Source organism: Corynebacterium sp. HMSC077D03 (assembly GCF_001808545.1).
In the GTDB taxonomy this organism is placed as follows: domain Bacteria; phylum Actinomycetota; class Actinomycetes; order Mycobacteriales; family Mycobacteriaceae; genus Corynebacterium; species Corynebacterium simulans.
This window is the reverse complement of record NZ_KV793669.1, coordinates 1-56,682: the sequence shown is the minus strand read 5'-3', so window position 1 is coordinate 56,682 and position 56,682 is coordinate 1. Positions and strand designations below refer to the sequence as shown.

General features: G+C 58.5%; 51 protein-coding genes, 1 tRNA gene and 3 pseudogenes (1 of these 55 only partly in view). 37 read left to right on the top strand and 18 right to left on the bottom strand.

Translation table 11 applies throughout. From position 1 onward, the window contains the following. Together HMPREF2888_RS02480 and HMPREF2888_RS02475 are read left to right on the top strand one after the other, a co-directional pair. Positions 1–801: the 3' portion of a mannose-1-phosphate guanylyltransferase gene (locus tag HMPREF2888_RS02480; RefSeq protein WP_070518162.1), read on the top strand. It extends 294 nt beyond the left edge of the window; only the last 801 of its 1,095 coding nucleotides appear in the window; its start codon lies beyond the left edge, outside the window; its stop codon occupies positions 799–801. 513 nt (positions 802–1,314) lie between these two features. After that, on the top strand, positions 1,315–1,563 hold the full coding sequence (locus HMPREF2888_RS02475; RefSeq protein ID WP_005528147.1) for a WhiB family transcriptional regulator: 249 nt from the start codon (positions 1,315–1,317) through the stop codon (positions 1,561–1,563). A gap of 98 nt (positions 1,564–1,661) precedes the next feature. Here HMPREF2888_RS02475 and HMPREF2888_RS02470 read toward each other — a convergent pair whose 3' ends face one another. After that, the gene (locus HMPREF2888_RS02470) at positions 1,662–2,132 is read right to left on the bottom strand and encodes a metallopeptidase family protein (RefSeq protein WP_070518161.1); all 471 of its coding nucleotides are present in this window, start codon (positions 2,130–2,132) and stop codon (positions 1,662–1,664) included. Between the two features lie 94 nt (positions 2,133–2,226). Between HMPREF2888_RS02470 and HMPREF2888_RS02465 the strand changes: the two genes are divergently transcribed. Both HMPREF2888_RS02465 and HMPREF2888_RS02460 read left to right on the top strand, forming a co-directional pair. After that, entirely contained in the window at positions 2,227–2,724 is a 498-nt protein-coding gene (locus tag HMPREF2888_RS02465) for a DUF3499 domain-containing protein (RefSeq protein WP_083296601.1), read from the top strand. 54 nt (positions 2,725–2,778) lie between these two features. After that, positions 2,779–4,146: a phosphomannomutase/phosphoglucomutase gene (locus tag HMPREF2888_RS02460; RefSeq protein ID WP_070518158.1), complete on the top strand. Its 1,368-nt coding sequence runs from the start codon at positions 2,779–2,781 to the stop codon at positions 4,144–4,146. 227 nt (positions 4,147–4,373) lie between these two features. On the opposite strand, the gene HMPREF2888_RS02455 is transcribed toward HMPREF2888_RS02460, so the two are convergent. Further along, entirely contained in the window at positions 4,374–5,723 is a 1,350-nt protein-coding gene (locus tag HMPREF2888_RS02455; RefSeq protein ID WP_061920981.1) for an FAD-dependent oxidoreductase, read from the bottom strand. Positions 5,724–6,060: 337 nt separating this feature from the next. Here HMPREF2888_RS02455 and HMPREF2888_RS13270 point away from each other — a divergent pair. From HMPREF2888_RS13270 to HMPREF2888_RS02435, 4 genes and pseudogenes are all read left to right on the top strand, one after another. Then, positions 6,061–7,739 (top strand): annotated as a pseudogene (locus tag HMPREF2888_RS13270) (nitrite/sulfite reductase). Then, positions 7,736–8,011 (top strand): hypothetical protein, encoded by a 276-nt coding sequence (locus tag HMPREF2888_RS02445; RefSeq protein WP_061920984.1) that lies wholly within the window; start codon positions 7,736–7,738, stop codon positions 8,009–8,011. The pseudogene HMPREF2888_RS13270 and the gene HMPREF2888_RS02445 overlap by 4 nt, the downstream one beginning before the upstream one ends. Beyond that, on the top strand, positions 8,008–8,721 hold the full coding sequence (locus tag HMPREF2888_RS02440; protein ID WP_070518156.1) for a sirohydrochlorin chelatase: 714 nt from the start codon (positions 8,008–8,010) through the stop codon (positions 8,719–8,721). Before HMPREF2888_RS02445 ends, HMPREF2888_RS02440 begins: the two co-directional genes overlap by 4 nt. A gap of 3 nt (positions 8,722–8,724) precedes the next feature. Further along, the gene (locus tag HMPREF2888_RS02435) at positions 8,725–9,765 is read left to right on the top strand and encodes a sulfite exporter TauE/SafE family protein (protein ID WP_061920989.1); all 1,041 of its coding nucleotides are present in this window, start codon (positions 8,725–8,727) and stop codon (positions 9,763–9,765) included. A gap of 12 nt (positions 9,766–9,777) precedes the next feature. Here the strand turns inward: HMPREF2888_RS02435 and cobA are convergent, their stop codons facing one another. Next, complete coding sequence (gene cobA, locus HMPREF2888_RS02430) at positions 9,778–10,542, bottom strand: uroporphyrinogen-III C-methyltransferase (RefSeq protein WP_070518154.1); 765 nt, start codon at positions 10,540–10,542, stop codon at positions 9,778–9,780. A gap of 135 nt (positions 10,543–10,677) precedes the next feature. Between cobA and HMPREF2888_RS02425 the strand changes: the two genes are divergently transcribed. Together HMPREF2888_RS02425 and manA are read left to right on the top strand one after the other, a co-directional pair. Continuing rightward, positions 10,678–11,712: an exopolyphosphatase gene (locus HMPREF2888_RS02425; protein ID WP_070518210.1), complete on the top strand. Its 1,035-nt coding sequence runs from the start codon at positions 10,678–10,680 to the stop codon at positions 11,710–11,712. Between the two features lie 18 nt (positions 11,713–11,730). Further along, complete coding sequence (gene manA / locus HMPREF2888_RS02420) at positions 11,731–12,978, top strand: mannose-6-phosphate isomerase, class I (RefSeq protein WP_062041815.1); 1,248 nt, start codon at positions 11,731–11,733, stop codon at positions 12,976–12,978. Here the strand turns inward: manA and HMPREF2888_RS02415 are convergent. Both HMPREF2888_RS02415 and HMPREF2888_RS02410 read right to left on the bottom strand, forming a co-directional pair. After that, on the bottom strand, positions 12,962–13,321 hold the full coding sequence (locus HMPREF2888_RS02415; protein ID WP_062041813.1) for a hypothetical protein: 360 nt from the start codon (positions 13,319–13,321) through the stop codon (positions 12,962–12,964). The genes manA and HMPREF2888_RS02415 overlap by 17 nt on opposite strands. 78 nt (positions 13,322–13,399) lie before the next feature. Then, positions 13,400–14,215: a hypothetical protein gene (locus HMPREF2888_RS02410; protein ID WP_062041810.1), complete on the bottom strand. Its 816-nt coding sequence runs from the start codon at positions 14,213–14,215 to the stop codon at positions 13,400–13,402. A gap of 550 nt (positions 14,216–14,765) precedes the next feature. Between HMPREF2888_RS02410 and HMPREF2888_RS02405 the strand changes: the two genes are divergently transcribed. The 9 genes from HMPREF2888_RS02405 (at position 14,766) to HMPREF2888_RS02365 (ending at position 24,889) form a co-directional block, all read left to right on the top strand. Continuing rightward, positions 14,766–15,119: a DUF4259 domain-containing protein gene (locus tag HMPREF2888_RS02405; RefSeq protein WP_061920998.1), complete on the top strand. Its 354-nt coding sequence runs from the start codon at positions 14,766–14,768 to the stop codon at positions 15,117–15,119. A 2-nt stretch (positions 15,120–15,121) separates the two neighbouring features. Continuing rightward, the gene (locus HMPREF2888_RS02400; protein ID WP_070518153.1) at positions 15,122–15,736 is read left to right on the top strand and encodes a dTMP kinase; all 615 of its coding nucleotides are present in this window, start codon (positions 15,122–15,124) and stop codon (positions 15,734–15,736) included. Between the two features lie 4 nt (positions 15,737–15,740). Beyond that, entirely contained in the window at positions 15,741–16,433 is a 693-nt protein-coding gene (gene mtrA / locus HMPREF2888_RS02395) for an MtrAB system response regulator MtrA (RefSeq protein WP_061921002.1), read from the top strand. 93 nt (positions 16,434–16,526) lie between these two features. Then, positions 16,527–18,221 carry an MtrAB system histidine kinase MtrB gene (gene mtrB / locus HMPREF2888_RS02390; RefSeq protein WP_083296600.1) on the top strand — a complete coding sequence of 565 codons (1,695 nt, stop codon included), beginning with the start codon at positions 16,527–16,529 and terminating at the stop codon, positions 18,219–18,221. Further along, positions 18,221–19,963 (top strand): LpqB family beta-propeller domain-containing protein, encoded by a 1,743-nt coding sequence (locus tag HMPREF2888_RS02385; protein ID WP_061921004.1) that lies wholly within the window; start codon positions 18,221–18,223, stop codon positions 19,961–19,963. The genes mtrB and HMPREF2888_RS02385 overlap by 1 nt, the downstream gene beginning before the upstream one ends. A gap of 126 nt (positions 19,964–20,089) precedes the next feature. Continuing rightward, positions 20,090–20,788 carry a ComF family protein gene (locus tag HMPREF2888_RS02380; protein ID WP_239239852.1) on the top strand — a complete coding sequence of 233 codons (699 nt, stop codon included), beginning with the start codon at positions 20,090–20,092 and terminating at the stop codon, positions 20,786–20,788. 199 nt (positions 20,789–20,987) lie between these two features. Continuing rightward, the gene (gene hpf / locus HMPREF2888_RS02375; RefSeq protein WP_070518151.1) at positions 20,988–21,638 is read left to right on the top strand and encodes a ribosome hibernation-promoting factor, HPF/YfiA family; all 651 of its coding nucleotides are present in this window, start codon (positions 20,988–20,990) and stop codon (positions 21,636–21,638) included. 213 nt (positions 21,639–21,851) lie between these two features. Next, a complete protein-coding gene (gene secA, locus HMPREF2888_RS02370; RefSeq protein WP_062041801.1) occupies positions 21,852–24,410 on the top strand; it encodes a preprotein translocase subunit SecA in 2,559 nt (852 codons plus the stop codon). A 125-nt stretch (positions 24,411–24,535) separates the two neighbouring features. After that, entirely contained in the window at positions 24,536–24,889 is a 354-nt protein-coding gene (locus tag HMPREF2888_RS02365) for a hypothetical protein (protein ID WP_062041798.1), read from the top strand. A gap of 42 nt (positions 24,890–24,931) precedes the next feature. Here HMPREF2888_RS02365 and HMPREF2888_RS02360 read toward each other — a convergent pair whose 3' ends face one another. Beyond that, positions 24,932–25,339, bottom strand: coding sequence for a hypothetical protein (locus tag HMPREF2888_RS02360; RefSeq protein ID WP_070455495.1), 408 nt, complete (start codon positions 25,337–25,339; stop codon positions 24,932–24,934). Between the two features lie 182 nt (positions 25,340–25,521). Here HMPREF2888_RS02360 and HMPREF2888_RS02355 point away from each other — a divergent pair, with 182 nt between their 5' ends. Both HMPREF2888_RS02355 and HMPREF2888_RS02350 read left to right on the top strand, forming a co-directional pair. Then, the gene (locus HMPREF2888_RS02355) at positions 25,522–25,932 is read left to right on the top strand and encodes an HAD-IA family hydrolase (RefSeq protein WP_061921014.1); all 411 of its coding nucleotides are present in this window, start codon (positions 25,522–25,524) and stop codon (positions 25,930–25,932) included. Then, positions 25,933–26,448, top strand: a complete 516-nt coding sequence (locus HMPREF2888_RS02350) for a DUF6912 family protein (protein WP_070432427.1) — start codon at positions 25,933–25,935, stop codon at positions 26,446–26,448. Here the strand turns inward: HMPREF2888_RS02350 and rsgA are convergent. Then, positions 26,445–27,464: a ribosome small subunit-dependent GTPase A gene (gene rsgA, locus HMPREF2888_RS02345; RefSeq protein WP_062035668.1), complete on the bottom strand. Its 1,020-nt coding sequence runs from the start codon at positions 27,462–27,464 to the stop codon at positions 26,445–26,447. The two genes, HMPREF2888_RS02350 and rsgA, sit on opposite strands and share 4 nt — an antisense overlap. Next, complete coding sequence (gene aroA / locus HMPREF2888_RS02340; RefSeq protein ID WP_246815024.1) at positions 27,457–28,725, bottom strand: 3-phosphoshikimate 1-carboxyvinyltransferase; 1,269 nt, start codon at positions 28,723–28,725, stop codon at positions 27,457–27,459. The genes rsgA and aroA overlap by 8 nt, the downstream gene beginning before the upstream one ends. Positions 28,726–28,745: 20 nt before the next feature. On the opposite strand from aroA, the gene HMPREF2888_RS02335 reads away from it, so the two are divergent. Next, a complete protein-coding gene (locus HMPREF2888_RS02335; protein WP_070518147.1) occupies positions 28,746–29,435 on the top strand; it encodes an SOS response-associated peptidase in 690 nt (229 codons plus the stop codon). Between the two features lie 17 nt (positions 29,436–29,452). On the opposite strand, the pseudogene ybaK reads toward HMPREF2888_RS02335, so the two are convergent. After that, positions 29,453–29,972 (bottom strand): annotated as a pseudogene (ybaK, locus tag HMPREF2888_RS02330) (Cys-tRNA(Pro) deacylase). A gap of 31 nt (positions 29,973–30,003) precedes the next feature. On the opposite strand from ybaK, the gene HMPREF2888_RS02325 reads away from it, so the two are divergent. Beyond that, the gene (locus HMPREF2888_RS02325) at positions 30,004–30,615 is read left to right on the top strand and encodes a sigma-70 family RNA polymerase sigma factor (RefSeq protein ID WP_070518145.1); all 612 of its coding nucleotides are present in this window, start codon (positions 30,004–30,006) and stop codon (positions 30,613–30,615) included. After that, positions 30,615–30,887: a mycothiol system anti-sigma-R factor gene (rsrA, locus tag HMPREF2888_RS02320; protein WP_062035663.1), complete on the top strand. Its 273-nt coding sequence runs from the start codon at positions 30,615–30,617 to the stop codon at positions 30,885–30,887. Before HMPREF2888_RS02325 ends, rsrA begins: the two co-directional genes overlap by 1 nt. A 109-nt stretch (positions 30,888–30,996) precedes the next feature. On the opposite strand, the gene HMPREF2888_RS13265 is transcribed toward rsrA, so the two are convergent. Together HMPREF2888_RS13265 and HMPREF2888_RS02315 are read right to left on the bottom strand one after the other, a co-directional pair. Then, positions 30,997–31,071, bottom strand: coding sequence for a 50S ribosomal protein bL37 (locus tag HMPREF2888_RS13265; RefSeq protein WP_096030696.1), 75 nt, complete (start codon positions 31,069–31,071; stop codon positions 30,997–30,999). 115 nt (positions 31,072–31,186) lie between these two features. Further along, positions 31,187–31,447 (bottom strand): WhiB family transcriptional regulator, encoded by a 261-nt coding sequence (locus HMPREF2888_RS02315; RefSeq protein ID WP_061921027.1) that lies wholly within the window; start codon positions 31,445–31,447, stop codon positions 31,187–31,189. Positions 31,448–32,008: 561 nt separating this feature from the next. On the opposite strand from HMPREF2888_RS02315, the gene HMPREF2888_RS02310 reads away from it, so the two are divergent. Next, a complete protein-coding gene (locus HMPREF2888_RS02310) occupies positions 32,009–32,485 on the top strand; it encodes a hypothetical protein (protein ID WP_062041780.1) in 477 nt (158 codons plus the stop codon). 38 nt (positions 32,486–32,523) lie between these two features. On the opposite strand, the gene HMPREF2888_RS02305 is transcribed toward HMPREF2888_RS02310, so the two are convergent. Both HMPREF2888_RS02305 and HMPREF2888_RS02300 read right to left on the bottom strand, forming a co-directional pair. Further along, positions 32,524–33,762, bottom strand: coding sequence for an Rv3212 family protein (locus HMPREF2888_RS02305; protein ID WP_062035661.1), 1,239 nt, complete (start codon positions 33,760–33,762; stop codon positions 32,524–32,526). Continuing rightward, positions 33,759–35,084 (bottom strand): DEAD/DEAH box helicase, encoded by a 1,326-nt coding sequence (locus HMPREF2888_RS02300; RefSeq protein ID WP_070518144.1) that lies wholly within the window; start codon positions 35,082–35,084, stop codon positions 33,759–33,761. The genes HMPREF2888_RS02305 and HMPREF2888_RS02300 overlap by 4 nt, the downstream gene beginning before the upstream one ends. A 76-nt stretch (positions 35,085–35,160) precedes the next feature. Between HMPREF2888_RS02300 and HMPREF2888_RS02295 the strand changes: the two genes are divergently transcribed. The 8 genes from HMPREF2888_RS02295 (at position 35,161) to HMPREF2888_RS02260 (ending at position 47,544) form a co-directional block, all read left to right on the top strand. Continuing rightward, positions 35,161–35,385 (top strand): DUF3107 domain-containing protein, encoded by a 225-nt coding sequence (locus tag HMPREF2888_RS02295; protein WP_070518142.1) that lies wholly within the window; start codon positions 35,161–35,163, stop codon positions 35,383–35,385. A 69-nt stretch (positions 35,386–35,454) separates the two neighbouring features. Continuing rightward, entirely contained in the window at positions 35,455–36,405 is a 951-nt protein-coding gene (locus tag HMPREF2888_RS02290) for a DUF3152 domain-containing protein (protein WP_083281217.1), read from the top strand. A 9-nt stretch (positions 36,406–36,414) separates the two neighbouring features. After that, complete coding sequence (locus tag HMPREF2888_RS02285; RefSeq protein WP_070518140.1) at positions 36,415–37,194, top strand: hypothetical protein; 780 nt, start codon at positions 36,415–36,417, stop codon at positions 37,192–37,194. Further along, entirely contained in the window at positions 37,191–40,367 is a 3,177-nt protein-coding gene (locus HMPREF2888_RS02280; protein WP_246815023.1) for an ATP-dependent DNA helicase, read from the top strand. Before HMPREF2888_RS02285 ends, HMPREF2888_RS02280 begins: the two co-directional genes overlap by 4 nt. Further along, positions 40,351–43,560 (top strand): ATP-dependent helicase, encoded by a 3,210-nt coding sequence (locus HMPREF2888_RS02275; RefSeq protein ID WP_070432430.1) that lies wholly within the window; start codon positions 40,351–40,353, stop codon positions 43,558–43,560. Before HMPREF2888_RS02280 ends, HMPREF2888_RS02275 begins: the two co-directional genes overlap by 17 nt. Before the next feature lie 156 nt (positions 43,561–43,716). Beyond that, positions 43,717–44,778, top strand: coding sequence for a potassium channel family protein (locus HMPREF2888_RS02270; RefSeq protein ID WP_235591010.1), 1,062 nt, complete (start codon positions 43,717–43,719; stop codon positions 44,776–44,778). Continuing rightward, positions 44,778–45,497: an NAD(+) diphosphatase gene (locus HMPREF2888_RS02265; RefSeq protein ID WP_061921045.1), complete on the top strand. Its 720-nt coding sequence runs from the start codon at positions 44,778–44,780 to the stop codon at positions 45,495–45,497. The genes HMPREF2888_RS02270 and HMPREF2888_RS02265 overlap by 1 nt, the downstream gene beginning before the upstream one ends. Continuing rightward, entirely contained in the window at positions 45,490–47,544 is a 2,055-nt protein-coding gene (locus HMPREF2888_RS02260) for an ATP-dependent DNA helicase UvrD2 (RefSeq protein WP_061921047.1), read from the top strand. The genes HMPREF2888_RS02265 and HMPREF2888_RS02260 overlap by 8 nt, the downstream gene beginning before the upstream one ends. 75 nt (positions 47,545–47,619) lie before the next feature. Here HMPREF2888_RS02260 and HMPREF2888_RS02255 read toward each other — a convergent pair whose 3' ends face one another. Beyond that, positions 47,620–48,483: a hypothetical protein gene (locus tag HMPREF2888_RS02255; RefSeq protein ID WP_061921049.1), complete on the bottom strand. Its 864-nt coding sequence runs from the start codon at positions 48,481–48,483 to the stop codon at positions 47,620–47,622. 61 nt (positions 48,484–48,544) lie between these two features. Between HMPREF2888_RS02255 and HMPREF2888_RS02250 the strand changes: the two genes are divergently transcribed. Continuing rightward, complete coding sequence (locus HMPREF2888_RS02250) at positions 48,545–49,054, top strand: M48 metallopeptidase family protein (protein ID WP_061921051.1); 510 nt, start codon at positions 48,545–48,547, stop codon at positions 49,052–49,054. A gap of 45 nt (positions 49,055–49,099) precedes the next feature. Here the strand turns inward: HMPREF2888_RS02250 and HMPREF2888_RS02245 are convergent, their stop codons facing one another. Beyond that, positions 49,100–50,476, bottom strand: a complete 1,377-nt coding sequence (locus HMPREF2888_RS02245) for a zinc-dependent metalloprotease (RefSeq protein ID WP_061921053.1) — start codon at positions 50,474–50,476, stop codon at positions 49,100–49,102. A gap of 93 nt (positions 50,477–50,569) precedes the next feature. Here HMPREF2888_RS02245 and HMPREF2888_RS02240 point away from each other — a divergent pair, with 93 nt between their 5' ends. After that, positions 50,570–51,634 (top strand): YlbL family protein, encoded by a 1,065-nt coding sequence (locus HMPREF2888_RS02240; RefSeq protein WP_061921055.1) that lies wholly within the window; start codon positions 50,570–50,572, stop codon positions 51,632–51,634. On the opposite strand, the gene HMPREF2888_RS02235 is transcribed toward HMPREF2888_RS02240, so the two are convergent. Together HMPREF2888_RS02235 and HMPREF2888_RS02230 are read right to left on the bottom strand one after the other, a co-directional pair. Then, the gene (locus tag HMPREF2888_RS02235; RefSeq protein WP_235591011.1) at positions 51,631–52,314 is read right to left on the bottom strand and encodes a beta-N-acetylglucosaminidase; all 684 of its coding nucleotides are present in this window, start codon (positions 52,312–52,314) and stop codon (positions 51,631–51,633) included. The two genes, HMPREF2888_RS02240 and HMPREF2888_RS02235, sit on opposite strands and share 4 nt — an antisense overlap. Positions 52,315–52,404: 90 nt before the next feature. Then, on the bottom strand, positions 52,405–52,956 hold the full coding sequence (locus tag HMPREF2888_RS02230) for a PPA1309 family protein (RefSeq protein WP_061921059.1): 552 nt from the start codon (positions 52,954–52,956) through the stop codon (positions 52,405–52,407). Between the two features lie 121 nt (positions 52,957–53,077). Here HMPREF2888_RS02230 and HMPREF2888_RS02225 point away from each other — a divergent pair, with 121 nt between their 5' ends. Further along, positions 53,078–56,044 (top strand): UPF0182 family protein, encoded by a 2,967-nt coding sequence (locus HMPREF2888_RS02225; protein WP_070518138.1) that lies wholly within the window; start codon positions 53,078–53,080, stop codon positions 56,042–56,044. A gap of 159 nt (positions 56,045–56,203) precedes the next feature. After that, positions 56,204–56,280: transfer RNA gene (locus tag HMPREF2888_RS02220), tRNA-Met, on the top strand. 162 nt (positions 56,281–56,442) lie between these two features. Here the strand turns inward: HMPREF2888_RS02220 and HMPREF2888_RS02215 are convergent. Then, a pseudogene (locus HMPREF2888_RS02215) lies at positions 56,443–56,682 on the bottom strand (IS256 family transposase); the annotation flags it as partial.

Below are 56,682 nucleotides of genomic sequence, written 5' to 3'. Positions count from 1 at the left end.
GGCATCCGCAACGTCTACGACAAATTGCGCCACGATACCGTGATGGTCTTCAACGGCGATGTTCTCTCCGGCATGGACCTGGGCGGCATCTTGCAGACCCACCACGAAAAGGACGCGGACGTTACCATGCACCTGCTCAACGTGGCAGACCCGCGCGCCTTCGGCTGCGTTCCGACTGACAGCAACGGCCGCGTGACGGCGTTTTTGGAAAAGACCGAGGACCCGCCAACGAACCAAATTAACGCTGGCTGCTACACGTTCAAGCGGAAAGTCATTGAGGCCATTCCGGCTGACCGCGTGGTCTCCGTTGAGCGTGAGACCTTCCCGAGCCTGTTGGAGTCCGGCCGCTTGGTGGTAGGCCACGTGGACAACTCCTACTGGCGCGATATGGGCCGCCCAGATGACTTCGTGCGCGGTTCCTCCGACTTGGTTCGCGGCATTGCTCATTCGCCGCTGTTGGAAGGCCACACCGGTGAGTCCATCGTCGATGAGTCTGCGGGAATCGCCGGCGGCGTGCTGTTGCTTTCTGGCACTGCGATTGGCCGCGGCTCCGAGGTCGGTGCAGGCTCGCGCCTGGACGGCACTGTTGTCTTTGACGGCGTGACCATCGAGCCGGGGGCAATCATCAGCAACTCGATTATCGCTTCGGGCGCGCATATCGGTGCCAACGCACACATCGACAACTGCGTCATTGGTGAGGGGGCTGTCATCGGCGCGCGCTGTGAACTCAAGGGAGGCATGCGAGTCTTCCCAGGCGTGCAGATTCCGGATGCCGGCGTCCGCTTCAGCTCTGACGCTTAAAAAGGGCAGACATTTAAGCTATCTCTCCCACGACCCGTTTCCTTTTAAGGGGGCGCAGGTGGTGGGAGTTTTCGCTTTTTAGCTGGTCTTTTACGGTTTTTGTTTGCTGGGTAGCTTGTGCGCGCAGAGATCCAGCAGATCGGCTTAGATGGTGGCGACACGCCGATCAAACCTTGGAATTGTTCACAGGAATATGAAGCACCACTACATATAGTACCCCCAGGACTTACCCCCAGAGGGGGATCTATGTGACGGATGTGAAAGTTGGGGATCGTGTGCTGCGTTTTTGGCGAGAATCCCCGGAAGGCCCCGTTTTCGGGTTGACGATATTTAGTGATCCGGTGTGAAATAACATCAGTGTAATCAAGCGCATCGGCGACGCCTCCGCCAAACTTTGGCTTCGGTGTAAGGTCGGTGCAACTTAGAAGAAACTACCCAACCTCGGAGAAAGGAATTAGCGTGGAGAAAAACTCAAATAATGGCGCTATTCTCCGTGGCGGTGCTGCCGCAGAGATGTCTCTCGATGAGCTTTTTGGCGCCGTCGAGCAGGAGTGGCAAGACCAGGCACTGTGCGCGCAGACTGATCCTGAAGCCTTCTTTCCGGAAAAGGGAGGCTCCACCCGCGAAGCCAAGCGTATCTGCCAGGCTTGTGCGGTGCGAGATGAGTGTCTCGAGTATGCACTTGAGCATGACGAGCGCTTCGGAATCTGGGGCGGACTGTCTGATCGTGAACGCCGCCGCCTCAAGCGTGAGATTGGTTAACCTCCGGCTAGGGAGACCTTTCTTCTTAAATCCTTCACCTCTATCTATGTTTAGTGCCATCTGGCGCTAGGGCGTGGATTGTGGTGGAGGATTTTTGCTTACCAGCTAAACCGAGGATCAACGTCCTGTGGATCAAGGTTGAGGTAATTGGCCACCAACGCAGTTAGAACCGTGCCGAGTAGCTCGGCGCGTTCGCTAGATGTTTCGACACGCTCCTCGATGGGCATCCGGAAAATTACCATGCGGGCACGTGTTGGGTGGCCGGCAGCATCAACGCCAGCGGGGACAACCCGGCCTAAAGGTACAGGGCCGTCGGCGATGATCTCTTCCGGCAGGACCGTCATATCAGCAGAAAGCCGCATGCGTGGAACCGTGTCCACCGCCAAGTCCAATCCGGCGAGCTGCTCTGCAAAAGCATTCTGGATGGGGGCATAGGCCTCGAGCACGGCCATGTCGAAGCGCTCGCTCTTGCTACGGAACCGCGGCGTCGATTGTGGCAAAAGCGGTCCGTGCATGCCCCTTCCGCGGCGGTCGCGGAACGGACGAGTGTGGGGGCGGCGCATGGTCATGCCCGTGATTTTAAGGTTTCACATGACCATTTTCGTGCGGGGCGCGCCGAGTTTCGACTATTCAAATCTCAACTAAAGGTTTAGACTCATTGCCGTGAATCATTCTCGTCATTGCTCTCGTCCAGGCTGCGGCAAACCCGCCGTGGCAACTTTGACCTACGCGTATTCACAGCAGACGGCCGTCGTAGGCCCGCTCGCGGAGGAGACTGATCCGCATAGCTGGGACTTGTGCGAAAAGCACAGCTCCCGCATCACCGCTCCCATCGGCTGGGAGATGGTGCGCGTGGACCGCATTGAGCTTGAGGAAGAAGACGACCTCATGGCCCTGGCCGAGGCAGTTCGCGAGGGCGGGCGCGTCACCACCGGGCTAGTGGAAGATGGTTCGGGCTCCGGCCAAGACCCCATCGACTACGCCGCCAACTTTGATGGCGCCGATCCTGATAGCTCCAACCATCCGGTCTTCCGCACGCGCCGCGTAAGCGAGGCAAAGCAGCGTCGCCGGGCACACTTGAGCGTCGTGCCTGACGACGCCCCGACTCCGGACGTCTCCGAATCCGCCGCGGCTGGCCGTCATCGCTTGAAAGAGGACTAGTTTTAGGCCACGGCTCCAGTATTTGGTGCTGGGGAAAGAGTACTATTGCAGGTTATGCGTACTCGTGAACAGCTAAACGCCGTTATTAAGGCCTATGACGTCCGTGGCGTCGTGGGTGAAGACATTGATGAGAATTTCGTCCGCGACACCGGTGCCGCTTTCGCGGCTATTTTGCGCGAAGAAGGCGAGAAGACGGTGGCTGTGGGCCACGATATGCGTCCTTCTTCGCCGGCGTTGTCTGCTGCCTTTGCTGAAGGCGTAGCTTCGCAGGGCCTAGACGTGGTGAAGTTGAACTTGACCTCCACTGATGAGCTCTACTTTGCAGCAGGCTCCATGGAATGCGCTGGTGCGATGTTTACCGCCTCGCATAACCCAGCCAAGTACAACGGCATCAAGCTTTGTCGCGCTGGTGCTGTCCCAGTGGGCCAGGAGACCGGCTTGGAAGCAATCAAGGACATGCTCGTAGATGGTGTTCCAGCCTACGACGGCGCCGCAGGTTCCGTCTCCGAGCGTGAGGTCCTGCCTGACTACGCAAACTTCTTGCGCTCTTTGGTTCCGCTGGAGTCTTCCCGCCCGCTCGTTGTGGCCGTGGATGCAGCAAACGGCATGGGCGGACACACGGTTCCGGCGGTCTTCAAGGGCCTTCCTTTTGACGTGCGCGAGCTGTTCTTCGAGCTAGATGGCACCTTCCCGAATCACGAGGCTAATCCTTTAGACCCGAAGAACCTCGTGGACCTGCAAGCTTTTGTAAAGGAGCAGAAGGCAGACATCGGTCTCGCCTTCGATGGCGACGCCGATCGCTGCTTCGTGGTCGATGAAAACGGCGATGCAGTTTCGCCTTCTGCTATTTGTGCACTTGTCGCGGAGCGCTACCTCAAGAAGTTCCCAGGCTCGACCATCATTCACAACCTGATTACCTCCAAGACGGTCCCGGAGCTTATCGCTGAAAACGGCGGCAAGGCTGTGCGTACCCGCGTGGGTCACTCCTTCATCAAGGCCCAGATGGCCAAGGAGAAGGCTGCCTTCGGCGGTGAGCACTCTGCGCACTACTACTTCCAGGAGTTCTGGAACGCGGACTCGGGCATGCTCGCTGCGATGCACGTGCTAGCTGCGTTGGGCGAATCCGATAAGCCGCTTTCTGAACTCATGGCGCAGTACTCGCGTTATGAAGCTTCTGGTGAGATTAACTCCACCGTGGAGGATCAGAAGGCTGCTACGCAGGCAGTGCTCGACGGTTTGGCTGAGGAGATTGAGTCCGTCGATGAGCTCGACGGCGTGACCGTGGAGCTGAAAGGCACCGATGCGTGGTTCAACGTGCGTGCTTCCAACACTGAGCCGCTGTTGCGCCTGAACGTCGAGGCAAAGACTGCTGATGAGGTCGATGCCATCGTGGAGAAGGTTCTCGGCATCATCCGCGCTTAGGCGCTTTCCCCGTGCGGGCGCCTTCGCGCAGGCCGTCTTTCTGCGCGTACCGTTTCCTGTAAATAGTGAACCCAAACAGGCTAGCTGTGCCAGCCTATTTGCAAGAAACGGTACATTCGCGGAGGCTGAGCCGCGGGTGAGCGCCGCCCTAGCCGAGCCGCAGGGCGTGGCCGCGCCGCAAAACACAAAAAGCGCCAGCACAATGCTGGCGCTTTTATGCGGGAAAATTAGCCGCGGGAGTGGGTAACCATGTCCTCCCACTCGACGTACTTCTTGCGCTCGCGGCCTTCTGCCTCACCAAGCGCACGCTCGGCAGCGTCGAGGTTCTTCCAACCATCCCAGGTCAGGAACTCGATGCCTGCTTCGGACAAGGTTGCGGTGATGTCCTCGTCGGAGGAGTGGGAAAGCTTGCCAGCCTCGGCGTCCTCGAGCAACATACCGATGGTCTCCGTTGCATCAGACTTGGTGTTGCCAATAAGTCCGACCGGGCCACGCTTGATCCAGCCCGTGGCGTAAAGGCCCGGAACGATGCTGCCGTCCTGCTCGATGACGTGGCCACCATCGTTGTTGATGACGTTTTTGTCGGTATTGAAAGGAACGGTATCGATGGCATCGGAACGGTAGCCTACGGCGAGGTAAACAGCCTGGACAGGCCACTCGGTGAACTTGCCGGTGCCGCGAACGTTGCCGTCACCAGTCAGCTCCGTGCGTTCGGTCTTGATGCCGGTGACCTTGCCGTTCTCGCCGAGGATTTCGACCGGCTGCTCGAAGAGGTGAATCTGCAGGGTGTGCGGCGCATCCTTCGGCTCGCGGATGGCGTAGCCCTCGAGGGTCTGGCAGACCAGATCCTGGGACTTAGAGTTTGCACGTGCTTCGAGAGAAGCTTCGTCGTAGTCGATGTCTTCTGGGTCGACAACAACGTTGATGGTCGGGGAGTGGTCCAGCTCCTTGAGCTCGAGCGGAGTGAACTTAGCCTGTGCGGGGCCGCGGCGGCCGAAAACGCGGACCGTTTCAGCCTGGTTCTTGGCCAGGGAGTCATAAACATTGTCTGGGATTTCGGTGACCTTGAGCTCGTCGCCGGTCTTCGCCAAGATGCGGGCGACGTCGAGTCCAACGTTGCCCACGCCCACGACGGCTACTTCCTTTGCGCTGAGATCCCACTCGCGGTTGAAGCGGGGGTTGCCATCGTAGAAACCAACGAACTCGCCTGCGCCGTGGACGCCTTCGAGGTCTGCGCCTGGGACGTCGAGGTTGCGGTCGCCGACAGCGCCGGTTGCGAAGACGACTGCGTCATAATGCTCCTGTAGCTGAGCCACGGTGAGGTCGCGGCCGATGTGCACGTTGGAGATGAGGCGAATTTGCTCGGTTTCCAAAACGCGGTGCAGGGAGTTGACGATGCCCTTGATGCGTGGGTGGTCCGGCGCCACGCCGTAGCGGATCAGGCCGAAGGGAGCTGGCATCTGCTCGATGAGATCGATCTCAACATTGCCACCGGTCTTTTTAACCAGGATGTCAGAGGCGTAGATGCCTGCTGGGCCAGCGCCGATGACGGCTACCTTCAGTGGGGCTTGCGACATGTCAGTAGTGGGCCTTTCCTCAAGATTCTTACGGAATATTGGAACGACTAGCGCTAAACGCTAAAAGCTATCGTTCAGGTACTGGTCGTAATACTAGTCGTTCTAATTCCTTTTATGAATATTAGACTGATTAGTCTGCTGAAACTTCGTGAGCGTGGGGTTTATTGAACCGCGTTAACGTAAATCCGGCAACCTGGTTATTTAGATTCTTCCAGCTTGGCGATGTTGTCGCAGGTCACATTGTAAAGAGTGGTGAAATTAATCCGAACCGCTTTGTCTATTGAGGTTAGACAGGTAGGTTTTTGGCAACCACTACGAAAGGCAATTGTTCACCGCCATGACTACCGCAACGAAACCTACCGCCAAGTCTCGTACGCGCAAGCCAGAAGGACAATGGAAAATCGACGGTACAAAGCCGCTTAACGCGGACGAGGAGATCAAGCGCGAGGACGGTGGTCTCTCCGCCCGCCAGCGTGTCATCGATATCTACTCCAAGCGGGGCTTTAAGTCCATCCCGCCGGAGGACCTTGCGCCGCGTTTTAAGTGGCTTGGCCTTTATACCCAGCGCAACCAGAATCTGGGAGGCGAGCAAACCTCCAAGCTCAGCAATGCGGAGCTGCAGGATGAGTACTTCATGATGCGCGTGCGCTTCGACGGCGGCCGCGTCAGCCCACAGCAGCTGCGCACGGTGGGGGGAGATCTCGCGGGATCATGCGCGTTCCACCGCGGATTTCACGGACCGCCAAAACATCCAGCTGCACTGGATTCAGATTGAGGACGTCCCGGGTATCTGGGAAAAGCTGCGCGCGGTGGGCCTCGATACTTTGTTGGGCTGTGGCGACGTTCCCCGCGTCATCTTGGGCTCGCCGGTGGCGGGAGTCGCGGAAGACGAAATCATCGACGCCACCCCGGCCATCGATGACATCGTGGCTAACTACCTCCCGCGCGAGGAGTTCCACAATCTCCCGCGCAAGTTCAAGACGGCCATTTCGGGCAATCGCCGGCAGGACGTTACTCACGAGATTCAGGACATCGCGTTCGTCGGCGTCGATCACCCCGAGTACGGCCCTGGTTTCGACTGCTTCGTCGGCGGCGGCTTGTCCACGAATCCCATGCTTTCCCAGTCCTTGGGCGCTTGGGTGCCGCTTGAGCGTGTACCGGAGGTGTGGGCCGGCGTGGCTCGCATCTTCCGCGATTATGGCTACCGCCGCAATCGCAATCGAGCGCGCCTGAAGTTCCTAGTCGCGAAGTGGGGCATCAAGAAGTTCCGCGAGGTGCTAGAAAATGAGTACTTGGACGCCCCGCTTGCCGACGGCGAGCCCCTTACCGTCGAGCCTGGCTCCCGCGACCACCTCGGCGTGCACAGACAAAAGGATGGCAACTTTTATCTCGGCGTCAAGCCCACCGTAGGCCACGCCACGGGCGAGCAGCTCATCGCTATTGCCGACGTCGCGGAGCGTTTCGGCATTACCCGCATCCGCACCACGCCGATGAAGGAACTTCTCTTCCTCGACGTCAAGGAAGCCGATATTCCGGCTCTTTCGCGGGCGCTCGATGAGACCGGTTTGTACTCACAGCCATCTGAGTTCCGGCGCGGCGTTATTTCCTGCACCGGCTTGGAGTTCTGCAAGCTTGCGCACGTGACCACGAAGGCCCGGGCGATTGAGCTGGTGGACATCTTGGAAGACACCTTGGGCGACCTCGACGTGCCGATTTCCATTGCGCTCAACGGCTGCCCGAATGCTTGCGCGCGTTCCCAGGTCTCGGATATCGGACTGAAAGGCCAGATAGTCACCGATTCCGAAGGAAACCGTGTTGAGGGCTTCCAGGTGCATCTGGGTGGCGCGCTCGGGCTCTCCCCGGACTGGGGGGCGCAAGCTGCGCGGGCACAAGGTCATCGCGGATGAGGTCCCAGACTATGTCATCCGGTTGGTGCAGAAATATAAGGAGCAGCGCGAGGAAGGCGAGCAGTTCCGCCACTGGGTCCTGCGCGCAGATGAGGAGGATCTGCAGTGAATTTTCGTCGCGAGCCGAATCCGAACCGCAACCATCCGATGTACTGCCCCTACTGCGGCGGCATGAACCTCTTTCCCGATGAGGAAGGCGATTTCGCTTGGAAGTGCTGCGAGTGCCTGCGTATCTTTTCCGTGATGTTCCACGGTCAGGATGATGCGCCGGTAGCACCTGCCAAGGCGGTTTCTTCCAACGAGGCGTTGCAACGATCGCTGCAACGTCGCGGGCATCTGTCTACGGCTAAGCAGGATGCAAGCGCGGGGAGCAGACGATGAGCGCACTGATTACGCTTTCACATGGTTCGCGCCATCCAGAGGCAGCTCTTGGTATTGAGGCTTTGACGCGAAAGGCGGCGGCGCTTGCCGGCACCACATCTTATGAAGCGGCTTACCTCGATTTTCACGAAACTGACCTGGAAGCTGCAGCACAACGAGTAGCTGCCGCGGGGCAGAGGGAAGCGGTGGTCGTGCCACTGCTGTTTACGCAGGGCTATCACCTGCGCGTGGATGTGCCGGAAGCGATCGATCGCGCTGCACATTCCGCCGGGCTGCGGCTGCTGCAAGGAGAAGGCTTAGGCACCGGTGCCGACATCGCGGAGCTCTTAGCAGCGCGTGCGATGGCGCCGCAGACAGGTAAGAAGCCACAGCATCTCGTCATCTATGCCGTGGGCTCTTCGGACGAGAAGGCGAATAGCGCTGTGTGCGACCTCGCTGCGAATGTAGAAAGCCTCACCCATCTGCCTACCTCGGTGGTGTTTGCAACACGTGGTGGGAAAGAGGGCGTCGCCAAGCAGGTGCGCCGCCAAGGCGAGGTGCGGGTGCTGCCACTGTTTAGCACGGCAGGGCTGTTGCTGGACCTGCTCGCGGATTCCCCTGCACAAGTAGACTCCCCGCTAGGCACTGACCTTGCTGGGGTTGTTGCTGACCGTTTTGCCCATGTAGCGGGCTTGTCCACCCAGACTCACATGCTTGCACAGATCGGATAAAAAATGCGGTCGTTCATTCTGATTGCTCTAGCCGGCGCTGCGGCACAGCTTGTCGACGGCGGAATTGGCATGGGCTTCGGCGTAACCTCCACGACCATGCTGCTCTTGGCTGGTCTTGGGCCGGCACAAGCCTCTGCGGTGGTGCACACGGCGGAACTCGGAACGACGCTGGTATCAGGGATTAGCCATTGGCGCTTTGGAAACGTGCATTGGCCAACGGTATTCAAGCTCGGGCTGCCCGGGGCGCTCGCGGCCTTTCTGGGGGCGAGCGTGTTGTCTAATATCTCGACTGCGGCTGCGGCGCCGATAACCGCGTTAATTCTTGCAGGCATTGGAACCAACCTCGTGTGGCGTTTCGCGCGCCTGCAAAAGAAGCCTTCGGCCTATCGCAGCAAGCATTCCGCGGGATTTCTAGCCGGCCTAGGGATAGTCGGCGGATTCGTCGATGCCACTGGCGGCGGTGGATGGGGTCCGATATCCACCTCGACGATGATGGCGATCGGTAAAGAGCAGCCGCGGCGCATCGTGGGAACCGTTAATACGGCGGAATTCCTGGTGACTTTCGGCGCGACTGCCGGGTTCCTGGTGGGGCTGTGGAATGACATCGTGGCTAATTTGGCAGCGGTGATTGCGCTGCTGGTTGGCGGGGCGGTTACGGCACCGATTGCCGCTTGGTTGATTTCGCGCGTTAACCCGGTGGTGCTGGGCGGTTTTGTCGGTACTGCAATTGTGGCGCTGAACATCGGCAAGGTAATAAGCGGGGCTGAAACCTACTTCGGTTGGGCCATCGCGCCTTGGTTCGTGGTGGCTGTGCAGATCCTCGTGGTTGTAGCGGGAGTGGCTGCTACGGCGATTGGTGCTCGACGCACACGTGCGGCGCGCACTGCTGAAGAAGCAGCCGAGGAGGCAGAGCGTGAAGCGCATGCGGCATTCCACGCTGCGGTGCCACACCGCCCGCGCGGGGGCCGCGGCTTCAAGGTGGTGGCGCAAACTGCCCCGGAGCTCAGCCGGACCAAGGAGTACTGGCCGCTGCAGGCGAACTAAGCCAGGTGGCGTTTACTGCGCATCCTGGCTGTTTAGCCCGGCGACCTCGCCGATGACGAAGACCGCGGGCGGGGCAACCTGCTCTTTGCTGACAGTCTCCGCGAGATCCCCGAGGACGCACTTGTAGACCCTTTCGCTGGCCATTGTGCCCTCCTGGATGATGGCCACAGGCGTCGATGCGCAACGACCGCCATTGATAAGCGCCTGGGCGATGGCTGCAGAATTCTTCACGCCCATGATGATGCTGAGCGTAGCCCCCGATTGCGCTAGCGCTTGCCAATCCACCAAAGACTTGGCGTGGCCTGGCGGCAGGTGACCGGAAACCACTGTGAATGCATGGACAATGCCGCGCTGGGTGACGGGCACGCCTGCCAAAGCAGGAACCGAGATGGCGGAGGTAACGCCAGGGATTACTTCCACCGGAATGGACGCGGCGGTAAGTGCCTGCAGTTCCTCAAAACCGCGGCCGAAGACATACGGGTCGCCGCCTTTCAAGCGGGCTACTTTTCGGCCGGCGAGCGCATGCTCGATGAGGAGCTCGTTGATCTTTTCTTGGGAGGTTTGGCGCTTATACGGCAGCTTGGAGACATCGATGAGTTCTTTGCTTGCAACGTCGCAGAGCTTGTCCAGCTGCTGCACTGGACCCAGGTGATCCGCCAAGATAATCTCCGCCTCTTGCAAGGCGTGCATTCCACGTACCGTGATGAGGTCCCACGCGCCGGGGCCGCCACCAATCAAAACGACGGGGTGAATCTGCGGACTTTCTGCTGCAAACATGCTGGTTGATTCTAGTTGAGGTATTTCACCTCACGTGCAAAAAGGGATTATATACCTGGGGTTTTATTCATAATTGGCTGGGGAAGTTCTAATAAGCACTACTGCGTGTCCGAGGGCCAGACTATGCTCGGCGGCATGGATAGTGCTTACTATGATGGCGCAGCTTATGACCCAGAAACCGTGCGTTATTTCGACGTCGCTCATGAAGGAGCCCAAATCAGGGTCTTAGGCGGTGCTATCTCGCAGTTGGCCGGTCTTTTGGGCGGGGCTAAACCGCGCTGCCTGGTCATTTTGCCTACTGATCAGATAGCCCGCGCGGCTGCCTATACAGCGGTAGGGCTGGCCGAGCCAGCGCGCATTCCGTTGGTGGTGGCGGAATCGCTCCCGCACTTTGTTGGAGCCTTGGATGTTGTCGTGGTGGTAGGTGAGCGTGCGGAGTGTGACTGGGCCTCCCGTGCACTTATTGCTGCGGATAAGAGGGGAGCCGCAACTGTACTGGTCGGGCCCTCGCGCGGTCCACTCGTGGAGGACGCTCCCGAGTCCACCTTTGTGGCGCCCACTTTGCCCACGGCGGAGGGCGCCTCGCCGGCTCGGTTCATCGCCGCGCTGTATGCGGTGGCTGCGGTCCTCGAAGAAGAAGGGGAGCTCGTAGCCCGCAGGTTGGAGGAAGCCGCCGACGCAGTGGACCGCGAGCTGGAGTCGCTTAGCCCAGAGCATGATTCCGCAACTAACCCCGGCCGCGAGCTACGGGAATTTGTGGAGGGCGCGAGGGTTATTCATTCCTGCGGCGTCGACCCATATTCCTGGTCAGAGGAGCGTTCCGGAGTATTTATCAATGCCCTGGTTGCCCGCATGGCCGCCGCGGTTTGGGCTGCGCACGGTCTGGGCGGTACTTTTGCTGACCCTGAGGCGTTGCCACATATTTTGGAGCGCGCACAGCAAAGAGGTGGAACAGCGGTGCGTGACATATTCTTTGACCCGCAGATAGACCCGCCAGAAGAAAATGCTTTGGTACCATTGAAAATTGTTTTGTGGGGAGAGGAAGAGGCGAACCTTCCCCATTCAATCGCTGAATCGAGCAATGATCCTGAACCCGCCTTAGGGGAATTGGCGCGCGCTCTTCAGTTCATTACGCGCAGTTATGCCGCGACCGCCTACGAGATTTCTTAAAAGAAGGAAGCAATACATATGCAGCTGCTCAACAGCGCAACCCGCAACTACTCCTGGGGCTCACGGACCATGATTCCTGAGCTCAAAGGTGATCCCGCGAGCGATACCCCGGTAGCCGAGCTCTGGTTCGGCGCGCATCCGGGGGACCCTTCAACCGTTGATGGCCAGCGCCTCGACGAGGTTATTGCAGCCGCTCCGGCGGAGCAGTTGGGCAAGCGCGTGCAGCAAGACTATGGCAAGCGCCTGCCTTTCTTGCTGAAGATATTGGCCGCCGCAGAGCCGCTGTCTTTGCAGGCGCACCCCTCTAAGGCGCAGGCGGAAGAGGGTTTTGCCCGCGAAAATGAGCAGGGTATCGAGGTAAGCGCCACGAACCGCAACTACAAGGATGACAACCACAAGCCGGAGCTCATAGTGGCACTCACTGAGTTCTACGCCATGGCTGGCTTTCGGCCCCTCGAGCGCACGCTGGAGCTGCTGAAGGCTTTGGAATGCCCTGAGCTCGAGCACTACCTGAACATGCTCCTGCCGGAGGCCGCCGCGGAGTCGGAAAACTTGCGCGCGCTGTTTACCACTTGGATCACTATCCCGGCTACAAAGCGTAAGGAACTCATCGCAGCAATCGTCGAGGCTGGTGAAAAGCTGATCGCGCGCCTTGAAGCAGAACCAGCGGATTCGGCTGCGGCGTGGATGGCACGCGATATGCGCACAGTCATCAGCCTGAACGAGCAATACCCAGGTGACATCGGTGTCTTGGGAGCGCTTTTGCTCAACCACGTGGTCTTGCAGCCCGGCGAGGCTGTGTACCTCAACGCCGGCGCGCTGCACGCTTATGTCTCGGGCCTTGGCGTGGAGATCATGGCGAACTCCGACAACGTCCTGCGCGGCGGCCTGACCCCGAAGTTCGTGGATGTTCCGGAATTGGTCAAGGTCCTCACTTATGAAAGCGTGGATGATCCGCGCGTGCAGCAAAAAGAGAAGAGCGTAGAAGAAACCCTGCACGGCGCTAAGGCTTGGGCCTATCCGGTGCCGATCGATGAATTCATCTTGGACCGCGTAGAGCTCTGCGCAGACGATACCGTTGAGCTGAACTTCGATGGTCCGGCTATTGCGCTGTGCACCGGTGGGGAAGTGGAGCTGCGTGACAACGAAGGCCAAGAGCTCAAGCTGCAGCCGGGGCAGGCGGCATGGCTGCCAGCAGCAGAGGAGACCGTAGTGGCGCGGGTTGCAGCGGGCGAGGCGAGCCAGCTCTTTATCGCTCGTGTCTAGGGCCTGCTAGGAGACCTGTAACGTCACCGCGAATTACCTCCGCCATGGAAACTACATCCTTGCGCTCAATAAAACCCTCGGCCTCTGCCTGAATGACGTCGCCGCCTTCGACGAACGTGGCATCTAAATCTTCGACGATAACCGTAGAAGCGCCCACCAGTTCGCCGCTAAGCTCGCGTGCGTCCGGAGTGTGCGAACCCAGTGCGACGAAGATGACAACGCGCAGCGGCTCGTTCGCCGTGGATGAAGCGTTGCCAGGGCCTTCCAGAAAATCGACAATTGTGGCAACCGAAACCGCGGGAGTGCGCAAATTGGTTACCGCTTGACCATCGAGCAGTTGCACTGGGGCCTCAGCGAGGTTAGTTGCCTGACCTGCGGCCGTAGTCGCGCCGGTGGTCGGCGCTTCCGTTGGGGTAGGAGCCTAGCCGGTTGGATCGGAGATATCGACGGCTTCGGTCATGTTGGTGTCCTCGACATCAACAGCAGTCGGCTCCTTAAAAGTATCTGCATAGGTCGGCTCGGAGCTTGGCTGCGGGGCATCAACGGTATCGCCGCTGCCTCCAAAAGTTGGCGCTGTATCGGTAGCAGGAACTTCCGTGCCGTTCATCTTGCCTGGGGTGGCTTCGCCCGAAGGAGAAGGCTCGACGGGCTGAGCCGCCGTGGGCTGGCCGGAGTCGGAATCCCCGGGCTTTGGACGGACGGTTTCAGTCAGGCTTGGCTGCGTGTTGTTTGGTGCAGAAGCTTGGCTGGTTGGCTGTTGCGCAGTTGCCTGCGTAGAAGTGGTTGGTGCAGCAGTGCCGGAGGCGCTGTTAGAAGGCTCCTGTGGGTAGCCCGTTGCGTAGGTGCCGTTGGCATTCTGTTGCGCGGTGGCGTGGGACTGGGAGGAGAGGTTCTCCGGGCGGTAAACCGACGTGGGGCCAGTGTTAGAGGTGCTGCCGGTAAAAGCGTTTGGGGCCAAGAATGGGTCATTCTTGAGTGCCACGGCGCGCTTGCGGGAAGAGCTGTCTTTGTGGCTCTTGCTGCTGTGCTTGGAGTGGGGGCGGCTGCTCGTGGTGGGAGTTTGCGAGGTGCGCTTGCTTTGCGACTCGGTTTCGCCAACCTGAGTTACAGACTCGCTGGTGCTGTGCGACGCCACGGTGTCAGGCGTGGAAACACGCCAGACACCGTAGCCTACGAACAACGCGAAAAGGAGACCGAGGGCGATAAAGACATACACGCGACGTGCATCGGGCTTCATCGTACGCTCCTTTCCTTCTCAAGCCACCTATGGAGGGTTCTAAGGGGAATGGCTTAGTTCTAACCGTTACAATAATGGACTTCAAAGAAATAGCTTCCGACCAGCGGGGATGCGGGCTGGAAACTGATATGTGTAACAACTCGGTAACGACCATACCATGTAAGAGTATTTAGTGGAATAGGCATCTTACGTATCGCCATGTAGGCGGAAGTTTCCTTGAAAGAGTGTTTCGGAAATTGGTTTAGCTAGTTCGGCTTTCGCTTCGCAGTGCGCAGCCGGGGAAGTTCTGCGTCCTACACGGCCCAAGGTGCCTGTCCGCCTGGACTGAATTGGCGCTTGACCTTTGTTTCCGCGCTTAGCCTAAAGTGTGTTGATTCTCTCTGTGGTTTTTAACGTATAAATTGACTGTGGCAACGCACTGACAAAAGCAGCGGCAGCGGCTAGATATAGAAGTAAACATCGCGGGAAGATTTCTCCCCTTCATCAACTGTCTGCCCGCGGTGGAGGCCACCAGCAGTAGAACTTTCGCGTTATATCAAAGGAGAGCGCAATGAGCACTTGGGACGAAGACATCTTTGCAGATGACGTCAACGTTGATTTCCTGGATGAACTCGCCAACCTTGATGACGAGGACATCGTTGAGTCTGTATCTGATGCTTGTGCCTTGGCTACGAATGACAATTCCGTTTCTGAAGAGGAACAGCGCAATGCACTAGCGGCCGCTACCATCGCCGCCATCTGGGCCGGTGCGCCGTTTAGCGCCGGTGAAATTGTTTCTTCCTATCCGTTTATCCGTGGGCTTGCCGGCTCCGGCAGCGAAGAGCTCAACGAGCAGGCTCTGGAATTGCTGGAGGGCGTGGAAGAAGATTATGACCTCGAAGCATTCATTGAGGCTTTGTCCTAATAATGCTGGTTAGCATCGAAGGAATTGACGGTGCGGGCAAGAACACGCTCGTAAACAAGATTAAAGGCGAGCTTTCTGTAGAAGTCGATGTCTTGGGCTTTCCGCGCTATGAAGAATCCGTGCACGCGCAGCTGGCCCAAGAGGCTCTCTACGGCCGGATGGGGGACTTAACGGATTCCGCCTATGCCATGGCCACCCTCTTTGCTCTTGACAGGTTTGGCGCAAAAGACCGCCTGTTGGAAGCGCAAGAGGGCAAAGACCTGCTGATTTTGGACCGTTACGTGGCCTCAAACGCCGCCTACTCGGCCGCGCGCTTGGGTACCGATGAGGTCGTAGACTGGGTCTACGATCTTGAGTTTTCGCGTTTGGGGCTGCCTAAGCCCAGCCTGCAGATCTTTCTCGACACCGACGTCGAGCTCGCCGCAGCCCGCGCCGAGGCGCGCGCAGCCGAGGACGCCGGCCGTGCCCGTGACCGATATGAAAAAGACAGTGATCTCCAGACGAACACTGCGGCGGCGTATCGTCGATTAGCGGAACGTGCGTGGGGCGGACGCTGGATCGCCACCGCTGATACCGATATGATTGTGCAATCTGTCAAGGAACTCGTAGAGGAGTAGGAAAATGGCGCCGAAGATTCTGGTCGTTGACGATGATCCAGCCATCTCGGAAATGTTGACCATCGTTCTTGAGGCCGAAGGCTTCGAGCCCATCGCTGTTACTGACGGCAATGAAGCAGTTCCTGCTTTCCACGAACACGAGCCAGAGCTCATCCTGCTTGACCTCATGCTGCCGGGCATGAATGGCGTTGATATTTGCCGCGCCATCCGCTCGGAATCGGCAGTTCCTATCGTTATGCTCACCGCGAAGACGGACACTGTCGACGTAGTGCTTGGCTTGGAATCTGGCGCTGATGATTACATCACCAAGCCCTTCAAGCCGAAGGAGCTGGTTGCCCGCATTCGTGCGCGCCTGCGCCGCACCGACTCTTCCTCCAGCGAGCTCATCGAGGTCGGCGACCTAGTCATCGACGTCCCAGAACATACCGTCAAGCGCGTCGACGGCGAGGAGCTTTCACTTACCCCACTGGAATTCGACTTACTTCTCGAGATGGCACGCAAGCCTGGCCAGGTGCACACCCGTGAAGCGCTACTGGAATCCGTCTGGGGCTACCGCCACGCTTCTGATACCCGTCTCGTCAATGTGCACGTGCAGCGTTTGCGCGCCAAGATCGAGCACGATCCGGAAGACCCGCAGATCGTCCTGACCGTCCGCGGCGTTGGCTATAAGACCGGCAAGACTGGCGCCGGCGAATAAAGAGGACCCGCAGCTATTTTTGATTGGTTTAAGCGTCTGCAGGATGGCGTTGTAGATAAGTGGCGCACATCGCTGCAGACAAGGGTCATCGGCATGATCCTCGTGGCATCCACGGTGGTCATGCTCTTGTTGGCGTACGCGCTTGTCTCGGTGCTGACGCAGCGTTTGGTCAGCCAAAAAGAAGATGCAGCCCGCCAGGAGCTCGATCGCGCGCGTACCACCGTGGAGCAGCAAATCGATGCCACTGGCAGCGCCAACTCGAACCAAGTGCGCATCAATTCCGCACGTTCTTCCCTTGGCCAGCTATCGGCTGATCACAACGAACACCAAGAAGCCTATGAAGCTGTTATCGCCGTAGAAAACGACGATAACTCTCTTACTACTTCTCCTGAGGGCTTTCGCCTGCCCAATGAATTACGGGACTTGGTGTCTAACGGCCAGGTGGCGCAGCAATACACCAGCGTGGATCACCCCGGCGGCGATCCTTATAATGCCTTGATTATTGGCACCCCAATCGATTCCGATATTCCAAACGCCCAGGTTTACCTGGTGCTGTCGATGGAGTCTGAGGAAGCCACAATGGCGCTCATGCGCGGTTTGCTTTCGGCAGCCGGCGTGGTGGTTGTCGTGTTGCTGGTCGGCATCGCTTGGCTGGCAACGCAGCAGGTTATCGTTCCCATTCGTTCCGCATCTCGCATTGCGCAACGCCTCGCGGCAGGCCACTTGCGCGAGCGTATGGTGGTCAACTCTGACGATGAAATGGGCCGTCTGGCGGGCTCTTTCAACGACATGGCTGACAAGCTTTCAAAGCAGATTAACCAGCTTGAGGAATATGGCGATCTCCAGCGCCAATTTACTTCAGACGTCTCCCATGAGCTGCGCACTCCGTTGACCACGGTACGCATGGCGGCGGACCTCATCGCTGCTGATCCGGATTCCCTTGAGCCGCATACTCGCCGCGCATCAGCGCTGATGATTCGCGAGCTTGATCGCTTCGAGGAATTGCTCGCCGACCTGCTGGAGATCTCGCGCCATGATGCGGGCGTGGCTGACCTTTCCACGGCCTCATTCGACGCCCGCTCCTGTGTTGACTCTGCGCTGGCACAGGTCCAGCACCTGGCAGAGGAATTAAACGTCGACGTGCAGGTTAATATGCCGGATGAGCCCGTCACTATCGAAGCAGATTCGCGCCGCATTGAGCGCATCTTGCGTAATCTTTTGGCCAACGCTATCGACCACTCTGAGGGAAATCCCGTGGTCGTCGATTTGCAGGCCAATGACCAAGCGGTGGGCATCGCGGTGACCGACTCTGGCGTGGGTCTGAAGGACGGTCAAGAAGAGCTCGTATTCAACCGTTTCTGGCGTGCAGATGCTTCGCGTAAGCGCCATTCAGGGGGTACCGGTTTGGGCTTGGCCATCGCCCGCGAGGATGCGGTCTTGCACGGCGGTACGCTCGATGCCATCGGTTATATCGGCGTCGGTTCGCGCTTCCGCCTCATCGTTCCGCGCTCGCCGAACACGGCCATCGAAGAGCAGCCGATTGCCCTTGAGGTCCCCAATGCCCCGCAGCCGGAACTGGAAGCGGCAGAGGTAATGGAGCAAGAAGATGTCGGCATCATCTGGCCTTCGGAGCGCCGTGCTCGTGAGTTCGTGGAGCTGGAGTCCGCGGTGCTTGACGACGCCCCGCAACCTGGCCCTGAATCCAGCGGTGATCGCTCTGGTAGCGTCGCCGAAAGCGAGGCAGCGCACCCGGATAAGGGTGTACAAGACGACGAGAAGGAGCGGTGATGAATAATCCCAACTCGTCTAGGGCTACGCGCTGGAAAAAGCAGGCGCGGCAATGTCTAGCGCTGTCTAGTGGCTTTCTCTTGTTTTCGGCTGCCGGCTGCTCGACGCTGCCGAATAACACTGCGCCCGAGGTCATCGCCACTTTTGCACCGCAAGCCGATCCGCAAGTGGAAATCATGTCCCCGAAGCAGGACGCGGATGCAGACTTGGTACTGCGTGAATTCTATAAGGCCTCCGGGAAGCCTGCCAATGACTATCAATCCACCCGCAACTTCCTAACACCGGACGCCCAAGAGCAATGGACGCCGAAAGAAGCCGTGGATGTGGTCGACTCTATCGACATCTTGACCACGGATAATGGCCTGGACCATAAAACCTTCGAAGTCAGTGGAAAACATATCGGTACCTTGAGCCCTAACGGTGCTTATACCCCGAGTGAACGCGATTATTCAGCCACCGTGCAAATGCAGAAGGTGGACGGGCAGTGGCGTATCCAAGATTTTCCGCCCAAGTTGGTCATTGAACGCAACGACTTGCGTAATAATTACCGGCCAATTTCGCTTTATTTCTTGGGGCAGTCGGGCGAATCGCTCGTTTCGGATAGGCGCTGGATCTACACCGGCCAGCAATCCATCGATAGCGAAATTGTCACCTTGTTGCTGGAAGGCCCCAATACTGATCTGCGTCCGGCGACTACAGATCTAACGCCAACTTCGGCGACGTTCTTAGGTTATGAAAACGGCACCTACAACTTCGGCGGGTTGAGCTCGATGAGCAAGGACGAGCGTTTCCGCTTTGCCGCGGCGCTGACGTGGACGTTAAACAACGCTGGTGTATCTACCACCGTTAAAGCTACGGCGGATGGTAGCCCTCTCGTTGATGGCTTGGACGTGATGACCGTCGATGATTTTGCCGAATTCAACCCTGGAAATCTGGTCAGCTCTGACGCCCAGCTTTTCGCCGTCAACAACGGAGCCTTGTTTGAAGTCGCAGGTGACCAGGTGGAGCCAGCCAACAGCGTCCTGGGCAGGGGCTCAGATGTTCAGTCTGCGGATATCTCCAAGGAAGGAATCGTAGCCGCAATACGTAAGAAGTCCTCCGATGAATATCAATTGAGCATGGGAGAGCTAGGCGTAAAGCTGGAGGATGACCTGAAGTCTAAGACACTGGCGCGCCCGACCTTTGAGGCAAACGGCCAGAGCATTTGGACTGTTGTTGATGGCAAGAAAATTGTTCGCGTATCCCGCTCGGCGAAGGGCGAACTGCATCAATCTGAGGTCGACTCCTCTAGCCTGGATAGTATTCAGGGCGAGATTTCTGTTATTCGCCTCTCGGCTACCGGAGCACGCGTTGCGATGATTATTGAGGGCAACGTCTACGTCGGCGTCGTCGTGCGCGGCAAAAACCGTAAGTACTCAATCGTTAATGCGCATCGCGTGGGTCAAGAGATACAAAATACCGCGCTTTCGCTGGATTGGATGAGCGACGGCGGATTGATGGTGGGCACAGATAGCGTGAACTCGCCGGTATGGCGCATCGAACAGGATGGCTCTTCTGCAACGACTTTGGCAACGGGTAATGTGACCGCGCCGGTGGTGGCAGTTGCAGCTTCTCCAACGAAGCTTTACATCACCGACTCTCACGCATTGCTGGAGCTACCTGCCGAAAACACCGACAACACCTTCTGGCGCGAGGTTGCCGGCCTGCAGGGTCAGCGTTCTTCACCTATCGTTGCCAAGTAAAAGCGCCTTATACAAGTTGTGACGTCTGCGCCTAAAGCTGGGGTGGCTTCAGGCAATCGTGAGACAAGCATGCGTGAGGCAAACATGGGGCGAAAATAAGCCGAGTGCTCGGGGGAGAAGAGATAGGTGGCACTAGTAGGTAAGCATTGGGATTCGCGCGTTTTGGCACAGCGTGCGGCGGCCTTGTTCGAAATAGTTGTTCCGCATCAGTGTGCCGGATGCGGGGGAGAGCTAGAGGCTGCAGCACAGCTATGTGCGCGTTGCCAGCTGCATTTGCGGGCGCTGCCGCAACAGATTGCTAGGCCAGTCCCATTGGGGATGCCGGTATGGGCGCTCGGGCCCTATTCGGACGTGCGGCGAAACCTCATCGTGGCCATGAAGGAGCGGGGCAACCGCAAAGTGCGCAGCCATGTGGCAGCAGTATATGCCGCAGGCATTGAGCATTTGCGGGCGCGCGGCGAGATTCCGGAGGAATTAGTGCTGGTGCCAGCCCCTACGCGGCGTTCTTCGGCGCGGGCACGCGGTGGCGACCCGGTAGCGCAGATTTGCGTGCAGGTGGCCAAGACCTTGCCGCGGGTAAGCGTATGCGAGGCATTGGAAGTTCGGGAGTCAGCGGCTGATCAATCCGAGCTTTCTGCAACTCAACGCTGGGACAATATGCGCGCAGCGGTGCAGGTCAGGCCTGCTGCAAGCCGGATCGTAGGACGACGATTGCTGCTTGTCGACGACGTGGTAACCACCGGCGCAACTTTGGTGGCCAGCGCCAGCCGTCTGCGGGGCAGCGGGGGAGTCCCTGATGGGGCAATCGTACTGGCAGAAGCTTAGATTCGGTTGGTTGCAGGGGTAATTCCGGCCCTATTGGTCCCCTTGGTTATGACCAGTGCTACCATGAAGAGTGTCACAGGGAAGCAGATAAAGTGTCCCAAACCATCCGGTTTCTATTTTGGAAAGTCGCATCGGAAAGGGCCTTTCACCTGCGGAATGTGCAGTCATTCAGTCCCCACGAGATAAGGGAGGCAATTCAATGTCCCAGCCCACCAACGCTCAGGTCACCATCACCGGTCGTAACGTCGAGGTGCCAGACCACTTCCAAGAGCGCGTCACCGAAAAGCTGGCCAAGATTGAACGCCTTGACCCGACTCTGACTTTCTTCCACGTGGAGCTCCAGCACGAGCCGAACCCGCGTCGTGAAGCAGAGTCTGATCGCATCCAGATCACCGCAACGGGTAAGGGCCACATCGCTCGCGCTGAAGCAAAGGAAGATTCCTTCTACGCAGCACTGGAAACCGCTCTGGCAAAGATGGAGCGTTCCCTGCGTAAGGTCAAGGTCCGCCGTGAGAACGTGAAGTCCGGTCACCGCGCGCAGAAGGGTACCGGCGAGCTGGCTGCTGAGATCGTTGCTGCTGCTGCAGAGCACGAGCGCGCGAAGGAAGAGCGCTACATCGATCCCTATGCAGAAACCGTCGAGGATGTTCGCCCCGGCCAGATCGTCCGCTCCAAGGAGCACCCGGCTACCCCGATGAGCGTCGATGATGCTTTGAGCGAGATGGAGCTCGTGGGCCACGACTTCTATCTCTTCATTAACGAAGAAAACAACAAGCCATCTGTGGTCTACCGTCGTCATGCTTTCGACTACGGCATCATCTCCCTGTCGGAGGACGCAACTGAGGAGTAAACCCAACTCTTTTTAAGATTTAGCCCTTCCGCCGCGTTCGCTTAAGTCCCTGATTGTCGGGGCCTATGCACCGCGGAGGAGGGGCTAAAGTTTTGCTGACGCACCGCAAACGTTCAGGGTTTCATAAGGTGGTCGGAATCAAGCGTTAACTACCCAGTGGGTACAATGACGAGAAGTTAACTATTTTGTCGCGACAAGAAGGACTATCTAGAAGTGTTTGGACTCTCCAAGCTGCTGCGCGCAGGCGAAGGACGCACCGTCAAGCGCCTAGCAAAGATGGCTGATGACGTTATTGCTCTCGATGCGGAGTACGCTGCGCTATCTGATGCAGAACTAAAGGCAAAGACCCAGGAATTCAAGGACCGCCTGGGGGCCGGCGAAGAGATGAATGACATTCTTCTCGAGGCTTTTGCCACCGTCCGTGAAGCCGCTTGGCGCGTGCTCGATCAGAAGCACTACAAGGTGCAGATCATGGGTGGCGCGGCGCTGCACTTCGGCAACGTTGCCGAGATGCGCACCGGTGAGGGCAAGACCCTGACCTCGCTGCTGCCGGCTTACCTCAATGCGCTTGAGGGCAAGGGCGTGCACATCGTTACCGTCAACGATTACTTGGCAAAGCGTGACGCCGAGATGATGGGTCGTGTGCACCGCTGGCTGGGCCTTAGCGTTGGCGTCATTCTTTCCGAGATGCGCCCTGCACAGCGCAAGGAAGCCTACGGCTGCGATATCACCTACGGCACCAACAACGAGCTGGGCTTTGACTATTTGCGCGATAACATGGTCCGCACGCTTGACGACGTCGTCCAGCGCGGCCATAACTTCTGCATCGTCGATGAGGTTGACTCCATTCTTATCGACGAAGCCCGTACCCCGCTTATCATCTCCGGCCCAGTGGACGGATCCTCCCAGTTCTACAACGTTTTCTCCCAGATTGCGCCGAAGATGCGCGAGGGTATCCACTACGAGGTAGACCACAAGAAGCGCACCATCGGCGTGCTTGAGGATGGCGTGGAATTCGTGGAGGACCAGCTGGGCATCGACAACCTCTACGCCCCAGAGCACTCGCAGCTCGTGTCCTACCTGAACAACGCGCTGAAGGCGAAGGAACTGTTTGCGCGCGATAAGGACTACATCGTGCGTAACGGTGAGGTCATGATCGTTGACTCTTTCACCGGCCGCGTGCTGGCAGGCCGTCGCTACAACGAGGGCATGCACCAGGCCATTGAGGCCAAGGAAAACGTGGAGATCAAGAACGAGAACCAGACTCTGGCGACCGTTACTCTGCAGAACTACTTCCGCCTGTACGAGAAGATTTCCGGCATGACCGGTACCGCAGAGACCGAGGCTGCCGAGCTGCACTCCATTTATGGTCTCGATGTTGTGCCGATTCCGACGAACAAGCCGAACCAGCGTGTTGACCAGGCTGACCGCATCTACAAGACGCAGGAAGCAAAGTTCGCCGCAGTCGTCGATGATATTGCTGAGCACGTCGAGGCCGGCCAGCCGGTCCTGGTTGGTACCACCTCCGTTGAGCGCTCCGAGTACCTGTCCCAGCTTTTGACCAAGCGTGGCGTCAAGCACTCCGTCCTGAACGCGAAGCACCACGAGGAAGAGGGCCAGATTGTCGCCCGCGCCGGTCGCCCTGGCACCGTAACCGTTGCTACCAACATGGCAGGCCGTGGTACCGATATCGTGCTGGGTGGCAACCCCGAGGTCATCCTGGACGAGAAACTGCGTGAGCGCGGCCTCGATCCTTTCGAGGATGAAGAGCGTTACCAGGAGGCATGGGACGCTGAGATTGACGAGGAGCGTGAGCGTTCCAAGCGCCTAGGTGACGAGGTCCGTGAAGCAGGAGGCCTTTATGTTCTAGGCACCGAGCGCCACGAATCCCGCCGTATCGACAACCAGCTGCGTGGCCGTTCCGGCCGTCAGGGCGATCCAGGTGAGACCCGCTTCTACCTTTCGATGCGTGATGAGCTGATGGTTCGCTTCGTGGGTCAGTCCATGGAGAACATGATGAACCGCCTGAACGTGCCTGACGACGTCCCGATCGAGGCAAAGATGGTGTCCAACTCCATCAAGGGCGCCCAGGCACAGGTGGAGAACCAGAACTTCGAAATGCGTAAGAACGTTCTGAAGTATGACGAAGTGCTCAACGAGCAGCGCAAGGTTGTCTACGCTACCCGCCACGACATCTTGGACTCTGGTGACATCAAGGACAACATCCGCGACATGATCGATGACACCGTGTCGGCTTATGTTGCCGGCGCTACTGCCACCGGCTACGTCGAGGACTGGGACTTGGACGAGCTGTGGAATGCTTTGGAGTCTCTCTATGGCCCGACTATGAGCCACGAGTCCTTGGTGGAGGGCACCGAGTACGGTTCTGCCGGCGAGCTAAGTGCAGAGCAGCTGCGCGATGCATTGCTAAGCGATGCTAACCACGAGTACGACGAACTCGAAGAGTCCGTTAGCGCTATCGGCGGCGAGTCCCAGATGCGCAACACCGAACGCATGGTCATCCTGCCTATCATCGACCAGAAGTGGCGTGAACACCTCTACGAGATGGACTACCTGAAGGAAGGCATCGGCTTGCGTGCGATGGCACAGCGCGATCCGCTGGTGGAGTACCAGAAGGAAGGCGGCGAGATGTTCAACGCCATGAACGAGGGCGTCAAGGAAGAGACCGTCCGCCAGCTGTTCATGCTCCGCAAGCAGTTCAAGGCGCAGCAGGAAGCGCAGGCAGCTTCCCCTGAAACCACCGAGGCTTAGCGGATATAAGCTCATTTGAAGCGTCTGGCCAAGAAATTGGTCAGGCGCTTTAAGTTTTATGCCAGCTTCCTATACTCTAGAAAGAAGCCAACAATAGATTTTCTTTTTCTAAGAAGGGTAACTCCGTGCGCAGTCGTTCACTCAGCCTGGGATTTTCGGCATTTTTGTCTGCCACGCTCCTGAGCGGAACCGCGCAAGCCTACGGCGAGGTTGAACAGGAATCGCGTTCCTGCCATGAGGCTGTTGTCGCTGCAGGCATGGAAGATTACTTTTCTGCTGCCGAAACCAAGAACCTCACGGTCGCAGAATGCGTAGAACGCATTGCAGATGGAAAACCCAGTAAGACCCCCGAAGAGCGCCCTGCCTTCGGCCAGATTGGCATGCTCTTTGGCGGCATCGCCTCTGTGATTGGCCTCGGCGTCGGCGCATGGACCTCGGTGGATTGGACCGACATCCTGCTGCGCCTGGGGTCGCTTTAATATTTGGCCCTAAGTACTTGGTGCGAGCCCTGCCCCTTGAGCCTAGATATTCAGGTTGTGGCCAAGGGAGAGCAAGCGGAACTCTTCTAGCCGATTGTGCTTGAAGGACCCGGTAAAACCATGGCGTTTGCCGCCAATATCGGCCGAGCCAAAGAACTCACCGTTAGCGCGGGCGTGCAGGCTTCGCAGCTGTGCGCGCAGCGGCCTATCGTGGGGCCGATGATTAAGCGCCCAAGCGCGCAAATGCACTTTGATATCGCGGTTGTACTTGTTGCCCGCTAGATGATGCAGTGGGCGCAGCCCGCCCGTAACCTCCAGTGCGAAGACGACAAGGTCGAGGATTTCCTTGCGGGCGGAAAGGTCTTCTTCCGTGGGCTTTCTCTCATAGCGCACTCGATCGGGCGCGGTATAGAGCTTGAGGTGGCTAAAACCAGGGATAGGTGAATACAACTTAAGTGAGCCTTCCTGCAGGTCATACAGGAGGCGAACGCACCCACCATTGTGCCACGTGGCGTCGGAAAGCGCTGGCTCCTGTGAGAATGCTGAAAGGGGTGGGCGCGATATTTTTTATTTTTAGATATACTTTCGTCCGTTAAAAGCACACCCGCTCTTTTAGTATTAAGGAAGTTTAAATGCGCGGTCTTATCGTAGATTTCGTTGGTGTCTTGGACGGCACCGAGGAAGACGTCAAGCGCTGGCGTTCCCTGTTCGCTGCAGCCAAGGCTAACGGCGTAGCGACCGCCATCCTGTCTAATGATCCAGGTGGCCCAGGCGCAGAGCATATCCGCGAGTGGGAATACCGCGGCATCGTTGATGCGGTCATCCTTTCCGGCGAAATTGGGGCAGAAAAGCCTGAGCTGGCTGCCTTCCAGGCTGCGGCGGATGCCATCGAGCTGCCGATCAATGACTGCGTCATGGTCGATGACTCTATTCTCAACGTGCGTGCTGCCGTTGATTTCGGAATGCTCGGCATGCTGTATACCGTCTTCGACCGCACCAGCGTCGAGGTCCAGGCTGTATTCGACATCGAGGGTGAGTTCTAAGTGGCTAAGGCGCGCGTTTATCTGCCGGCGACCTTCGCTATGCTCAGCGAGCTTAAGGAGACCGGCCAGTTGGCCGCACGCTCCGGCTGGGGCTTTACCGTGACCCCTGCGCTGCGCGAGTTCTACACCGAGGGGGATGAAGAAGAGATTGCCTACTCCGCATTCTTGGAGGCTTCGATGGCATCCCTTCGCCTGCTCGCCATTGGCGACGAGGAGAATTTCCCGCATCGTCGCGTAGTTATTTCGGTGGACGTTGACGAGTCTGTGTTAACTCCCCAGCCTGACATGGGTGATCCGGTAGTCAAGCTGAATCCTGCAGTCATTACGGAGGAAAACCTGCAGGCTATCCACGTGGACGTGGAAGAGTCTGAGGAAGCTACCGCGAAGGCCATCGAGGTCATCGATAACGCCGATCTTGGTGACGAAGACGCGGAGCTGGCCGTAGGAGACGCCCTGGATAACTTTATGGCGTTCTACGACCCATCTGAGCTGCCCTTCTTGGTGGAGCTGCTCTAATTTTCCCAATCGACGTTGGTGCGCAGCGCTTCGAGCAGCTTGCGCACCGCGTCACGACGGCGGGCGGAGGCTGAGCCTTCGGGGATTTTCAGATCCAGCCCGCATTCTGGATCGGCTGGGGGACCGACGTGCGTGCAGCCGCGTGGGCAATATTCTGTTGCCGCGGCTAGATCTTCAAAGACACCGAGGACTGTATCGGCGTCGACATGCGCTAGGCCAAAGGAACGGATGCCTGGGGTATCGATAATCCAGCCGCCGTCTGCACAAAGCTCTTCTGGCAGCGGAAGAGCGACGGATTGCGTGGAGGTATGGCGTCCCTTGCCCACGGCGGAGACCTCACCGGTCTCGCGCTTAGCGTCGGGAACCAAGCGATTAACGAGCGTGGATTTACCTACGCCGGAGTGCCCGATAAGGGCCGTGACGTGGCCATTTATCACATCACGCACTTGGTCCAAGGAGTCATCGACGCCCGCCTCGACGACGGTGACGTCAAGATCTGCGAATTCGGCAGCAAAAGGTGTCGGGTCAGTGAGATCGGTCTTGGTCAGACAGAGCACTGGGTGCACGTTGCCGACGAAGGCGGCGATGAGTGCGCGCTCTACAAAGCCAGAGCGTGGGGGAGGATCCGCTACTGCGGTGACGATGAGCATGCGGTCGGCGTTGGCGACGACGATGCGCTCATAAGGATCCGTATCGTCGGCAGTGCGGCGCAAAACAGAAGTGCGCTCCGCAAGCTTGACGATGCGTGCGAGGGTGTCCTTGCGCCCGCTGGTATCACCGACGACGCCGACTCGGTCACCGACCTCGACCGGGGTGCGGCCCATCTCGCGTGCACGCATGGCGACGACCTGCGGTCCCTCGTCGAGCGCTACGCCCCAGCGGCCGCGGTCTTTGGTCACCACCATGCCGAATTTGGCGTCCTTGTGCTTGGGGCGGTCCTTTGTACGCGGACGCGAGCCCTTACCGGGGCGGATACGTACGTCGGATTCGTCGTATGAGCGTGCACTTCTAGCCACGGGCGGCCTCCAGCATTTCTTCCCACATTCCCGCAAAGCCAGGAAGTGTTTTCGCAGTGGTGTTGATGTCTTCTACTTCCACGCCTTTAACGCGCAGCCCGATGATGGCGCCGGCGGTTGCCATGCGGTGGTCCGCGTAGGAATTCCACTTCCCGCCGCGGAGCTGCGCCGGTTCGATATAGAGGCCGTCGGAAAGCTCCGTGACCTTGCCACCTAGGGCGTTGATTTCGGTTGCGAGCGCTGTCAGACGGTCTGTTTCGTGGCCGCGCAGGTGAGCGATGCCGTTAAGACGCGAGGGCGAGGAAGCAAGCGCACACAGGGCAGCGACGGTAGGCGTGAGCTCGCCGATATCGCCCATGTGCTTTTCGATGCCATGTAGGTCGCCGTCCGCGGCACCGATGACGGTGACGGAATCTTCTGTTTGTTCCACGTGGGCGCCCATGGCTTGCAGGATCTCGCACATCTCAGCGCCCGGCTGGGTCGTGTGCTGTGGCCACTGCGGGATGGTTACGCGACCGCCAGCAACCGCTGCTGCGGCCATGAACGGAGTGGCGTTGGAGAGATCGGGCTCGATGTTCCATTCCCCGCCGGCGATGGGGCCGGGGCTAACGCGCCAGGTATTGTTACTTTCTTCGACTTCGACGCCGGCTTGGCGCAGCATCGCACAGGTCATCTCGATATGCGGCAGGGAAGGAAGCGGGCCGCCTTCGTGGGTGACGGTGATGCCTTCCCTAAAGCGCGCGCCCGAAAGCAAGAGCCCGGAGACGAACTGGGAGGAACCGGAGGCGTCGATAGTCACTGCGCCGCCTACTGGAACTGACGTGGACGAGATGGCAAAGGGCAGGCCCTCGCCCTCGACCTCAACGCCGAGGCTGCGCAGTGCGGAAAGCATCGTGCCCATTGGGCGCTTGCGTGCTTGCGGGTCACCGTCGATGCGGACAGGGCCATTGGCTAGTGCTGCGACGGGTGGGACAAAGCGCATGACCGTTCCTGCGAGACCGCACTCGACGGTGGCGCCGTGCAGCGGGCCCGGATTGACGTGGACGTCGTTGCCTTCGTGGCGGAAGGCAACGCCCATGGACTCAAGCGCTGCCTCCATAAGACGCGTATCGCGTGACTGCAACGGATTGCGCAGGATAGATGGAGAGTCAGCCAACGCTGCCAGAATATAGGCGCGGTTAGTGATCGACTTCGACCCTGGAATGGGTTGTTCCCAATCCAGTGGGCCGGTGGCACGCGGGGCTGACCAATACAAAGACATGTAGTCCATAATATAAGTTCATGTGCGGAAGATTTGTTTTGTTCAGCGAGTCTTTACTCGCCGCGGTTGGCGACTGGCCAGGTATTGAGGAGGTCCACGCCCCACAAGGGCTGCCGCCGGCGCGTTATAACATCGCCCCGACACAGCCGATTGCCGTGGTGCGTGTACAGGAATCCGTAGCACGTGTGGAGCCAGCACGCTGGGGTCTTATCCCACATTGGAAGAAGGACCTAAACGGTCCGCCGCTTTTTAACGCGCGTGCCGAAACCGTGGCGACTAAGCCTTCGTTCCGCGAGGCTTTCGCACGCAATCGCTGCATCATTCCGTTGGATGGCTACTACGAATGGAAAGCTGACGTTTCAAGCCCAGGCGGTGGAACCAAGGCCAAGGGCAAGGGCAAGAAGACGCCCTATTACGTCACCGGCCCAGAGGGCATGCTCTTTGCTGCCGGGCTGTGGTCCTCGGGCCAAGACAGGCTTTCAGCCACGATGATTACCACCGAAGCCACCGAAGAAATGGCGTGGCTGCACGGCCGCCTGCCTAAGTTCCTGCGGCAGGAGGAAATCGGGCCATGGCTGGCAGGCGAGCCTCTGCTCGAGCCAAGCACCGTCACCGGTTTTCAGGCGCGGCCCGCGGATCCAGCCGTGGGCAACGTGCGTAACGACTATGCCGAGCTTATTGCAGAACAATCCCCGGAAGGGCTGTTCTAGAACGATTGCTGCGCCAACTACTGCGCGACCAGGTCGGTGAAAGTGAAATCGAGAACCTTGGCTAAGTCCTCGGCGTTCATTTCGATGTCGAGGCCACGGCGCCCGCCGGAGAAAAAGATGGTGTCGAAGAGGACAGCCGTTTCATCAATTGCGGTGGGAAGAACGTGCTTTTGGCCTAGCGGAGAGATTCCGCCTGGAATATAGCCGGAGGATTTCGAGGCATCTTGTGGATCTGCCATCGTCGCCTTCGCCGCACCGAATGCCGCGGCCGCCTTCTTTAGGCTGAGCTTGTGTGAGACTGGCAACACGCAAACCGCTAATTCCCGCTTGGCGCCTTTGCCCGCGGTGAGATCGACCACCAGAGTCTTGAATACGCGATCAGCATCGATGCCTAGTTCCGCTGCGGCAGTGTCGCCGAAATGATCCGTACCGCCCTCGAAGATTGCCACCTTATGTGGGATTCCCGCCTCTTCCAAGAGCTTTTAAAGCTGGGGTAGCGGCATGCGGAGGTTTCTTGGACTTGGACATAAGCCGCATTTTAGTAGCCGCGTCATGCCAACCCATTAGGATGGGATACGTGGCTACAAAAACTACTAGCGCTAAGGACAGTCAGCGCCTCTTTGAGGAGCAAGCACTGCCTTTACTCGACCAACTCTACGGTGGAGCCATGCGTCTTACGCACAACCCGCAGGACGCCGAAGACCTGATTCAAGAGACCTATCTGAAGGCTTATAAGAATTTTGGCTCCTTCAAGCAAGGCACCAACCTCAAAGCTTGGCTCTACCGAATCATGACCAATACCTACATCAACTCCTATCGCAAGGCGAAGCGCCGCCCGGCGGAATCTTCAGCAGATGATCTGAGCGATTTTCAGCTCTATACAACTGCCGGCCATGATTCGACCGGCCTGGAATCAGCCGAAGTCGAAGCATTGAAGTTGATGCCGGATTCCGCGATCTCTGAGGCAATGAATGATTTGCCGGAGGATTATCGCATGGTTGTCTATTACGCCGACGTCGTAGGCCTGGCGTACAAGGAAATCGCAGAAATTATGGACACTCCACTTGGCACGGTCATGAGCCGGCTACACCGTGGAAGAAAACTCCTTCGTGGCGCGTTGAAAGACGTGGCTAGAGAAGAAGGCATCGGTCTCAACCACCCAGACATGGAGGAGAAGTAATGAGCAATGCGACAGGGAACAATTGCGGCGCATGTAATTCTCCTGAGGTCCAGGCACTGTTTTGCGAGCTTTTGGATGAGCGCACAAGCTATGCGCGTGCGCTAGAAATCCGCGAACATATTGCACAGTGCGACGAATGCCAAGCACGGCTTGAAAGCGAAGAAGTGGTTCGTGCGCTCGTTCGCAAGTGTTGTTCTGGCACCAAAGCTCCACAGTCGCTGCGTCAGCGCATCACCATCGAAATAACTCGTACCGAGGTTCGCTGGAACTAAAATTCAAAGGTAGATAATCCAAAGGTAGATTCAGCAGCTTATTTTAGATACAGCAAAAGGCTCGCCTTCCTTCAACGAAGGGAGAGCGAGCCTTTGTCGTGCTGCTTATTTACGCGCTAGGACGCTTGCCGTGATTTGCACTCTTCTTACGGCGATCCTTGCGCTTACGACCACGCTTAGACATGGGCGGCCTCCTTGCTAATAGGTGAGCGGATAAATTACTTACCCACTGACTTTAGTGGCTGGATCAGCCGGTGGGGAAATCGGGTTAGGTCAGCGGAGAATTAGGGGAGTGAAATTTAAACGGTAACGCGTGCGCGGCCGCGGCCGCGGTTGCGGCGGCGCTTGAGAGCGCGGCGCTCTTCCTCAGACATACCGCCCCAGACGCCGGCATCCTGGCCGGACTCCAGTGCCCACTTCAGGCAAGCGGAGGAAACTGGGCAGCGGTTGCAAACCAGCTTGGCCTTTGCGATCTGGGTAAGTGCAGGGCCGGAGTTGCCTACTGGGAAGAACAGCTCTGGGTCTTCGTCGCGGCAAACAGCTTCGTGGCGCCAATCCATGATTGAAATCTCCTAACAAAATTTAGACAGCATGACAGGTCTCTGCGGTCCACAAATGCGGACTACAGCAATTAACAGGGGTGGGAGCGAACCGGTCTGCGCTCAGTGGGGCCCTGTCTCGAGTTAGGGCCAGCGTCGGCGCCGCCATGATTCACTTTGTGTTCACTTGGATGTTTTTCCAAGTTTTGGGCTGCTTAAACAGCCCGTTGTTTTTGCTACTTGAGAATCATGACATGTTTACCTCCATCCCGCTAGGGTTAAGAGGTAAATTGTGGCAAAGATCACTGACTTTCATGCAAGTGAACGGCGAAAAATGGCGCCCTTCTTCCTGCAAGAAAGCTGGCAATAATTAGTTTACCTGCCACTTTGGGTGATTTTAGGTGAGTGTGGTGACTTGGATCCCGTCAAATCTACTTCTGGACAGATGCCCCCGATGCGCATCCGCGTCGAAAGTTAAGGGCGCGTATTGGCAGTACTTGTTTCCACGCGTTATCAAATCCGCGCGCCGTAACGGCATGACAATGCGTCTCATGCTTTAAACAGGTGAGTAGACTGTGGCGCGTGACTGAGAAGAATTCGAAGAAGAACACTGCCAAAAAGTTTGAAAAAAGCGCCGCGGCGAATTCGGGCGCGCCGCGCTCGGTGCTGATTGCTGCGGGCATTGCCATCGTGCAGTCCGTGGCTGTTATTGCCTTCGGCCTCTTCCTCATTATCCGTGAATTGAAGGGTGCTGAGAACGCTTCGATGGTCTCTGAGGCAGGCGCTTCCAACTTCGTTGGTTTCGGCACCGCTGTCTTCATCTTCATCGTGTTCGGCTTTGTGATTATCGGTGCCCTTGCCTTTGCAAAGGGTAAGCGCTGGGGCAGGGGAGCAGTGGTCCTCGTCGAGATCATCCTTGCCGCGAGCTCTTTCCAGATGTATAGCGGCGGCGCTGCGGTACTGGGTGCTATTACTCTTGCCAGCGCTCTTGCCGCGCTGTACTTTGTGATGGTCGTGCCGGACTCCGCGAAGTGGGCCGAGGCCAACTTTCGTGGCTAGCTAGGGCCGCTGGTAGCGGCGATTGTGCGGGCAGCGCTTTAAAGCGCGCTAAGGCCCACTGCGGTGTCGCCGCGTTGTTCCACGATGGCGGTTCCAGACTGCGTGAGGAAGACGGGGCCCTCGTAGTCGCCGCGGTCGACGGGGATGTTGCGTTCGGTTTCACCGGTGCTCCAGTTGACCACTGCGATTCCCTCATCGGTTGGCATAAGCAGGCGATCTCCTACTGCCATGCCGGTTCCGATTGCGTCCTCAAAGACGTGGTCCACCTTGAGCGTAGTCGGAGTAAACAAATAGAGGCGCTGGCCATCAAACCAAGACATGTGGTGTGGAAGATCCGCTGTAGCCGGTGCGAAAGGCGTCGAAGAGTTATTAACCTCCGGGGAAGGCGCAACCGGTTGTGAGGCGGTCTTTTCGCCGGTCTCAGAGTAAGAATCGATGCGCGGGGTCTCGCCGGGCTGATAGACCGCCGCGGCCTTTTGGCCCACTGCAATTAGCCTCGAGCCTTGATTATCCATGGTGGCATCGGCGGAAATCTCCGGCTTACGCGAATCCTCCGGGGTGGCGCCCATCAGGCGCAGCGACGTAACGTTTGGATTCTCTGGGCAGGACTCAGTAACGGCGAGGTTTTCAGTGCGCGTTAGAGCCGAGGTGATGGAACACTCCTCGTGTTCCTGCATATCCGGCTCTTGCTTGGCCTTAACATCGCCGTACTCGATGGTGCGCACCATGTCCGAGCGCCAAATGTCTACGCGTTCAGTAGAGACGGTGCCTACTCGGTCATTGGAGGCAATGGCCACGACATCTTCGGAATTGATAGCGCTGCGCGTATCCGAGTACTGACCCGTCGCCGCATCAATAGCCACGGTATCGCCACAGCCCACGCCGGTGCGGTAGGTGGCAACTACCTTGCCCCAAGCAGTGCCCAGGGAACACAAGTCTAAACCCGCACGCGTGTAGTGCCATACCGGATTGCCATTCGGGTCAGAGGCAGTAATTGTTTCACCCTCGTGCGTGATGGTCAGCCCCTTCGCAGAAAGCGCGCGGTATTGGCCCGGCACGGGCGTATTGGGCAAGCGGAAGGATTCGGCAAGCTTGACCGGGGGTTCCGCGAGCACCTCGACGTCGTCAGGCATGGCATGGCTTGCCGGAACCAGCTCAGAGTCGCGGATATCGGCGCTAAAGTAGGCTCCTCCTACAGCGATCGCACACACCGCAGCGATGGCGCCAGTCAACTTCCAGTCAGTCGCGCTCGCGCGAAGGATTGGGGTCTTGCTCATCGACGGCGGCTCCTGGAACGGCGGGTACGGGTGGAATTGCGAGGCGAGGGCTTTTCGCGCAGGCGGGTTGTGCCGATTACCTTAGTCGCGGGGCCGACGGACTCGGCAATGCCCTCTTCAAAACCTAGGGCCTCGGCAAGCTCGGGGGAGGTGCTAAACCACTGCGGCGGTTCTGCTTCGTTGAGGTCGAGTTCGTCGTTGATAAGGCGCCATTTACCCAGCTCGTCGTAGCCCACCAAGGTGATTGCGGTGCCGGTATGGCCTGCGCGGCCCGTGCGGCCAATGCGGTGGACAAAGGTCATTGGGTCATCTGGAACCTGATAGTTGATGACGTGGGTGACATCGTCGACATCGATACCGCGTGCGGCAACGTCGGTGGCCACGAGGATTTCCACCTTGCCCTCGCGGAATGCGTTGAGGGACTTTTCACGCGCTGCTTGGCCCAAGTCACCGTGCACTGCGCCGACTCGGAACCCGCGCTGGGCTAGTTCACCTGCAACTTCCGCTGCCGAGCGCTTGGTACGGGCGAAGATGATGGTCTTGCCGCGGCCTTCCGCCTGCAGCGCGCGGGAGACAATCGCCAACTTGTCCATGCGGTGAGCCTGGAAGGTCACCTTGCGGGTAGAAGCATGGGTTTGGTTCTCGTCGCCTGATTCGGCGCAGATATGGATAGGCCGCGACATGAAAGTACGTGCCAAGGTCAAAATGGGGCCAGGCATGGTGGCAGAAAACAGCATGGTTTGGTGCGCATTGCCGTGGAGAGCTTCCAGAATCTTTTCAATATCTGGCAAGAATCCCAGATCAAGCATCTCGTCGGCCTCGTCGAGCACGAGGATTGCCACGTGCTCGAGGCTCAAATGGCCTTGCTGAACCAGATCCAAAAGGCGGCCCGGGGTACCTACGACAACATCGACGCCCTTGTTGAGCATCTTGATCTGCTCTTCATAAGGGCGCCCGCCGTACAAAGTGGCAAGGCGTACCGGGAGATTGCGAGCAGCAGCCGAAAGATCTTCGCCGACTTGGACAGCAAGCTCGCGAGTAGGAACCACGATGAGGGCGCGAGGGGTGCCGTCTAGTTCCTTAATATCGGCGTCGTCAAACACGCGATCTAGAACTGGGATGCCGAAACCGAGCGTCTTTCCCATGCCAGTGCGGGCTTGGCCGATGAGGTCTTGTCCGCCGAGCGCGATCGGAAGAGTCAGTTCCTGAATGGCGAACGTGCGCTCAATTCCGCGGCTGGCCAGGGCATCTACGATCTCTGCTGCGACGCCGAGGGACGCAAAGGTAGGTGATTGCGAGGGCTCAGACTGTTGAAATGACACAACTTGATAGTAGCCGGTACGGCTATAGTAGGGCCATTGAGACTTTAAATTAAACTTTTAAGGAGGAGACCTTTTCATGGATATCAAGATTGGTTTCGCAGACACCGCCCGTGAGCTCGTCATTCACGCAGAGGGCACCCAGGAAGAGCTGGTAGCCAAGGTCAATTCCGCATTGGCAGATAACGCTACCTTGGAGCTGGAAGACGCCAAGGGCCGCAAGTACATCGTCCGCACCGACCGTGTGGTCTATGCAGAAATCGGCGTCGCTAAGACCCATGCCGTCGGTTTTGCAGGCGCTTAAACCCATTAGCTTTGCGTCCTAGCAGAGGAATTGCCCTCAAAAAGGGCGCAACGGGTAATCTATTTCCTCATGAAAAGCCCTGTGGATAGTTCGCAACGCGCCCCACGTCACCCGCACCGCAAGCCTGGCCAAGATCCGTGGATCGTCAGGTTTGCACAGGCTTATGGTTGGTGGCGCGTTGTTGCGATCCCAGTGATGGTGGTGCTGACCGTGTGGGTGCTTGTCGACGTCGCACGTCCCGCGCAAGAAGAAGAGGCCACCGTAGCTTCCCGCAGAGACGCGGCGGCTACCTCCGAAGAAGACCGAGTAGGCCCCGATCCCGCCAAGGCCAGCCGCATTGCTGTGGCGAAGGACGGGCTACCCGCCGGCGGTGATTTCTCGGAAAAGGGCGACGATACTTACCGCGATGCGGGTACTGCCGGCGCGCATGCGGGTAAGGGCGGCAAGAAGAAGGTTCGTTACTCGGTAGAGATTGAAAACGGCGTCGACACGACCCCGTACGGAGGCGACTCCGCCTTTGCTGCCATGGTCGATGCAACGCTGGGGGATCCACGCGGTTGGACGGCTACCGGTGACTTCGAATTCGCCCACGTAAAGGCCGATGAAAATCCAGATACGCGTATTCGCTTGACCTCCCTGGAAACCACCGCTGAGCTCTGCGGCGCGCAGCTGGAAACGGAGACTTCCTGCCACACCGGAATCACTGGTGAGTCCACGGTCAATCTCAACGAGTCCCGCTGGGTGCGCGGGGCGCTGCCATTCGAAGGTGACTTGGGCAATTACCGCCAGTACCTCATCAACCACGAGTTTGGCCATGCCATTGGCTATGCCTCCCACCAGGCGTGTGGCGGCGAGGGGAAGCTTGCGCCGGTCATGATGCAGCAGACGCTTAGCTTGAACAACGCTGAGCTCTATGAAAAAGATTCCAAAGAAGTCTATCCCAACGAGGATGTAACCTGCGAGCCGAATCCATGGCCGTATCCAAACCCGCGGGTTAAAGATCCGCATAAGCCGGAATAGGAGAACTATATGTTGCTTCCTCCAGAGCATGTGCTGAATGCCTTTCACTCTGGCGCCAATCTCCGCCAAGTCCAAAGTGAGGTTCTGGGACCGGAGTGGGATCACGGCATCAAGGTAGGTGACGTTGTCTTCGCCCGCGCCAACGAGCTTTCCGGATGGTCCGCCAAGGTCCGTGAGAAGCTCGCCGTAGAAGGCGCGCGCGTGGTGCGGCCGGTCCTTAGCACGGATGCCCGTTTTACAGCTGCGGGTTGGAAGGCCAATCAGTATGTTCCAGGGCAGCTGCGTGGGCGCATCGATGAAACCGCACAGATGGCCTTGCGCTTGGACGCGGCGCTTTCTACATTTCCTATGCCGAATGTTGGCCAGCGTGACGACGTTTTCGCTCGCGCCGAGCGCGCCGCTTGGGCGGAGACAGGGGAGGCCTATTCGGCGGAGCTAACTGATAGCCTCCCCGTGGGCATCGCGCACGTGGACGTGCTGGGCACGACCGTTTACTCTGGGGCGAATCCGCCGGCGCTTGTCGACGTCGTGCCTTCCGCAGCCCCACGCCCACTGGGCTGGAGCGCGGCACTCGTTATTGTCGACGGCCTAGTAGCCGAGTCTGTGGATGATGGCATTTGTTCGCGCTTTGGACACGTGCCAGGTATGCCGCAGTTGTTGTTGCGCGCCTCAGCTTATCGCCGCTACGTCAATAACTTGCATCCCGCTTCGAAGTCAACCACGCGTTCGAATATTGAAAGGGTCGAAGCTCTGCTGGTGTCCAGAGCATCTGAAATACTAAACGGGTGAGTTACGATCCCCGTTCTACTGCCCGTGTAGGCGTCGTTCTGCCGCCTTCCCCTCAAGTGCGCCTCGTGCCGCGCCATGCCAATTACAGCACGCGCACTTGGGATTTTCCACTGCCGCAAAAAGGTACCTGGCGCGTTCTAGGCTCGGCTGGTGCAGGCGTTTCCAGCCTGCTGATTGACGTGGTTTTGGAAAAGCTGCGCAGCGGCGCCGATCCTTCGGGCATTCTGGTTGTTTCCACCTCCAAGGAATCTGGCGCCATCCTGCGCCGTGAACTGGCAGAACACCTTGAGGATTACGCGGCGCAGGCCTCCATGGTGCGCTCCGTGCACTCGCTGGCCTTTGCGCTGTTGCGTAATGCAGCGGACGAAGAGATCCGCCTTATCACCGGCGCGGAGCAAGACGCCGTCATCCGTGAACTACTCGAGGGCCAAGCCGAAGAACATCGCGGCAGCTGGCCGGCGGAGGTACGGCCGGCACTGACCTTCGTGGGTTTCGCGCGCCAATTGCGCGACCTTCTGTTGCGCGCTATCGAGCGCGGCCAAGGTCCTGATGAGCTCATGGAGTTGGGTAAGAAGTATGACCGGCCGATGTGGACTGCGGCGGGTGAATTCCTGCTGGAATATGAGCGCACCCAACAGCTAGCCGGCCTGCACTCTTATTCGGCGGCGGAGTTAGTCAACGAGGTACTGCTGCGCTCTAGCGCTACCGAAAACCACCCGTGGCACACCATCATCGTCGACGATGCCCAGCTGCTTGATCCAACCTCCGGATTGCTTGTGGAAAAGCTCTCGCGTGGGGCGGAACTGACCGTAATAGCAGGTGACCCTGACCAAGCGGTCTTTGCTTTCCGCGGTGCCAATTCGGAGTTCTTGACTTCTTTTCCCGCAGAGCATGAGCTGGTGTTGGATGAACCGCGGCGTCGTCCAGCGCCTGCCTGCATCAGCATCGTGGACTCGCGCTCGACCTTGCGTGATGTGGTGGCCGATGCAGTGCGCCGCCGGCACTTGGAAGACGGCGTCGACTGGCGCGATATCGCCGTCATCGTCCGCTCTAGCGGAGATATCGGCCAGATTCGCCGCACGCTGCTAGCCGCTGGCGTGCCGGTTCATATCAATCCCACGGACGTAATCTTGGCCGAGCAAAGGCTGGTCAAGTCGGTACTTTTGGCATTACGGGCGCTCGAGCATGAACTCAACAATGCGGAACTCGAAGACCTAGTCACCGGGCCTGTGGGCGGAGCGGATCCCGTAACCTTGCGCCGCCTGATTCGTGGCCTGCGGCGGTGGGCGCCACAAGCGCGCGGCATTGATTCGCTGCGTGGGCTTTTGGAAGGGCAGTTGCCGGATTTCGCGGGGCTTTTGACCGAGCGCGAACAAACCATCTTGGAGCGCATCCGCGCGATTGTGCAGGCAGGCCGCGCTGCCATTGGTGCGCAAGCCTCTATCGAGGAAATCCTGTGGGAGGTCTGGAACGCCACTGGGCTCGATGCTCGTTTGCAGGCGGCTGCGTTGCGCGGTGGTGCAACCGGCTCGCAGGCAGACCGCGACCTGGATGCCATGATGGCGCTTTTTGATGCTGCGGGTGACTACTCTGAGCGCCGTCCCGGAGCTTCACTCGATTCCTTCCTGCGGCACATCGAAGAACAAGAATTGCCCACCGGCGTGCGTGACCGCCGCAGTGCTGTCCCGCAGGCGGTAGAGGTGATTACTGCGCACGGTGCGGTGGGCCGGGAATGGGACACCGTGGTCATCGCTGGCGCTCAGGAAGGTGCTTGGCCTTCCCTCGGTGAGACGGGATCGATCTTTGAGCAGGAAGCGCTAATTGATCTGCTGGATCGGTCGATTACCCCGGGCACGCCGGTAAGCCATGTGGCAAGCCGCTTGAGGGAGGAACGCCGCTTGTTCCACGTAGCCACGACCCGCCACCGTGCGCGTTTGTTGCTTGTCGCGGTTGATGCGCCCGATGCTGACGTGCCCGAAGAGCCGTCGCGCTTTATTAGTGAGTTTGCGCGGCAGGGCAGCGTGGACGTGCCCGGTGCAGTCGAACGCCGAGAAGCAAATAAGCGCCTGCGCGCGGCGCGTTTGCCGCAAGAGTTGGGTCTGCAAGTGGCCGAACCCGAACCGGTATCAGTGCGCGGAGAGCGAGAAATTGACCCGCTCGAGGTAGCGGTGCTTTCGGTGCCTTCTTTCGTGGCTCAATTGCGCCGTGTGGTCATGGATCCTGAAAGCGGGGAGTCCGAGCGCAGTCAGGCGGCACGTCAGCTCGCACGGCTTGCCAAGGCCGGAGTGCCCGGAGCCCATCCTGAGCAATGGTGGGCTGCACGCTCGGTGGCGGTAGCGGAAGATACGGAAGACTCTGGCACGCCCACTGGCCGTGTCTCGCCATCCCGCGTGGAGGCGCTGTTGCGTTGTCCACTCAATGCAGTACTTGGAAACTTGAGCGAGGAAGAAGAGACGCCGCTGGCGTTGCTGCGCGGCACCATGGCGCATGCATACCTTGAGGCGCTGGGCCGCGGCGTGGATCCAGAACTTGGCAAGAAGATGGTCAAGGATGCTTTTGGCTTAATTCTTAATGCGCCCAGCTGGAAGCGAGACTCCGAGCTCGCGGACTTTGAGCGCCTGCTTGAGCGCACGCATCAGTGGGCCCTGGACACTGCTTCTACCTTTGAGCTGGTTGGCGTGGAGGTTCCGGTCTCCGTGGAGGTCATGCCGGGAATTAAGGTGGCCGGTTATATGGACCGCCTGGTTAAAGCAGGCGAAGACTACATGGTGGTTGACCTCAAGACGGGCAGCAGCGCGCCGTCTCGTGAGGAAGCCAAAGACAATGCGCAGCTAAAGACCTATCAGCTGGCCTTGGCACATGGTCAGCTGTGCGACGCTAACGAAGACAAGGCACACGGTCCTGTAATCCGCACGGGTGAGGGTATGGCTCGGGGGGGTGGCGTGCTGATTTATCCAGGGACTGATCAAAAGTCCATTACCAGCCGTGACCAAGCTGCTGTGCTGCCGGAAGAACTAGAAGAATTCGCGGGGAAGCTGCCCGCGCTGGTAGCTGAACTTTCCAGTCAGCACTTGACCGCCCGGGAAAATGAGTCCTGTGGGCGCTGCGCAATCCGGTCCATTTGTCCCATCCAAGCAGAAGGAAAGCAGGTCTCTGATGAGCTCGCAGACTAAACTATTAAGCCCCCAGCAACTTGCTGCTGCTTTGGATAAGCCTTTCCCGCCGACGGACGAACAGAGCAAGGTCATCGAGGGCCCGCTCGGTCCGAAGCTGGTCGTCGCCGGCGCGGGCGCTGGCAAGACGGAAACCATGGCCTCGCGTGTGGTCTACCTCGTGGCCAATGGCATGGTGCGCCCAGAAAACGTCTTGGGTCTAACCTTTACCCGCAAGGCAGCTCAGCAGCTTGAGCAGCGCATCCGTAAGCAATTGATGAAGTTGCGAGATTCCCGCATCGTCGCGCCGGATTCTGCAGCGGCGGAAGCGCTGGAAAACATTGCGCCGAAGGTCGCCACGTATGACTCCTACGCGGGTGATTTGGTACGGGAATATGGCCTGCTCGTGCCGGTTGAGCCAAGCGCGCGGATTATTACAGATGCAGAGCGCTTCGCTATCGCGCACGATGTCGTGCTCAATTACGGCGGCAAATTATCTGCGTCCCAGTCGGTGGCCACGGTTACTGAGACCCTGCTCAAGCTTGCACAATCCATCGATAACGCGTTGATGGATCCGGCCGATATCCGGGAGCATGCCCGGATCTTCACTGCCACCGCTTATGACCTAGAAAAGACCCGTAAAAACGGCCCGGAATTCAACAAGGATGTGCAACGGTACCTAGACCGCCAGCAGCTGCGTGTGGAGTATCTTCCACTCGTTGAGGCCCTGAAGGAAGAACAAGCGGCCCGTGGCGTCATCACCTTTGGCGAGCAAATGGCAATCGCCGCCAAGCTGGCCCAGAGCCATCCCGCAGTAGGCGAGCAGCAAAGCCAGCGTTTCAACGTGGTGATGCTCGATGAGTACCAGGACACCTCCCATGCACAGCGCGTGCTTCTTCGTTCCCTGTTCGGCGGCGTGCGCCCAGGCGTATCCGTAACGGCCGTGGGCGATCCAATGCAATCTATCTACGGTTGGCGTGGCGCCACGGCAGAAAATCTTGCTGCCTTCGTAGAGGATTTCCCTCAGGAAGATGGCTCACCCGCGCCGAAGGACCAGCTGACCACATCCTGGCGCAACCCACAGCGTGCTTTGGAACTGGCAAACGACGTCGCGGCCAAGCTCTTTTCCGAGTCCGCTGGCCCACGGCCTGTTGATGAGCTGCAGCCGCGCGATGGCGCGCCGGAAGGCGATATCGAGCTGGGGTATTTTGCCTCTGAGCGCGAGGAGCATGAACACATCGCCCAGCATCTCAAGAGCCTTTATGAGCGATACGAGGACCCAAACGATTTCAGCGCGGCGGTGCTTGTGCGAACGAATAAGCAATCGCCCCTTATCGCACAAGCCCTAGATGACGCAGGCGTGCCGAATGAAATCGTCGGCCTAGGCGGCTTGCTCTGGCAGCCGGAGATTCAAGATCTCATTGCCGTTGCCACCATCCTCGTCCGTCCGCAGGACACCAACGCCGCACTGCGCGTGCTCACCGGGCCCATGTGCGGGCTAGGCGTAAAGGATCTGCAGCAGCTATTGGCACGTCAACGCAACCTTGCCGGCGGCGATGCAGCGGCATCAGGACGGTTGCGTTGGGAGGGCGGCGACCCAGTCGAGCATCTCGCCGCCCAACTAGCGGAGCTGACTGAAGAAGGCACCGGACAAACTTTGGGCCTGGCCGATGCTTTGGCAGACCTTGGCGAGCGCGAACGCTATAGCGCGCCGGGGCTGGTGCGCATGGAGGAGCTTTCTTCGAAACTGCGCCATCTGCGTACCTACTCGCTGTCTAAGTCTTTATCGGATCTCTTCGCCGACATCGAAGCACTCTTTAATATCCGCACCGAGGTCCTAGCCAGCGGCACGTTGGGCGGCACCACGCACCTGGACGCTTTTGCCGACGTCGTCGCTGATTTCCACGGCGATTCCCTTTCCGCATTGCTGGACTATCTCTCGATGGCACGCGAACGCGAAGACGGCCTTACTCCCGGCGAAGCTCCCGCTGTAGCCGGGCGCGTGCAAATCATGACCGTGCACAAATCCAAAGGCCTGGAGTGGAAGCACGTCTGTGTGCTCCACGCTGACTCCACGAGCTACAAGGGCCAAGCCGAAACCTTCCTCACCTTCGTGGAGAAGGTCCCCGGTGACGAAGACGTCATCGAGCTGGACCCTGATGCCACAAAGCGTTCGGAATTCGGCAAGGCATGCGAGGCCTATAAGGAAAACGTGCGCCAGAACCAGCGCGAGGAAAGCGCGCGCCTGTTCTACGTTGCGATGACCCGCACCGAGTCCACGCTGACGATTACGGGTTCTGGAACCAACAAGGTCCAAAATAAGTCGAAGAAGGGGCCCTACGAATACCTAGAACTGCTGCGTGCAAAGCATCCTGACTTGGTTCAGCATTGGGACGTGCCTGCTAGCCCCGAGGAGGCTGCCGCGCACGAGGTAATGCTCGAGGGCACTTTCCCAGCGCTGGAAGCTAGCTCGCATGCTGTGAAGGCAGCGGAGACTGTGCTGGAGGCCATGGACAAACTTCCGGAGTTGCGCGCAGGAGAAACCTTTGAGCTTTGGGAACAAGAAGCCGGTGCTTTGATCGAGGAATACGCGGCATTGCAAGCACCCGTCGTGGACGTAGAGCTTCCAACCGAGCTGACAGCTTCCGACATGGTCTCGCTCAGTTCAGACCCCATTCAGTTCGCGCGGCGCCAACGACGTCCCATTCCTTTTAAGCCGAATGCATACGCCAAACGCGGTACCGCTTTCCACGCTTGGCTGGAAGATAGGTTTGGTTCGCCGGCTCTGTTGTCGGAGGATGAACTGCCCGGCTCCGATGAACAGCCTGAGCAGGACTTGGAAGCATTGAAGGAGGCATTCCTTTTCTCCGAATGGGCGCAGCGCACCCCGGAATACGTTGAGGCGCCTTTTGAAATCACCATCGGTGATTCGGTAGTACGCGGACGCATGGACGCAGTCTTCCGCGAAGCAGACGGCACCTGGTTTATCGTGGACTGGAAAACTGGCCGCCCGCCTAAAGGCGCGGATATGCGCGCGGCAGAGATCCAGCTTGCGGTCTATGCTGAGGCATGGCGGCGCGTGCATAGCACCGAAGACGTACGCGCGGCATTCTTCTATGTCCATGACGGCTATCTCTTTGAACCGCGGGATTTGCCCACCGGAAAGCGGCTGGTGGAGCTTCTTGAATCGTCAGTTTCTGCCTCTGCGGGTTAAGGTATTTAGCCGGTTCGTAAAACGCGGGTCCCATTATGGCTATGCTCGCGTTAACGCGTGCCGCTAAAGCCACAAAAATCAAAGTTAGAGGAAGACCAAAGTCCAGTGCCGAAACAACGTGCGCAACGCATAAGCCGTCGCTTTAAGGCGCGCTTCATGCCGCAGATTGAGCTGACGTCGCAGCCTGATCACGCGCTCATTGATGTGATCACGGTCCCGCGTGCTGACAATGACAGCCCGTGGAAGCAGCTGGGCAGCCGCGTCCTGTGGGCATTCGCGCTGCTTGTCTTCGTCACCGTCGTTGTTTACTTCGATGGTGATGGCTACAGCGAGAACCTGTCGTTTCTCGATGCTGCGTACTACGCCGCAGTCTCTCTCACCACAGTGGGCTACGGCGATATCGTCCCGGTGACCCCGCAAGCCCGCTTCGTCAACCTGCTTATAGTTACGCCAGCCCGCCTGATCTTCCTTGTTTTGTTGGTCGGCGCGACGCTGTCAGTGCTGACAGATAAAGCACGTCGTACATTCGAAATCCAGAATTGGAGAAAGCAATTGCGCAACCACACTGTTGTTATTGGTTACGGCACCAAGGGCGCGGGCGCCGTCGCTGCTTTGCTGGCTGACGACGTCCCGGCCTCCCAGATCGTGGTCATCGACACCAACCGTGCCTCGCTCGCGAACGCTGAACACCACGGCCTGGTCACCATCTTCGGTTCCGGCACTAAGCAAGATGTCCTGCGCATCGCGGGCGTCGAGAATGCGGCGTCTGTTGTCGTGACTCCGTCCACGGACGATACCGCCGTTCTGTGTACTCTCTCGGTGCGCGAGCTGAACCCGAAGGCAAAGATTGTCGCTTCGGTGCGTGAGTCTGAGAACCGCCACCTGCTGCGCCAATCGGGTGCCGATTCCGTGGTTACCTCCGCGGAGACTGCCGGACGCCTGCTGGGCCTTGCCACCGTAACGCCGACGGTCGTGGAAATGATGGAGGATCTCCTCTCCCCAAACGAGGGCTTTTCCGTCTCCGAACGTGCGGTCCGCGAGTTCGAGGTGGGCTCCAACCCACGTCACCTCGCAGACATCGTGCTGGCAGTGCTGCGTAACAACGAACTGCACCGCGTGGATACCGCGGATGCTTACTCCCTCAAGCCCGGTGATCGCCTCCTTTACATCAAGCACGAGATGGAGCAGGCAACTGAAGAAGAGGACGAAGAAGACTAGTGTTTCTTCCTGTCACCGAGAGCAACCGAGTGCCGGTCGATGACACGGGTGCGCCGGTCTTGGTCGCGGAGCCCAGCGGCCCCATCCTCGTTGAGGTAGGGGCCGTTCAGGCGTTTTCTATCCCCGATCAATCCGCTACGAAGCTGGGAACGCTCCGTGACGCTGCCTTCTTCGCAGAAAACCCTGACATCCTCAAGGCCATCCATTTAGTTCGCAATCGCCGGGAGACGCGTTTTGATGCGCGTACGGGTGATGAACTGTACTTCCCAGAACCGGGCGTCGTCGGGCGCTCGCTCCAAGACCCACGCCGCATGGTCTTTCCGCGGATCAACCCCGCAGTCATCGGCATTATCTACTTGGCAGGCACGGATAAGATCCTTCTGGCTCGCAACCGCGTGCGCAATAGCTTTTTCTCGCTCATCGCGGGCTACGTCGAACCGGGGGAGAGCCTGGAAGAAGCTTTCGCGCGGGAAGCGTTGGAGGAGACCGGCAGGCGCGTGCACGAAGTGCGCTATTGGGGCTCGCAGCCTTGGCCGCCTAGTGGCTCGTTGATGATGGGCTTTAGTGCGGTCACGGATGATGTCCAGGCTGTTTGCGATACTGATGGCGAGCTCGAAGAAATCCGCTGGGTTTCACGCGCTGAGCTGCCGGATTTAAACATTGCCCGCAAGGGCTCGATTGCACACACGATGATTATGGAGTGGTACCACGGTGAATAGGCCGGATTTGTCCCTATTGGACGAGGACCAGCTTGCAGCAGCCACCGCCCCGCGTGGGCCGGTGTGCATCCTGGCGGGCGCGGGCACCGGTAAGACCCGTACGGTTACTTATCGCATCGCCAACATGGTGGACCAAGGTTTCGCTAGCCCGCAGCGCATCCTGGCGGTTACCTTTACTACCCGTGCTGCGGGCGAGATGCGTGACCGCCTCAACCACATGGGAGTCGGCGGTGTCCAGGCGCTGACTTTCCACGCGGCGGCGCGGCGTCAGCTGCGCTATTTTTGGCCGCAGGTGGCAGGTGATTTGCCGTGGGAGCTCGTCGATAACAAGTTCTCCCTCGTTGCCCGTGCGGTGCGCTCGCTGAATCTCGATAATTCGAAGGACTCCATCAGGGATTATCTCAGCGAGATCGAGTGGGCTAAGTCCTCGCTGGTTGGGCCAGATTCCTATCCGGAGGTAATCGCCACGACAGACCGCGAAGCGCCTGCTGAACCTGCCAAGGTCGCGGAGGTATTCCGCCGCTATGAGCAGCTCAAGTCCACTCCGGACCGCATGTTCTTGGACTTTGATGACCTGCTCATGCACATCGCTGGCGCCATTGAGAATGTCCCTTCCGTGGCAGAGGTCTTCCGTGAGCAGTACCGCACCTTCGTGGTGGATGAGTACCAGGACGTTACCCCGCTGCAGCAGCGGGTTCTAGATGCGTGGCTGGGGGAGCGCGATGACCTCACTGTGGTCGGCGATGCTAACCAGACGATTTACTCCTTCAACGGTGCCTCGCCGGACTATCTGCTGAACTTTTCGCGCACCTACCCCAACGCCACAATCGTGAAGCTGCAGCGTGACTACCGTTCCACCCCGCAGGTAACGGACTTGGCCAACCGCGTCATCGCGAAGGCATCTGGCCGCGCTGCCGGTACACGCTTGGAGCTGCAGGGTATGCGCGAGCCCGGCCCAGAGCCGACGTTCAAAGCTTTTGAATCCGAAGAGATCGAGGCAAAGGAAGTCGCGGGCCAAATCCTGACTCTGCTCAACAAGGGCGTTAAAGCCTCTGAGATCGCGGTGCTCTACCGCATCAACGCCCAGTCCGAGCAGTTTGAGCAGGCGCTTGCCGACGCCGGCATCGTCTACCAAGTCCGCGGTGGCGAGGGCTTCTTCCGCCGCCCGGAAATCCTGGAGGCAATCCGCGTGCTCATTGCGGCTACCCGCCGTGAAGACTTGCCGGCGGATCCCGTCGCCATCGCTCGCGCTGCTTTCGTTGAACTGGGGCTTACGCCTAGCGAGCCGCAGGGTGCCAAGGCACGTGAGCGTTGGCAGTCGCTGAATGCTCTCGTGGATCTCATCGAGCAAATTGTCCAAGACCATGAAGGCATTGATTTGAGCGGAGTGCTGGGAGAGCTGCATCGCCGTTCTGAAAATAAGCAGAACCCCACGATGGAAGGCGTCACGCTGGCGACCATCCACGCGGCCAAGGGCTTGGAGTGGGACGCCGTGTTCTTGGTGGGCCTGACGGAGAAGCTGCTACCTATCAACTACGCCATCAAGGCAGGTGACGAGCAGGTGGAAGAAGAACGCCGCCTGTTCTACGTCGGAATCACCCGCGCCCGCGAGCACCTCGCTTTGTCTTGGGCTTTGGCAAAAACCACTGGTTCTCGGGCCTCCCGTGAACGCACCCGCTTCCTTGACGGCTTGGTGCCGGGAATCGAAGAAAGCGCTGGTAGCGGTAGGCGCTATCGCGAGCGCAAGTGCCGGGTATGTGCAGCGCCGTTGAGCAGCCCGGCTGAAAAGGTCTTGGGACGCCACGAGTACTGCGATTACGAGGGCGACGAAGAAGTGTTCTCCGCTTTGCGCGCTTGGCGTGCGAACACCGCCCGCGATGCCAAAGTTCCGGCCTACGTCATCTTCTCCGATGCCACTCTGCAAGCAATCTCTGAGGCTCTCCCGGCTGACGAAGGCGAGCTGCTCGAAATCTCCGGCGTCGGCCCCTCCAAGCTTGAGCGCTATGGTGCGGAAGTTCTGCAGATCATCTCCACGCTGCGCAGCTGAGCAAGTATTCAGGGCAGCAAACTCAGACCTGCATTTTTAGCCAGATGCCGCAGGGAAGCGCCACGATGCTAGCGCTTAGCGCCGCTGGGACCTTTCAAAACAGTAGGGGCACTTCGGATGCTCGAGGACTAGGCGGTATTGGTTGTGGCCGTAAGGGTCTACCTCCAGTAACTCGCCTTGCATGACGCGGCTACTTTTTGCACCAGGTGGGCTGGGGCGGCCTGCAAGCCGTCTTAAAAAGATCATGGTTTGCATGGCAATCGCTTTGATAATGACCTCGTCGGCCTTGGCATCTGCCGCATCCAATTGGGCGACGACGTTGTGCCACTGCTCATCGCCGTCGATTCGGTGCAGATGCGAGCACATGGGACACGGCCCGCGGCCGGCGGTTCGCAGGGGGCCAATTACACCACGGGCATCAAACATCGACACAGGTAGAAAGTCGCCCTTGCACTTACGCAGTGCTTCAGCCAGTTCCACCGGCTTATCAAGGAAATCCACCGCTACCACCGGAAAATGCGGGCTGACAGCCTTGATATAAGAGTAGGTATTTTCTTGTTCTAGCTGTTTACGCAGCACGAATCCATCCTGGCTGGCGGCTGTCCGTATGGCCTCGGCAAGCGGGCTTTTGCCCAGCACAACCACGCAGCTTCGTGCAGGCTCCGGCCACAAAATGTTGTAACAAATGAGATCCTCAATCAGCGAGCTCGCAGCGGTTTCCTCCATGCCGGCGCGGGTGAGTAGCCGCTGAATGCTATCGCGCGTAATGGGCTGGTGGAGGCGAGACAGGGAAGCGATAATTTCGCTTTCCACCTCGACCACCCCCACGCGAGTGGCGTCCATGCCGAACTGAATGACGCCGGGCTCGCGCTCCAGAATGCTTACCCCCGGCGCCAACATGTAGGCAGTCGTTGACTGCTCTTGCGATGCAACTGGCATGCTTTTCCCCCTAAAAGCCACGCTCGTTGCTCCCATTCCAGCACAAGTACAATGACCTGTCATGTCGAGTAATGAGAACTCAGGTGTCGCCGTGCGCGTTATCCGTTCTGCAAAGCGCAAGCGGACGGTGCAAGCACGGCTTGTCGACGGCGTCTTAGAAGTCCGGATTCCTTCCTGGATGTCGGCGAAAGAGGAAGCCAAAGCCGTGGCCGACATGCAGGCGAAGGTAGCGCGCAAGCACACCTCGACCCGGCGCTCTGATGCTGATCTGCACGAGCGCGCCGTCGAGCTCAACAAAAACTTCCTCGACGGGCGAGCGAAGATCGGCTCAATTCGTTGGGTGAGCAATCAAAACACACGGTGGGGAAGCTGCACTACCTCTACCGGCGATATTCGCATCACCGATCGCCTCAAGGACGTGCCGGAGTATGTCCTCGATTCTGTCGTCATCCATGAGCTGACTCATACCTTCATCCCCGGGCACGGGCCGGAATTTTGGCAGTGGGCTGACCGCGCGCCGAAAGCGGAGCGGGCCAAGGGATACTTAGAGGCCTACCAGCGCTTTGGCTGATAGGCCTCTAATGGCAACGGGGGAGATAGGCAGTGGCCCTAGGCGTTATTCCTCGTCTTCACCGGAGTTATTGGAATCGCCGTTTTCATCCTGCTCGCGCAGCATTTCTTCAAGCTTTGCGAATTCTTCCTCGAAACCGGAATCGGTGGCATCGTCGAGCAAGCTGTCGATGAAGGCGGCCGGGTTATCGAGTTGCTCTGCCGTAGGCAGGAAGTCTGGGTGGTCCCAAGCCTTGTCGCGCTTGGCAACGCCCACGGCGACTGTCGCGCGACGCCACAGCTCGGCAGCGGCGTCGACCTTCGGCGCAGACAACTCGATGCCGACGACCTTGGAAATGGCCTTTTCTGCGGATCCGCCGGTGGCACGGCGATGCGCCCACGCCTCGTTCATGGTGGAGGTGGACGGGATGCGATCTCCCAGTGCATCGTTTACTACCTGATCAACCCAGCCCTCAACGAGCGCGAGCAAGGTTTCCAGGCGGGAGACAGCACCGGCATTGCGGGAGGTAATGCGCGGGGTCAGGTCCATGCCCTGCAGCTTGCTCATCGCATCCTGGATGGCTTGTGGGTCACCAGATTCAAGGTTGAGCTCGCGGGTTGCTTCCTCGATGTGGGAAGTGTCGATGACAAGGCCAATTGCGTACTCCTCGACGGAGGAAACTAGGCGCTCAACCAGCCACGGAACGTGCTTGAACAGGCGCTGGCGGGCGGCCTCGCGGGCGCCAATATAGACCAGAATTTCTTGGCCCGGCACATTGAGATCGCGCGCGATCTTTTGGATGTTGTGTGGCAAAAGCGCGGTGCTACCGGCAGGGGAGACCGGAATGCCGAAGTCGGAGCCGGTAAGCGCCTGGGTGGCAAGGTCACCAAGTGCGCGGCCCAACTGCATGCCAAAGTTCATGCCGGACATCTGATTCATCATGTTTGCCATCGGGCCCATCATCTCGCGGGCTTCTTCCGGCATTGACTCCAGCTGTGCATTGTTCATGTGCTCGGCAACTGGGGTAACCAAGCGCTTCCACATTGGCATCGTTGCTTCGAGCCACTCGCTGGAGTTCCACGCCTTGACGCTGCCGGAAGCGGTGGGCAATTCGGTGGCGTCGTCAAGCCAAAGCTCCGCTAGGCGTACGGCTTCTGCTACCGCATTACTATCGGCACTACTGATTTCCTTGTCGTTGGAAATCTGTTGCTGCGCGATGCGCTGGGCCATCTCATAGTTGACCGGGCCGGAGCCCTCAGGAGAGTTCATTGAGGAGCCCATGCCAGAAAGCATCTGGCCGAACTGATTAAGAAGGTCTCCTAGACCACCGCCCGCGGCGCTGCCACCGAAGCCGAAGGCGCCAAACGGGTTCTGGTCGCGGCGCGAGTTATCGTCGTCACCGTCATCATTGTTGGGAAAAGAAAAACCGAATCCGTTGCTCATGCGCTCCAATGTACCGGCTGGCGGTGGGCTGTTTCCATCGCTCGCGCAACGCTGTCAGCGAACAAGGATGAAAACGTTGTAGGCTAATTCCTCGTGAATTCACCAGAAAATCGACGCCTCCGCACGCTCGTTTGGGGCGCTATCCCGGTCATCGTGCTGGGTGGTGCCTTGAGCATCGATCGCATCCCTGGCACGGATATTGCTTTAACCGTGCCTTATGCGGCCGAGGGGCCTGGCCCAACCGTGGATACGCTCAGCGAGGTTGATGGCACTGAGGTCGTGGACGTGAAAGCGCCAAAGACCTATGAGACTTCCGGTCAGCTCAATATGACCACCGTGTCTGTGCGCACCAACATGACGCTGACGCAGGCCTTGGGTCGCTGGATCATGACTGATGACACTCTGGTACCAATCGATACCGTCATCCCGCAGGGGCAGACGGATGAAGAGGTAAACGAGTCGAACGAGCAGGCCTTCACACAGTCGGAGTCGGCTGCGACGGTCGCCGCGATGAATTATCTCGACGTGCCAGTGAAGATCGTGGTCGCGCAGGTTCTAGAGGATGCACCTGCCGCGGGGGTCGTGCGTGCAGATGACGTTATTACCTCCGTTGATGGTGAGAAGGTAACGCAGCCGGGGCAGGTGCAGGACATGGTCCGCGCGAAGAAGCCCGGCGATGAGGTCGAACTCGGCATCGAGCGCGGTGGCAAGAAGCTGCAAGAAAAGGTTACGCTGGCGGCGCATCCACACGATGATTCGGTGGCGCTGATGGGCATTTCGATGACCTCGAAGCCCAAGGAAGATATCCAGGTCGATTACAACCTGCAGGACATCGGCGGGCCGTCCGCGGGCATGATGTTTACTCTCGCGGTAATCGACAAGCTTTCTGATGGCGAGCTCAACGGCGGCAAGTTCGTTGCCGGTACCGGCACTATCAGCGAAGACGGCACGGTGGGTCCCATCGGCGGAATCGTGCACAAGGTCGCCGCATCGAAAGAAGCCGGCGCCGAGCTCTTCTTAGCACCCGCAGACAACTGCGCGGAGGCCACGAGCCGCGACACCGGCGACATGGTGGTTGCCAAGGTGGAGACCCTGGACGATGCCATTAAGGCGATGGATGACTTCGCCCACGGCAAGCAGGTTCAGACCTGCAATTAGATAAGACCGAGCTCTTTAAGACGCTCTTCGGGATCGTCTTGGTCGGTTGAGATCATCTGCTGCATCACGAGACCGTCCTTGTTATCCACCACGGTCAAGATGGCGGTATTGCCCAGCATGGACCAGCCGACGACGCGGTCGCCTTCATCCTTGACCACGCGGGAGCTGCGCAGCTCGGTGAGCACCTGCGTGGTTTGGGCGGCCTTGGACTTGTTCTTGAAGAACTGGAACTGGCCGATTTCCGAGCCGGAGCAGTTATAAGAATCTGCGACACCGTTGGGATCACAGCGGTCGAACTGCTGGAAGATCTCCACCGGAACAAGGGTTTCGAAGGTCTCGTAGGCTTCTTCTACCTGCTTGGAGAGCTTTCCGTTGCCCTTCTTTTCGCCATTGGCAGCAGTCGCAGAAGCGGAGGCGGACTCGCTTGCCGGCTCGCTCGCGCCAGATTCTGTTTCCTCGGAGGTGGTGGCCTCGGCCGAGGATTGCTCAGAAGAAGTGGTAGTAGCGGTGCTTGCCGACGTCTTCGGGGCCGGGGTTTCAGCCTTCTGACTGGTAGCTACAGGAGCAGCCGGTGCGGGCTGGCTAGCCTCCTGGCCGTCCCCACATGCCGCGAGGGAGCAACTTGCAGCAAACAGTCCAGCTGCTACGCAGGCGGTGCGGGCGGACAAGGAATTTCGCACGAGGTACTCCTTCAAAGCTGTGAGTTCAAAAGAAAGCATTGAGACTTCAGGTGTAGAGAAATTTGGGTCTAAGACACTTAGTGCCTCAGTTTAGTCGAGTTCATCGGGATCTTGTTCGAGCCCGTAGCGCAATGCGGCGATGACACCCGGTGCCACGTCTGGGCCGCCGCGCAGCTGGATATCGTCTTGTGCAAACGGGCCGGCTGCTTCCAGTTCTTCCTCGGTTGGGCGCACCTGCAGCAGGGTCAGTTCGACGCCTTCCTCACGCAGCACACCGGAGAAAAGGCGTGCAGGACGCGGGCTAGAGTCTGCGCTCTGGCCAGCCTCAGCAGAGGTGTCGCGGAATTTAATCTCTTGGGCCAAGATGACGCCGGCGATCTCGTGTGGCCAGACCACGCGGGAGACATAATCGGCTAGCTGCTCGGAGCCGGGTTCGATGTTTTCCGGGATATTGTCCTGCACGATAAGGGTCAGCGGGGAAGCGTCTTCCTCATTGAGCTCTGCCAGCTGGTCCGCGACCAAAGAAGTCGGCACCAGAGCGAAAAGGGTAGGGGGTGCCTCCCAGCCCTCAGCGTGGACAAATTCCACTGCTTCACGCATGGCTTTGTTTAATGCTGGCTGAGAAAGCTCGGGGGAACTCATGAGACTCCTTATTCGTTAACTGTGTATTGCTTCCCTAAGCTGGAAGACTATACCGCTTATATTCGCACGATTTTGATTGGAGCTGGCGTTGGCCTCTGGTATCTCCCGACCCGCTGCCCCAATGAAGCGACCTCCCAGGGGCTTGTCCTGGACGGTCGCTATCATTGCCGCCTTACTGTTCATCGGCCCATTGTTAGTGGGCTTTTATACAGATTGGAAGTGGTTCGGCGCAATTGAATACCGTGGTGTTTTTACCACCACCTTGGTAGCGCGAATCGTGCTTTTTGTCATCTTCGCAGTGGTATCGGCAGGCGTGGTTTATGCCGCGGGCCGCGTTGCATGGCGTGGCCGCCCCGAGAGCTTAGATTTTAACGATCTGAATTCGCCGGTTTACCAGTACCGTCGTTCCATCGAAAAGACCATGGGCGTGTTCCTAAAGGTTATCCCGCTGCTAGTCGGTGTGGTGGCAGGCCTGATGGGGCAGGCTTCGTGGCGCCAGTTCATGCTCTTTTTAAACGGCCAGGATTTCGGCGTTGATGATCCGCAGTTCCACAAGGACTTGGGATTCTATGCCTTCCAGCTACCGGTGTGGAACATCATCGTTTCGGCGTTTTCGATGCTGCTTCTGGTGTGTTTCTTGCTGGCGCTGTTTAGCCATTACATTTTGGGCGGCATTCGCATCGGCAACCGTGCCTCCGGTGTGCGCGGCTCCATTTCTCGCCCGGCTCGCGTGCAGCTTGCGGTAACCGGTGGCCTATGGATGCTGCTGCAGGTAGCAGGCTACTGGTTGGATCGTTATCAGCTTCTGTACAACCAACACTCGCTGTTTACCGGCGGCTCCTACACCGACATCAATGCTTACCTGCCGGCCAAGATCATTCTGATGGTCGTCGGCGTCGTCGTAGCAGTGGCGATTTTCGCTGCGGTGGTAATCAAGGATCTGCGTATCCCTGCACTTGCAGTGGTGCTGATGTTGCTTTCCTCTGTCATCATCGGTCAGGCTTGGCCGCTTTTGATGGAGCGCTTTTCCGTCAACCCGAACCGCCAGGCAAAGGAAGCGGAATACATCGCCCGCAATATTGAATCCACCCGCTATTCCTACGGGCTCACGGATGAGCAGGTTACCTATGAGGAGAACTGGGGAGCAGAGGAAGTAGCGGATTCTAAGGTGGCTTCGGATTCCTCCACGATTTCGAACCTGCGCTTGTTGGATCCGGATATCTTGGCGCCAACCTTTACCCAGATGCAGCAGCTGAAGAACTTCTATGGTTTCCCAGAGACCTTGGCGATGGACCGTTACACCGTGGACGGTGAACTGCGCGACTTCGTGGTCGCCGCACGTGAGCTGGATCCGAATGAGCTGCAGGAAAACCAGCAGAACTGGATCAACCGCCACACGGTTTATACCCACGGAAACGGCTTCGTTGCAGCCCAAGCAAACACGGTCGACGAGGTTGCGCGCGACGCCGGCTCTGCCCGCGGCGGATTCCCAATCTTTACCGTCTCCGATCTGCAAACCCAGCAGGGCAAGCAGCATGAGGGTGAAGGCGAGACCAAGGACGCCGAGAAGTCCCTGGGAATCAAGGTGGACCAGCCGCGCACCTACTATGGTCCGGTCATTGCCGGCGCACGCGATGGGCGTGACTACGCCGTAGTGGGCGAGACCGGTGATAAGCCAGTTGAGTACGATACCGATTCCACCACTTACACCTATGACGGTAAGGGCGGCGTTGAGATCGGCAATATTGTGGACCGCACCGCGTATGCGCTGAAGTACCAGGAGATGAACCTGCTGCTGTCTGACCGCGTGGGCTCCGAATCTAAGATTCTCTACGACCGCGACCCGCGCAAGCGCGTGGAAAAGGTAGCGCCGTGGCTGACCACCGATTCTGCCACCTACCCAGCCGTCATTGACGGCCGCATCAAGTGGATTGTGGATGGTTATACAACGCTTGAGTCCCTGCCTTATTCACAGCGCACCTCGCTGACAGATTCCACGCAGGATACGCAGAACCCGAACGGCACCAGCCAGCGGCTTATCAACGAGCAGGTGGGTTATATCCGCAACTCTGTGAAGGCTACTGTCGACGCTTATGACGGCTCCGTGGATCTCTTTGAGTTTGATGACCAGGACCCAGTTCTGAAGGCCTGGGAGGGCGTATTCCCGGGCGTCGTCAAGCCGAAAGCGGAAATCTCTGACGAGCTGCGCGGCCACTTCCGTTACCCGGAAGACATGTTCAAGGTGCAGCGCGATCTGTTGGCGAAGTACCACGTTTCCGACCCAGGCGTGTTCTTTAATAACGATGCCTTCTGGTCTGTGCCAGAAGACCCAACCGCCGGCGAGGCACGTGGTTTGAACCAACCTCCTTACTACGTCATGGCGGCGGATCCGAAGTCCGGGAAGCCAAGCTTCCAGCTGATTACTTCTTATCGCGGTTTGAACCGTCAGTTCCTCTCCGCGCATATGGCGGTGTCCTCGGACCCAGAGAACTACGGTCAGATCACCGTTCGCGTGCTGCCGACGAATACTCAGACCCAGGGCCCGAAGCAGGCGCAGGACGCCATGATGTCTTCCGACCAGGTCGCTCGTGACCGCACGCTGTGGGAAGGCTCGAATGACCTGAACTACGGCAACCTGTTGGCACTGCCGGTAGGCGGCGGCGAGATTCTTTACATGGAGCCTATTTACTCGCAGCGTAAGGACCAGGAATCCGCGTTCCCGAAGCTGCTACGCGTTCTCGTTTCCTACAAGGGTCGCGTGGGTTATGCCCCGACTATCGGTGAGGCCCTCGACCAGGTGGGCATCGATCCTAAGTCCGCGCAGGACATCACTGAGATCGACGGCGACGGCAGTGCAGCTGACGCGAAGAAGGACTCCGGTGAGGACTCCAAGTCCAAGGATGAGGGCAAGGTTTCGGCTCCTGCCTCGGCGCCGGCGGCCTCTAGTGAGGCCGATGCCATTGACGGCATCAACAAAGCACTCGACAACGTAGAGAAAGCCCGCAACGGTTCCTTCGAGGAATACGGCAAGGCTCTCGACGAGCTCGACCAGGCTGTTGAGGCCTACAAGAAGGTCGAGTCGAAGTAGGCAAGTAGAAAATACTGCCTAGATAAACGCGAATGGCCACCTGCCCAGGGGATTTGGGTGGGTGGCTATCTGTCTGTATAGTTACAGAGGTCGCCGACGAGAGCGGTTATGAAAATAATCAGTCTCGTTAAAGCGTAGATGTTTAGAAGTACATCTCGACGCGGGGTGGAGCAGCTCGGTAGCTCGCTGGGCTCATAACCCAGAGGTCGTAGGTTCGAATCCTGCCCCCGCTACCAACTTCCAAGCCCCTACCAGGAGAAACACTGGTAGGGGCTTTAGTTATTTCTCTTAAGGCGCACGTCCTGGGACTCAAATCGGGACTTTAGCGATGGCTTTTTGTGGGTTAAGTAGCAGAATGTGTGTCCGTTCGGCGTGTTGCGGGGCGGGTACACGGTTAGTTACTTCATGGGGTCTTTTCTGATTCCTATCGAGTGTTCGTACTCGGTTGGGATAGCGTTGTCGTAGAAGGCTGGTCGGCCTGTTTCTTGGTCGGCTTTGTTGTGGTCTTCTTCGGCAAGATAGTTGACTTTGGCGAGTTGATCTTGGCCATAATTGCACTGCCTGGCGATATTTAGCGGATCGTCAGGCAGTTGCTTTTTGGTGTGGAGGTACCACTCGAGCATTTTTCGTTGGCGTTC

Bases quoted from the DNA above. Each gene is read 5' to 3' on its own strand.
- HMPREF2888_RS02475 (WP_005528147.1), top strand. From the start codon at position 1,315: ATGTCTCTCGATGAGCTTTTTGGCGCCGTCGAGCAGGAGTGGCAAGAC.
- HMPREF2888_RS02470 (WP_070518161.1), bottom strand. From the start codon at position 2,132: ATGACCATGCGCCGCCCCCACACTCGTCCGTTCCGCGACCGCCGCGGA.
- HMPREF2888_RS02460 (WP_070518158.1), top strand. From the start codon at position 2,779: ATGCGTACTCGTGAACAGCTAAACGCCGTTATTAAGGCCTATGACGTC.
- HMPREF2888_RS02455 (WP_061920981.1), bottom strand. From the start codon at position 5,723: ATGTCGCAAGCCCCACTGAAGGTAGCCGTCATCGGCGCTGGCCCAGCA.
- HMPREF2888_RS02440 (WP_070518156.1), top strand. From the start codon at position 8,008: ATGAGCGCACTGATTACGCTTTCACATGGTTCGCGCCATCCAGAGGCA.
- HMPREF2888_RS02435 (WP_061920989.1), top strand. From the start codon at position 8,725: ATGCGGTCGTTCATTCTGATTGCTCTAGCCGGCGCTGCGGCACAGCTT.
- cobA (WP_070518154.1), bottom strand. From the start codon at position 10,542: ATGTTTGCAGCAGAAAGTCCGCAGATTCACCCCGTCGTTTTGATTGGT.
- HMPREF2888_RS02425 (WP_070518210.1), top strand. From the start codon at position 10,678: ATGGATAGTGCTTACTATGATGGCGCAGCTTATGACCCAGAAACCGTG.
- manA (WP_062041815.1), top strand. From the start codon at position 11,731: ATGCAGCTGCTCAACAGCGCAACCCGCAACTACTCCTGGGGCTCACGG.
- HMPREF2888_RS02410 (WP_062041810.1), bottom strand. From the start codon at position 14,215: ATGAAGCCCGATGCACGTCGCGTGTATGTCTTTATCGCCCTCGGTCTC.
- HMPREF2888_RS02405 (WP_061920998.1), top strand. From the start codon at position 14,766: ATGAGCACTTGGGACGAAGACATCTTTGCAGATGACGTCAACGTTGAT.
- HMPREF2888_RS02400 (WP_070518153.1), top strand. From the start codon at position 15,122: ATGCTGGTTAGCATCGAAGGAATTGACGGTGCGGGCAAGAACACGCTC.
- mtrA (WP_061921002.1), top strand. From the start codon at position 15,741: ATGGCGCCGAAGATTCTGGTCGTTGACGATGATCCAGCCATCTCGGAA.
- mtrB (WP_083296600.1), top strand. From the start codon at position 16,527: ATGATCCTCGTGGCATCCACGGTGGTCATGCTCTTGTTGGCGTACGCG.
- HMPREF2888_RS02385 (WP_061921004.1), top strand. From the start codon at position 18,221: ATGAATAATCCCAACTCGTCTAGGGCTACGCGCTGGAAAAAGCAGGCG.
- hpf (WP_070518151.1), top strand. From the start codon at position 20,988: ATGTCCCAGCCCACCAACGCTCAGGTCACCATCACCGGTCGTAACGTC.
- HMPREF2888_RS02355 (WP_061921014.1), top strand. From the start codon at position 25,522: ATGCGCGGTCTTATCGTAGATTTCGTTGGTGTCTTGGACGGCACCGAG.
- aroA (WP_246815024.1), bottom strand. From the start codon at position 28,725: ATGTCTTTGTATTGGTCAGCCCCGCGTGCCACCGGCCCACTGGATTGG.
- HMPREF2888_RS02335 (WP_070518147.1), top strand. From the start codon at position 28,746: ATGTGCGGAAGATTTGTTTTGTTCAGCGAGTCTTTACTCGCCGCGGTT.
- HMPREF2888_RS02325 (WP_070518145.1), top strand. From the start codon at position 30,004: ATGGGATACGTGGCTACAAAAACTACTAGCGCTAAGGACAGTCAGCGC.
- rsrA (WP_062035663.1), top strand. From the start codon at position 30,615: ATGAGCAATGCGACAGGGAACAATTGCGGCGCATGTAATTCTCCTGAG.
- HMPREF2888_RS02315 (WP_061921027.1), bottom strand. From the start codon at position 31,447: ATGGATTGGCGCCACGAAGCTGTTTGCCGCGACGAAGACCCAGAGCTG.
- HMPREF2888_RS02305 (WP_062035661.1), bottom strand. From the start codon at position 33,762: ATGAGCAAGACCCCAATCCTTCGCGCGAGCGCGACTGACTGGAAGTTG.
- HMPREF2888_RS02295 (WP_070518142.1), top strand. From the start codon at position 35,161: ATGGATATCAAGATTGGTTTCGCAGACACCGCCCGTGAGCTCGTCATT.
- HMPREF2888_RS02290 (WP_083281217.1), top strand. From the start codon at position 35,455: ATGAAAAGCCCTGTGGATAGTTCGCAACGCGCCCCACGTCACCCGCAC.
- HMPREF2888_RS02285 (WP_070518140.1), top strand. From the start codon at position 36,415: ATGTTGCTTCCTCCAGAGCATGTGCTGAATGCCTTTCACTCTGGCGCC.
- HMPREF2888_RS02275 (WP_070432430.1), top strand. From the start codon at position 40,351: ATGAGCTCGCAGACTAAACTATTAAGCCCCCAGCAACTTGCTGCTGCT.
- HMPREF2888_RS02270 (WP_235591010.1), top strand. From the start codon at position 43,717: ATGCCGCAGATTGAGCTGACGTCGCAGCCTGATCACGCGCTCATTGAT.
- HMPREF2888_RS02255 (WP_061921049.1), bottom strand. From the start codon at position 48,483: ATGCCAGTTGCATCGCAAGAGCAGTCAACGACTGCCTACATGTTGGCG.
- HMPREF2888_RS02250 (WP_061921051.1), top strand. From the start codon at position 48,545: ATGTCGAGTAATGAGAACTCAGGTGTCGCCGTGCGCGTTATCCGTTCT.
- HMPREF2888_RS02245 (WP_061921053.1), bottom strand. From the start codon at position 50,476: ATGAGCAACGGATTCGGTTTTTCTTTTCCCAACAATGATGACGGTGAC.
- HMPREF2888_RS02230 (WP_061921059.1), bottom strand. From the start codon at position 52,956: ATGAGTTCCCCCGAGCTTTCTCAGCCAGCATTAAACAAAGCCATGCGT.
- HMPREF2888_RS02225 (WP_070518138.1), top strand. From the start codon at position 53,078: ATGAAGCGACCTCCCAGGGGCTTGTCCTGGACGGTCGCTATCATTGCC.